Origin of the sequence: Streptomyces violaceorubidus, from assembly GCF_000717995.1 — a bacterium.
Lineage (GTDB): Bacteria > Actinomycetota > Actinomycetes > Streptomycetales > Streptomycetaceae > Streptomyces > Streptomyces violaceorubidus.
This window is the reverse complement of the sequence record NZ_JODM01000023.1, coordinates 56,501-102,917: the sequence shown is the minus strand read 5'-3', so window position 1 is coordinate 102,917 and position 46,417 is coordinate 56,501. Positions and strand designations below refer to the sequence as shown.

Sequence of the window (46,417 nt, the reverse complement as noted above, 5' to 3'; positions counted from 1 at the left end):
CAGCTGCGGGCAGTCGTGCCTCCCCCAGTGCCTGAACGGCCTGGGAGGTACCCCCAGGCGGCACGGGTGGGCGCAGCGGCACCCCGCTCCGCCGGGCTGTGTCCCCGACCCCCCGCGCCCACACCCACGCCGGGTGCCAAGGGAACGCGCCGGCCTCGCCATACCCCCTACCCTCACGAAAACCCGGCCCGGAGATCGTGTGAACCGGTCGGCCGGGGTCGTGCGATGAGGAGATGTGAGCGAAACGAGAAGCGACGGGGAGCTGCTGCGAGCTGTCGCGGCGGATGCCGACCGTCGCGCCTTCGAGGAGCTGTACCGCCGGTACGCGCCCTGGCTGACCGCCCGCATGCGCAGCCGCTGCGCCGACGCCGCCGTGGTCGACGACGTCGTGCAGGAGACCTTCCTCGCGGTGTGGCGCGGCAGTGCGCGCTACCGGGAGGAGGGGGACGTGGCGGGGTGGCTGTGGCGGATCGGGTCGCGGCGGCTGATAGACGCGCTGCGCGGCGAGGGTGCGCGCGGACGGCTGCGGCAGGCGCTGGCGCGGCTGCGGCACCGGGACGAGGTCTCGGCGGAGGAGCGCGTCCTCGCCGGGGTCGAGCACGGGGACCTCGCCGGCGCGCTCGTCAGGCTCTCGCCGGAGCTGCGCGCGGTGCTCCAGGCCACCGTCGTCGACGGGCTGACCACCCGTGAGGCGGCCGTCCTGCTCGGCATCCCGCCGGGCACGGTCAAGACGCGGGCGATGCGGGCCCGTCGGCAGCTGAGGGAGGCGCTGGCATGACGATCGAGGAAAGCCGTCCCCGGGACGCCTGGCACGTGGACGAGGACGACCTGCGGGCCTATGCCCGGGGCGAGCTCGCGGCGCCCGCGCTCTGGTCCGCCGACACCCATCTGACCGCCTGCGCCGCCTGCCGGGGCGTCCTCGCCGAGGTGAGTGACGGCGCCGCGCTGGACGCGGGGTGGGCCCGGCTCGACGCCGAGCTGGACGCGCCCCGGCCGGGGCCGATCGAGCGCCTGCTGGTGCGCTGCGGCGTGGGCGACAGCACCGCGAGACTGCTCGCGGCCACTCCCATACTGCGGCGGTCCTGGTTCGGTGCGCTCGCCGCCGTGCTGATCATGACCTTCCTCGTGGCCGTCACGGCCGGTGCCGCCGGCCGGCCCACCCTGTTCCTGGTCTGCGCCCCGCTGCTGCCGCTGGTCTCGGTGGCGCTCGCCTACGGGCCCACGCTGGACCCCACGCGCGAGATGGCCGTCGTCTCGCCGATGCACGGCTTCCGGCTGCTGATGATCCGTACGGTCGCCGTGCTCGTGGTGGCGCTCGGGGTGGGCGGTCTGGCCAGTCTCGCGCTGCCCGGGTACGGCGCGGCCGCCCTGGCCTGGCTGCTGCCCGGGCTCGCCCTCACCGCGACCGGGCTCGCGCTGACGCCCCGACTGGGCCCCGTGCTCGCACCGTCCGTGCTCGTGTGCGCCTGGGCGGCCGTGCTGCTGGCCGCGGACGCGGCCCGCGCGTCCACGGACGGTCCGCTGGCGCCGTTCACCGCGGCCGGACAGGGCGTCTCCGGGTGTGTGGCGGTGCTGGGCGCCGGGCTGCTGTTCCTGTTCCGCGACCGGTTCGACGTCTCCGCGCGCGGCGTGGCGTGAGTCCTTCGTTCTTCTTGATCCTTCTCATGTACGGAAGTGCCGTATGACCTCCCTGACCCCCACCGTCTCCGCGTCCGGGCTCAGCCTCCACTACGGGCGCACCCGCGCCCTCGACGACGTGTCGCTGCGGCTGACCCCGGGCGTCACCGGGCTGCTCGGGCCCAACGGCGCCGGGAAGACCACGCTGCTGCGGGTGCTCGCCACCGCCGTGCCCGCGGACCGGGGGGCCTTCACCGTCCTCGGGCACGACCCCGGCAGCGCGCGCGGCAGGCAGGAGGTGCGGCGGCGGCTCGGCTATCTGCCGCAGACGCCCGGTTTCCACCCGGACTTCACCGCCTTCGAGTTCGTCGACTACGTGGCGATCCTGAAGGAGCTGGCGGACCGCCGGGAGCGGCACCGCGAGGTGCGGCGGGTACTGGAGGAGGTCGACCTCGGGGACGTGCGCGGGCGCCGGATCAAGAAGCTGTCCGGGGGCATGCGGCAGCGGGTCGCGCTGGCCGCCGCCCTGGTGGGGGACCCGGGGTTCCTGGTGCTGGACGAGCCGACCGTCGGCCTCGACCCCGAGCAGCGGATGCGGTTCAGGGAGCTGATCGCCGGGGCGGGGGAGGGGCGGACCGTGCTGCTGTCCACCCACCAGACCGAGGACGTGGCGATGCTCTGCCACCGCGTGATCGTCATGGCGGCCGGGGCCGTGCGGTTCGACGGGACTCCGGCCGAGCTGACCGCGCGGGCCGCCGGGCGGGTGTGGAGCAGCACGGAGAAGGACCCCGGAGCGAAGGCCGGATGGCGCACCGGGACCGGTTCCTTCCGGAACGTGGGCGATCCGCCCCCTGGTGCGGAGCCCGCCGAACCGACCCTGGAGGACGGCTACCTGCTCGTCCTCGACGGCGCGGGCACGACCGGCACGGAGATGGCCGCGTGAGCGCCGTGGTGACGGAGGAGTCCGTGCCCGCGCGGACGCCGGTCCACGACGGTCCCGACCGCCGCGGAGTGCGGGCCGTGCTCGCCCTGGCCCGGTTCGAGGCCCGCAAGCTGCTGCTGGGCATCCCCGTCCTCATCGCCTTCGCGGCCTACGTCGCGTGGATCGTCTGGCGCACGAGAACCTCCTGGGACGGCAGCCCCGCCCTCCAGGACGTCGACCGCGCCACCCAGTCCACGCCGATGCTCGTCGGCCTCGCCGTCCTGCTGTGCGCCGCCCGCGCGGTCATCCGCTCCGAACGGCACGGCACCGAGCCCCACTTCTCGGTGCTGGTCCTGCAGCCCTGGCGCCGTACGGCAGCCCACGCGCTGTCCGTCGTACCGGCCGCCCTGCTCACCGCCCTCTGTGTGGCCGGGCAGTTCACCTGGGAGGCGCTCAAGCCGGGCGCGGTCGGGCACGGTTCGCCGGCCGAGCTGGCCGTGGGGCCGCTGACGGTGCTGGCGTTCGGGGCGCTCGGGGTGCTGCTCGGCCGGCTGGTGCGGTCGGCGCTCGCCGCGCCACTGCTGGTGGTCGTCCTGCTGTTCACCTCCGTCCTCGGCACCGGGCCGAGCGAGGAGAGCGGGCTGTCCTGGCTGGTGCCGGTCGTCTCCGTGACCGGCCCGGACACGCTGCCCTCGGATCTGCTGGGGCGGCCCGCCGCCTGGCACGCCCTGTACCTGGCGGGCGCGGCCCTGTGCGTGGCCTTCCTCGCCGTGGCCGTCGCCGGTGGGCGCGGGATCCTCGTCCGGGCGGGCCTCGCCCTGAGTCTGGCGGCGGCGGTGACGGGCGGGGTGCTCCAGGCCGGAGGCGTGACGCCCTCGCCGGAGCTGACCGCGGCCCGCGAGCGTGCCTCGGTGCGCCCCGAGCTGACCTGCTCCGAGCACGGCCGGTCGAGGTACTGCGCCTTCCCCGAGTGGGCGCCGCGCACCGGTACCTGGGCCGGTGTCGTGGACCGCGTCCAGGCCCTGGCCGGCGGATCCGCGCACGACCAGCCCCTCGTCGTACGGCAGCGGATCGACGCCCGGTCCGGGCTGGGGACCGACAGCGCGATCCCCCCGTCGACCGAGCCGCACCGGGTCACCGTGGGCACCGCCTGGGGCGGCAACCGGGTCCCCGAGTTCTCCACTGCCGTCGCCGCGGTCCTCGTCGCGGGCACGGAGGCGGCGAGGAGCGAGCTGTGCGACGGGCGGATGGTCACCGTCATGTGGCTCTCGCTGAGCTGGCAGGACGACCCGATGGACGCGCTGCGCCGGGTCCGCCTCGACGACAGTGTGACGGGCTCCGCGATCGTCCTGTCGCCCACCAATCCGCTGTCCATGACGGAGGGCCAGACGGACGTCGTACGCCGTCTGCTGAAGGACCCGCCCGCCGGGACCGGGGCCCGGGTCAAGGAGCACTGGGCCGAGCTGACCGCACCGGGCGTCACGACCGCCCGCGTCGCCGAACTGCTGGGCGTGGCCGGGCCGGGGAAGGCGGACTCGTGCGAGGACTGACACCGGCCCGAGGAGTGACGGTGGATCTGGTCGGCTCGCTGTGGCGGACGGTTCCCTGGCGTGTCCTGGCGGTGGCGGGGGCCCTCGGCCTGCTGATCGTCGGCACCCCGCTCGCCACCGGCGCCGAGCCGGCCTCCTGGCAGACCTTGCTGCTGCTGCGGGGCGCCGCCCTGACCGGTGGGCTCGGGCTCGCCTTCCTGCTGGACGACCCGGCCCGCCACCTCACCGCGCCCGTGCCGACGCCGAGGCTCGTCCGGCAGGCGCTGCGGGCGGCCCTGGTCGCGCCGTTCGCCGCGCTGTGGTGGGCGGCCGTCCTGCTCCTGACCCCCTCGGCGTCCCGGCCCCCGGTCGGCGGGATCACGTTGGAGGCGGTGGCGGTGGGTGCCTTCGCCCTCGCCGCCGCCGCCCTGGCCGTACGGCTGACGGACGAGGCCCGTCCGGGGCCGTTCGTCGCGGCGTCCCTGCTGCTCGCCGCAGTCCTCGGGCCCCTGCTCGCGCCGGAGGACTGGGCGCTGTTCGTCCAGGCCGGCGATCCGCGCTGGCCCCTCGCGCACGAGCGGTGGGCGGTGCTGGCGGCGGCGACGGCCGTGGCGGGGGCGGTGTGCGGGCCGGAGCCGTTGGGGCGAAGACGTGGCCGGTGAGCGGCTCCCATCGCGGCGGCCGGACTGACCCCCACGGGCCGGCGGCTCAGGTCTCCGTGCGGTACATCAGGTCCGTCTCGTGGGTGGTGAATCCGAGGCGCTCGTAGACGGCCACCGCCGCCTTGTTGTCGGCGTCGACGTACAGCATCGCCGTGGGCAGTCCCTGCCCCTCCAGGTGGCGCAGGCCGATCGTGGTCAGGGCCTTGCCCAGGCCGCCGCCCTGGGCGTCGGGGCGGATGCCGAGCACGTACACCTCGCCCAGCCGCTCCTCGGCGTGCACCTTGGTCCAGTGGAAGCCGATCAGTTCGCCGTCCCGCTCGGCGAGGAAGAACCCGGCCGGGTCGAACCACGGCTCGGCCTCGCGGTCGTCGAGGTCGCGCTGGGTGAGCGAGCCCTGCTCGGGATGGTGGGCGAAGGCAGCGGCGTTCACGGCGAGCCAGGCCGCGTCGTCCTGGCCGGGCACGAAGGTGCGTACGCTCACGCCCTCCGGCAGCACCGGCTCCGGCAGGTCGAGACCGGCCAGCGGACGGCGCAGCTGGCGCAGTTCGCGGAAGAGGGACAGCCCCAGCACCTGCGCGAGGTGCCGGGCCGCGGAGTGCCCGCCGTGCGCCCAGATCCGCAGCCGCTTGCCGGAGGCGGCGAGCAGCGCGGACCCCAGGGCCCGTCCGTGGCCCTGGCCCCGGTGCGAGGGATGGACGACCAGCTCGGCGGCCGGCGGCTCGACCGGGTCGGTGCCCTCCAGCTGGGCGTAACCGACGAGTTCACCCCCGTCAAGGGTGAGCAGGAGGTGCGCGACGCCCTCCCGGGCAGGGCCGCGCAGCTGCAACCGGCCCTGCTCGGACACGGCGTGCTGGCCGTCGTTCCGGGCCGCCTCGGTGAGCAGGGCGAGTACGGCGTCGGTCTGCTCCGGCGCGAGTTCGGCGAGGGTCTCGATCGAGCGGGGGCGGCCGGGCCGCACGGTGTCGTCGCTGGTCATGCATACGAGGTTAAGGGGCGGGCACGGCAAAGCGGCGGCAGCGGACGAGGGCGAAGTTAAACCAGGCTGTAACCCGGAAGCCCTGTCGCGCTACGCGCGTTGACTCTAGGCTGCTGCGCCGACGAGCCGTCTCCTCAGCGGCTCGCGCCACGCACACCCACAGGGGGGCGCATGCCAGCCACAGCACAGCCGCACCAGCCGCGTCGCAGACGTCGTACGAGCCGTCTTCTCGTCGCCGCGGCCACCCTCGCCACCGCCGGGGCGCTCGCCGCGGCGGCGCTGCCGGCCTCGGCGAGTGCGGGCGGAGACGACCGCGGAGCCGCCGGACACGGCCACGGCCAGGGCCGCTACCAGGACGTCCAGCTCCTCTCCTTCAACGACCTGCACGGCAACCTGGAGCCGCCCGCCGGTTCCTCCGGCCGGGTCACCGAGGTCCAGCCGGACGGCACGACGAAGACGATCGACGCGGGCGGCGTGGAGTACCTGGCCACCCACCTGCGCGAGGCCCGCAGGGGCCACCGCTACTCCATCACCGCCGCGGGCGGCGACATGGTCGGCGCCTCCCCCCTCCTCTCCGGCCTCTTCCACGACGAGCCCACCGTCGAGGCGCTGAACAAGCTCGACCTGGACGTGACGAGCGTCGGCAACCACGAGTTCGACGAGGGCGCCAAGGAGCTGGCCCGCCTTCAGAACGGCGGCTGCCACCCCACCGAGGGCTGCTACACGGACAAGAAGTTCGAGGGCGCCGACTTCCCCTACCTGGCGGCCAACGTCCTGGACGAGAAGACGGGGGAGCCCCTCCTCAAGCCCTACTGGGTGTGGAAGCAGCGGGGCGTCAAGGTCGGTTTCATCGGCGTGACCCTGGAGGGCACCCCGGGCATCGTCTCGGCGGAGGGCGTCAAGGGCCTGAAGTTCAAGGACGAGGTCGAGACGATCAACAAGTACGCCAAGGAGCTCCAGCGCCAGGGCGTGAAGTCGATCGTCGCGCTCATCCACGAGGGCGGCTTCCCCGCCTCGTCCTCCTACAACTACGACTGCGACGCCCCCGGCGCGGGCGACGGCGTCTCCGGTCCGATCGTCGACATCGCCCGGCACATCACACCGCAGGTCGACGCGCTGGTCACCGGCCACACCCACAACGCGTACGTCTGCACGATCCCCGACCCGGCGGGCAACCCCCGCATGGTCACCTCGGCCTCCTCCTTCGGGCGCCTGTACACGGACACCACGCTGACGTACGACCGCGCGACGGGTGACATCGCCCGTACGTCGGTGAAGTCGGCGAACCACGTGGTGACGCGGGACGTCCCGAAGGCGCCCGACATGACCCGGCTGATCGGCAAGTGGAACACGCTGGCCGCCCCGATCGGCAACCGTCCCATCGGCTACGTCTCCGCCGACATCAACCGTGACGGCACCGAGTCCCCGCTGGGCGACCTGATCGCCGACGCGCAGTTCGCGTACGGCAGGGCGCAGGACCCGGAGACCGACCTGGCCCTGATGAACCCGGGCGGCATCCGCGCCCCGCTGACCTACACGGCCTCCGGCGCCGAGGGCGACGGCGTGGTCACCTACGCCGAGGCCTTCACGGTCCAGCCCTTCGCCAACACGGTGAACCTCAAGGACTACACGGGCGCACAGCTGATCCAGGTCCTCAAGGGGCAGGTGAGCGGCCCGAACGCGGCGGCTCCGAAGATCCTCCAGATCTCCTCCGGCCTCACCTACACCCTGGACCTGACCAAGTCGGGCGCGGACCGCGTGGTCACGGACTCCATCCGGCTGAACGGCTCGCCCCTCGACGAGAACGCCACCTACCGCGTCGCGTCCAACAGCTTCCTCGCGGGCGGCGGCGACGGCTTCACCACGCTGGGCCAGGGCACGAACGAACGCGTCGGCGCGGACGACCTGGCGGCGTTCGAGCAGTACCTGACGGCCAACTCCTCGGCCGCCGACCCGATCGCCGTGCCCGCGGCGGACCGGATCACGGTCGTCCAGTAGCCGGCACCCGGTTCCGGCGGAGCAAGGCGCCCTACACGGACTCGGGCGGCGGCGTCGGCGCGCCCGGCAGCCGCACGGTCGCGGTCGTGCCGTCGCCCTCCGCCGGAGTCAGGCTCACCGTGCCGCCCGCCTGCTGCACCGTCCGCGCCACGATGGACAGGCCCAGCCCCGAGCCGGGCAGGGCGCGGGCGCTCGGGGAGCGCCAGAAGCGGTCGAAGACGTGCGGGAGTTCGTCGGCGGCGATGCCGGGGCCGTGGTCGCGGACGGTGAGGACGCCGTCGGCGAGGCGTACGTCGATGGTGCCGCCCTCCGGGCTGAACTTCACCGCGTTGTCCAGGATGTTGACCACCGCGCGTTCCAGCGCGGCGGGTTCCGCCCGTACGTACCAGGGGTGGACCTCCGCCTCGATCGCCAGCTCCGGGCCGCGCAGGCGGGCGCGGCGCAGGGCCGACTCGACGACGTCGTGCCAGGCGAGGATGCGGGTGCGGCCCGCGTGCTGGCCGGTCTCGGGGCGGGAGAGTTCCTGGAGGTCGCCGATGAGCGCCGCCAGTTCCGTCATCTGGGCCTTCACCGAGGCGAGCAGTGCCTTGCGGTCGGCCTCCGGGATCGGGCGGCCGGTCTCCTCGCTGCGGGTGAGCAGCTCGATGTTGGTGCGCAGCGAGGTGAGCGGCGTGCGCAGCTCGTGACCCGCGTCGGCGATGAGCTGCTGCTGGAGGTCGCGGGAGCTGGCCAGGGACGAGGTCATGCTGTTGAAGGACCGGGAGAGGCGGGCGACCTCGTCGTCGCTGTCGTCCTCGACGGGGATGCGGACGGTGAGGTCCTCGGTGCGGGCGACGTGTTCCACGGCCCGGGTCAGATCGTCGACGGGCCGCAGTCCCGTGCGCGCCACCCACAGCCCGGCGACGCCCGCGCCGAGAACTCCGATGCCGGAGACAAGGAGAAGGATCAGCGCCAGGTCGTTGAGCGTGGCCTGGGTGCCCTTCAGCGGTACGGCGGCCATGAGCGCGGCGCCGGCTCTTTCCTGCGTGACCGGGTTGGTGATGGTCACCGGCAGCGTCAGCACGCGCAGTTCGGTGCCGTCCTCATCCGTGCCGTTGCGGAAGCTGCCCGAGCCGGGTGAACCCTTGTCGATGACCTCGTGGTCGGCGTCCGTCACCTTGATCTCACCCACCGAGGTGGTGAACAGGCAGACCGTCCCGCTCGCCGTGACCACCTGGGAGTAGGTCGTCCGCAGACCGTTGACGCCTTCCCGCGGAGTCTGCGAGCAGTTGTTGAGCGCTTCTCTGGCCTGGTCACGCTGTTGCGGGTCGTTCAGCATCGTGGCCTGCTTGAGGTCGCTGTCGACCTGGTCGTACAGCCTCCCTTGCACGATGAACCAGCACGTCACCGAAACCGCCGCCACCGCGAACGCCACCGCCGCCGCCACCAGCAGTGACAGCCGCGCCCGGATGGGCAGGGACCGGACCCGGCGGGCGACGCCTCTCACTCCGCGCCGCCCTGCCGCAGGACGTAGCCGACGCCGCGGACGGTGTGGACCAGGCGCGGCTCGCCGCCGGCCTCGGTCTTGCGGCGCAGGTACATGACGTACACGTCGAGGGAGTTCGACGACGGCTCGAAGTCGAAGCCCCAGACGGCCTTCAGGATCTGCTCCCGGGTGAGGACCTGGCGCGGGTGCGCCATGAACATCTCCAGCAGGGTGAACTCCGTGCGGGTCAGCTCGACCGGGCGTCCGGCGCGCGTCACCTCCCGGGTCGACAGGTCCATGGTCAGGTCGGCGAAGCTCAGGGTGTCGTCGTCCTCGGCGGTCGCCTCCACCGCCGCCGCGTAGGAGCTGCGGCGCAGCAGCGCGCGGATGCGGGCGAACAGCTCGTCCAGCTCGAACGGCTTGACCAGGTAGTCGTCGGCCCCCGCGTCCAGGCCGGTCACCCGGTCGCCGACCGTGTCGCGGGCCGTCAGCATCAGGATGGGCGTCAGGTCCCCCGCGCCGCGGATGCGGCGGGCGGCGGTCAGGCCGTCCATGCGGGGCATCTGGATGTCCAGGACGACGAGGTCGGGCCGGTACGCCGCCGCCTTCTCCAGCGCGTCGGCGCCGTCGACGGCGACCTGGGTGTCGTACCCCTCGAAGGCGAGGCTGCGCTGGAGGGCCTCGCGGACCGCGGGCTCGTCGTCGACGATCAGGATGCGCTGGATCTCGCGGTCGCGGTCGGCGTCTGCGGGGCTCATGGGATCGGGTCCTCGGGTGCGGTCGGGTACGGGTACCGGTACGGGGGTACGGGGTGTCAACGCCTTCAGCGTCGCACGTCTTCGCGCCCGCTCAGTCGCTCGCGCCCGCCCGGAGCCCGGCCAGGTCGGCCTTGACCGTGTTGATCGGGATGGCGAAGCCGAGGCCCACGCTGCCCGCGCTCGCGGAGGACTCGGTCGCCGAGTACATCGCGGAGTTGATGCCGATGATGTTGCCGTTCATGTCGATCAGCGCGCCGCCGGAGTTGCCCGGGTTGAGGGACGCGTCGGTCTGGATCGCCTTGTACGTCGTCGTGGACGAGCCGGTGTCGCCGTTGAACTGCTGCCCGCCGAACTCGAACGGCCACTGGCCGCCCTGCCGCTGCTGCTGTTGCTGCTGGCCCTCGTCCGTCGAGACGGTCACGTCCCGGTCGAGGGCGGAGACGATGCCGCTGGTCACGGTGCCGGTCAGGCCCTCGGGGGAGCCGATGGCGACGACCTGGTCGCCGACCCCGACGCCGGCCGATTCGCCGAGGGTGGCGGCCTTCAGGCCGGAGGCGTTCTCCAGCTTGATCAGCGCGAGGTCCTTCTTGCTGTCGGTGCCGACGACCTCGGCGGTGTACTGCTTGCCGTCGTGCGTCGTCACCTTGACGGAGGACGCGCCGGACACGACGTGGTTGTTGGTGATGATCTCGCCGTCGTCGGTGATGATCACACCGGAACCGGTGGAGGAGCCGGCGTTCGAGGTGGCGTTGATCTCGACGATGCTCGGGCTGACCGCCTTCGCGACGCCGGAGACCGTGCCCTTCTGGCTGGAGGGCACCACGGTGGTGCTGGTCGAGCTGGAGGCGACGGTGTCGCTGCCGGTCAGTTCCTGGATGCCGTACGCGGTGCCGCCGCCGACGGCCGCCGCGACGATCGCCACCGCCACCAGCAGGGCGGCGGGGCCGCGCCGCCGGGCCGGGCGCCTGCCGTGCGGCTCCTCGGGCTGAAGGGGCTGCGGGGGGATCCCGGGCGGCTGCGCCGGCGGGGGAGGCCACTCCGGGTTGACGGGAGAGGAGGCGTGCTGGAGGGGTCCCTGGGACGGGTTCGCGTGCTCGTACTCGCCGTTCTGGCGGAGGCTCTCGGTCATGTTCATGAGCTTCCCGCCCCCGGATGAGAGCGGCCTGAGCGCCGCCTGAGAAGCCCGGCAGAACCTCGTATGCCCGATATAAAGGCGCCCGGGCGAGGGCGAGGGCGAGGGCGAGGGACGAGGACGAGGGGCGAGGGCGAGGGCGTCGGGTGGGGTGTCCTACGCGCAGCCGCAGGACTGCCGCACCACTAGCTGCGACGGGAACACCTTCAGCCGCTCGCGGCGGGAGCCCGCCACCCGCAGGCCGTCGTCCAGGACCAGGTCCACGGCGGCGCGCGCCATCGCCGAGCGGTCGGAGGCGACCGTCGTCAGCGGCGGGTCGGCGAGGTCCGCCTCCTTGATGTCGTCGAAACCGGCCACCGCCAGCTCGCCGGGGACGTCGATACGCAGCTCGCGGGCCGCGCGCAGCAGGCCGATCGCCTGGTCGTCGGTGGAGCAGAAGATCGCCGGCGGACGCTGCGGCCCGGCGAGCAGCTCCAGCCCCACGCGATACGCGTCGTAGCGGTTGTACGGCGCCTCGAAGAGCCGGCCCTCGGTGGAGAGCCCGGCCTCCTGCATCGCGCGCCGCCAGCCCTCGACGTGGTCGGAGACCGGGTCGCCGACCGACGGCGTCTCGGCGGTACCGCCCATGCAGGCGACGTACGGATAGCCGTGCTCCAGCAGGTGGCGTACGGCGAGCTGGGCGCCGCCGAGGTCGTCGGTGACGACGGCGACGTCGTCGATGGCCTCGGGGCGCTCGTGCAGCAGGACCACCCGGGCGTCCCAGGCGTCGATCTCGGCGGCGGCGTTGTCGTTCAGCGCGTGGCTGACCAGGATCAGGCCGGAGACCCGCATGCCGAGGAAGGCGCGCAGGTAGTGGACCTCGCGCTCGCCGACGTAGTCGCTGTTGCCGACGAGCACCATCTTGCCGCGCTCGGAGGCGGCCCACTCGACCGCGTGCGCCATCTCCGCGAAGAACGGCTGGCGCGCGTCCGGCACGATCAGGCCTATGAGGTCCGTGCGCCGCGACGCCATGGCCTGGGCGACCCGGTCCGGGCGGTACCCCAGTTCCTTGATCGCGGCGAGGACACGCTCGCGCGTGGCCGGGGCGACCGGCCGGGGTCCGTTGTTGATGACGTAGCTGACGACGGCGGTGGAAGTCCCCGCCAGTCGCGCCACATCATCCCGAGTCACCTTGGCCACGCGCGGAGTCTACGCGGATGGACCCGCCCCGGGCAGGGCGTATCACACCTTGGTTGACCTGGCGCCGGCCGCCTCGCTCGGGTCGGGAGCCGTCTCCCCGGGCTCTTCGGCCCTCTGGGGCTCCGAGGTCTTCCCGGCCTTCTCGCCCTGCTCGGGCTTCTCCGGCGTCACGAAGCGGTAGCCCACGTTGCGGACGGTGCCGATCAGCGACTCGTGCTCGGGGCCGAGCTTGGCGCGCAGCCGCCGCACGTGCACGTCGACCGTGCGGGTGCCGCCGAAGTAGTCGTACCCCCACACCTCCTGGAGCAGCTGCGCGCGGGTGAACACGCGGCCGGGGTGCTGGGCGAGGTACTTCAGCAGCTCGAACTCCTTGAAGGTCAGGTCCAGGACCCGGCCCTTGAGCTTCGCGGAGTACGTCGCCTCGTCCACCGACAGGTCGCCGTTGCGGATCTCCATGGGGGAGTCGTCGCCGCCGAGCTGCTGGCGGCCCGTGGCCAGCCGCAGCCGCGCCTCGACCTCCGCCGGACCGGCGGTGTCGAGGAGCACGTCGTCGATGCCCCAGTCGGCGGTGACGGCGGCGAGGCCGCCCTCGGTGACGACGAGGACCAGCGGACAGCTGAGGCCCGTGGAGCGCAGCAGCTGGCACAGGCTGCGGATCTGCGGAAGGTCGCGGCGGCCGTCGACGAGGATGATGTCGGCGCCCGGGGTGTCGACGAGAGCGGGGCCCTCGGCGGGGGCGACGCGCACGTTGTGCAGCAGCAGGCCGAGGGCGGGGAGCACCTCCGTCGACGGCTGGAGGGCGTTGGTCAGGAGCAGCAGAGAACTCATCGTGCCCCACCTGCCTGGGACGGTTTGTGGTCGTGCCCGGTTCGCTCGCCCATAACGTCTGGTTCCTCCTGGGTCCCTGCGAGGACGCTTGCGGCACTGCTTCGTACTGGTCGCGTCCGGAAGGTGAATGCCCGACGACCGCCCGACGACCGCCCGGCATCGCTCCCGGAAGCACAAAAGGACCCGGGGGCTACGTTGCCCGAGTCCTCTGCCCAGCAGAATAGCCGACATGAGCAACCGACCGCCGGGTCATGTGGCGAGTTCCACCCGTGGTCCAGCCGATCGTCCGCATCCCGAGACGGCCCGGGAGGCGCCGCGCCGCACGCCGGCCCGCACCTTCCTCCGTACGGCCGACGGTGTCCCCATCGACGCCGTGTACGAGCCGGGGCCGACCGGGCGCGACCCTTCTGACCTGGTGTTCGTTCTCGCGCACGGCTTCACGGGCGACGCCGACCGGCCGCACGTACGGCGGATCGCGGGGGCGTTCGCGCGGCACGGTGCCGTGGTCACGTTCTCCTTCCGGGGGCACGGCGCGTCCGGTGGGCGGTCCACCGTCGGGGACCGCGAAGTCCTCGACCTGGCGGCGGCGGTCGCCTGGGCGCGCGGCTTCGGGCACGGCCGGGTGGTGACCGTGGGCTTCTCCATGGGCGGCTCGGTGGTCCTGCGGCACGCCGCGCTCTACGCCGACGACGACGCGGCGGGCACGGACGCCGTCGTGTCGGTCAGCTCCCCGGCCCGCTGGTACTACCGGGGCACGGCACCCATGCGCCGGCTGCACTGGCTGGTGATGCGCCCCGCCGGGCGCCTGGTGGGGCGCTACGGCCTGCGCACCCGCATCCACCACCGGGACTGGGACCCGGTGCCGCTGTCGCCGGTGGAGGCGGTGCGGCGGATCGCGCCGACGCCGCTGCTCGTCGTGCACGGCGACCGGGACGGCTACTTTCCCCTCGACCACCCCCGGATGCTGGCCGAGGCGGCAGGTGACCACGGCGAACTCTGGCTGGAGCCCGGCATGGGCCACGCCGAGAACGCCTCAAACGAGGCGCTCCTCGACCGCATCGGCGACTGGGCGGTGGCGGCGGCGGGCTAGCCTGACGTTGTTCATCGCCGACGACGAAGGAACGAGATGGCAAAGGTCACGGTGCGCTACTGGGCGGCCGCGAAGGCCGCGGCGGGGGTGGCCGAGGAGCCGTACGACGCGGTGACGCTCGCCGACGCGCTCGGCGCGGTCCGCGAGCGCCACCCCGGCGAACTCACGCGCGTGCTGCTGCGCTGCTCGTTCCTCGTCGACGGCGACCCCGTGGGCACCCGCGGGCATGAGACGGTACGGCTGGCCGAGGGCGGCACGGTCGAGGTGCTCCCGCCGTTCGCAGGAGGGTGAGCGATGACCGACCAGCCGCAGCAGCCGTACGGGCAGCAGCCGTACGAGGGATACGACGCGCAGGCGTGGCCCGGGCAGCAGCCGTACCAGCCGTACCAGGGCTACGGGGAGCAGCCGGACCCGAACGCCGACCAGTACACCCAGCAGTGGCAGGGGCAGACCTGGGAGACGCAGGTGCAGCCGCCGGTCTCCGCGGAGGAGACGGCGTACCTGCCGTCGCACGCCCAGCCACTGCCCCAGCCCCAGCCGCAGCCTGAGCCGTACCCGGCCCCGTACCCGTCGCAGGGCTACGGGCAGCCGCAGCAGTACCAGCCGCAGGCGTACGCACCCCAGCCGCAGGCGTACGCACCCCAGCCGCAGCCGCAGCCGCAGCCGCAGCCGCAGCCGCAGCCGCAGCCGCAGCCGCAGCCGCAGCCGCAGCCGCAGGCGCAGCCCCAGCCGTACGAGCCCCCGGCCCCCGTGCCCGCGCCCTCCTCGCCCTCCGTCTCCGTCTCCGCCTCCGACGACCCGGGCTACGGTCCGGCGACCGTCGCCGGGAACACGCGGATCACGGACGCGCAGCGGGCCCGGGCCGAGGGGCGTTCGCCGATCATCGACCCGGGCATGCAGCCGGCCGGGCTCACCGCTCTGCTCGGGCTGCTGCTGTCCGGCGCGGCGGCGCTCGGCACCTACGCCCTCCTGGTCCCGCTGGTCGTCCTCCAGGCGGTCACCGCGGCGGGCTGGTTCCGGCTGAACGGCATGTGGCCCGCCCGGCAGGGCATCGCCCTGGGCTTCCTGGGCGCGCTCGCCGCCGACGCGGCGCTGCTGGTGTCCGACCGCTCCCCGGCGGCGATCCTCGGCACGCTCGGGGTGTGGGTGCTGCTCTCGCTGGTCCTGCAACTGCGCTCGCACGCCGACCCCGACGAGCGGATGTACGGCCTGATGGCGACCATCGCCGCGGCGGCCCTGGCCGTCGTCGCGGGCGGGTACCTCGCCGCCGACGCGGACGCGGTGACGGTCGGCGGCATCGCGGTGGCCGTGGCCGCAGTGGCCCGTGCGCTGCCGCTGCCGACCCCGGCGTCCGTGGTCGTCGCGCTGCTCGCGGCGGCCGGGGCGGGGATCGCGGCTGGCTCGATGACGGACTTCGGGGCGTCGGGCGCGCTGCTCGGCGCCGGGGCGGGCGTCTGCGCGCTGATCGGCCTCAGGGTGGCGGCCTACGACTACCCCTCCCGCTTCGTCCACTTCACCGCGGGCGTGGCCCTGCCCCTCGCGGCGGCGGCCCCGGCCGTGTACCTCCTGGGCCGGGCCCTGGCCTGAGCCGCCGCCGGTACGGCACCCCCTGTCACAGCTGTTCGACAAAACCCTGGGGGTGCCCGGGTCCCGCGTTACGCTCGCGCTGGACGGCCGCCGGTCGTCGGGTCCGCCGCCGTCGAGGTCCAGGGTTGGGGAACGCCGTATGCGCGCACTGCGAATACTGTTGATCGTCGTCGTGATCCTGGGCGGCCTCTTCGTGATCGCCGACCGTGTCGCCGTCCACTTCGCCGAGGGCGAGGCGGCGGACAAGCTGCGCAGCACCGAGAACCTGGCCTCTACCCCGGACGTGTCCATCAACGGCTTCCCCTTCCTCACCCAGGTCGCCGGTGGCGAACTGGACGACGTGGAGGTCGGCATCGACGACTACGACGCGTCCACCGGCAACGCGGGCGAGAAGATCCGCATCGCCCACCTGCGCGCGCACATGAAGGGCGTCGAGTTCTCCGGCGACTACAGCTCCGCCACCGCGGCCACCGCCACCGGCACGGCGACCGTCGGCTACGACGAGCTGATGAAGGCCGCCACGTCCGAGCCCACCCAGATCGCGCCGGGCGTCGACGCCAAGGTCGTCGGCCTCTCCGACGGCGGCAACGGGAAGATCAAGGTGTCGTTGCAGGCGACGGTCCTGGGCGCGCAGGTGCCGGAGCCGATCGAGGTGCTCAGCTCGGTCAAGGTCAAGGACGACGACGTCGAGGTGGTCGCCGACGGGCTGCCGACGATAGGCGGCAGGCAGCTCGCCGAGTCCCGGATCCGGGCCATCACCGACTTCCAGCAGACCATCGACGAGCTGCCCGGCGGCATCGAGCTGGACAAGGTCGAGGCGGCGAAGGACGGCGTCGAGATCACGGTGAAGGGTTCGAACGTCAAACTGGCCGGGTAGGACGAAGGCCGGTGTCGCGCGGACCGGTGACGCCCACGTCCGACAGGCGAGACGGCGCCGTCCGTTCCGCAGATGCGGCGCCACCGACGTCGGTCCCGGCGGCCTTCCGGGGCAAGGTGACCGGCCCCCTAATCCCATATCTCGGACGATCGCGTCTCATCATGCGACACATCGGTGACATGGCCCGCCCTCAATCCCTACGATCGGGTCCCATGCAGTATCTGACGAGCGTCCCCCGGTCGCGGGGACAGGCGGACCTCACGAAGCGGCGGGCAGTGGACCTGTGCCGCGTGGCCGCCATGCTCTGTCGCTCTTTCTGAGGCGGACGGCGACGTCGCCGTCGGTGTCCCCCTCATCCCCGCCCCGCACCGTCGTGGGCACCCGCGCGCGCCGCGGCACGGCCCGAGCGCGCACCCCCTCTCATCGCACGCCCCGCCGCAACTGCCCCGGAGGAGAAAACATGAGCCGCAGCGACGTCCTGGTCGACGCCGACTGGCTGCAGGACCACCTGGACGACCCGAGCATCGCGATCGTCGAGGTGGACGAGGACACGTCCGCCTACGAGAAGAACCACATCAAGAACGCGATCCGGATCGACTGGACCCAGGACCTCCAGGACCCGGTCCGCCGCGACTTCGTCGACCAGGAGGGCTTCGAGAAGCTCCTGTCGGCCAAGGGCATCGCCAACGACACGCTGGTGGTCCTCTACGGCGGCAACAACAACTGGTTCGCGTCGTACGCCTACTGGTACTTCAAGCTCTACGGCCACGAGAACGTCAAGCTCCTCGACGGCGGCCGCAAGAAGTGGGAGCTGGACGCCCGCGAGCTGGTCCCCGGCGACGAGGTGCCCCAGCGCGCCGCCACCGACTACAAGGCCAAGCCGCAGAACACCGCGATCCGCGCCTTCCGCGACGACGTCGTCAAGGCGATCGGCGCGCAGAACCTGGTCGACGTCCGCTCGCCCGACGAGTTCTCCGGCAAGCTGCTCGCCCCGGCCCACCTCCCGCAGGAGCAGTCGCAGCGTCCGGGCCACGTCCCGTCCGCCCGCAACATCCCGTGGTCGAAGAACGCCAACGACGACGGCACCTTCAAGTCGGACGACGAGCTGAAGCAGCTCTACACCGACGAGCAGGTCGACCTGGCGAAGGACACCATCGCCTACTGCCGCATCGGTGAGCGCTCCGCCCTGACCTGGTTCGTCCTGCACGAGCTGCTGGGCGTGGAGAACGTCAAGAACTACGACGGCTCCTGGACCGAGTACGGCTCCCTCGTCGGCGTGCCGATCGAGCTCGGCGCCAACAAGTAAGCCCGCCCCCTCTCAACCCCTCAGGAGTACGACATGTGCGGAGCGAAGGCCGGCGGCCCCGACGCCTCGACGATCAAGCCCGGTGAGACCACCATCCAGGGTCAGGTGACCCGTGACGGCGAGCCGGTGACGGGCTACGTCCGTCTGCTGGACGCCACCGGCGAGTTCACGGCGGAGGTCCCGACCTCCGCGACGGGCCAGTTCCGCTTCTACGCGGCCGAGGGCACCTGGACCGTTCGCGCGCTCGTCCCGGGCGGCACCGCCGACCGCACGGTCGTGGCCCAGCAGGGCGGCCTGGCGGAGGTCGCGATCGCCGTCTGAGGACGGCAACGCCGTCTGACGACGGCAACGGCGCAAGGGGCCGCACCCACCGGGTTGGACGCCTGGGGTGCGGCCCCTTCGGCATGTCCGGACGGGGGGATCGGACCTACGCTGGAGGTATGTACGCGCGGCGGCGGCACGTCTACTTCGCCATGATGGGGACCTGCATCGTGCTCTTCGTCCTGGCCTGGGGCGTCGTGCGCCTCTGGTCCGTCCCGGCGGCCGTCGGCCTGTGCGTGTTCGCGATGCTCATCCCCCCGGTGGCCGCGATGGTCGCCAACCGGCGCGGCCCCGACGACCGCTGGTGGGACGACCCGTCGGGCGACGCCCAGTCCGACGAGTGGTGGGACGAGCTGGACGGCAGGAAGCGCCACTAAGGGGTGTCGTCCCCGGCGCCGAGGAGGCTGCGCAGACGACGCCGACATGGCCCTGTTCGCGAAGCTCCCCGGCGCTCGGCCAGGGCTTCGCCGGTCCCGAGACGGTGGCGTCGGTCGTCGCGATGCTGGCCTCGGAGGACGGCCGGTTCATCACCGGCACCGAGGTCCGCGTCGACGGCGGCACCCACTTCTGAGGGCGCCCGCCCGGGGCCGGACTCGCGGCGCCGCGGCCGAATCGTGATCAAGATCGCCGCAACCCCCTGCCAAGACCGTGTGTCTCCTGAGTGCGCGCATACGGAACGCGCGCTTCACGTTCTGTGGGGGACGTCATGCAAGAGGAACCGGCGAGACCCGCGGCACCGACCGCGCCGACGACACCGGAGATACCCGAAGCGGAAGCGGAGAGCCGCGAGACGGCGGACGGGCCCGTGGTCCCGGACGCCCCCGCGCCACTGGCCGCCGATGCGGCCTTACCCGCCGAGGAGGCCGGACGACGCCGACGGCGCGGCCGTACGGCCCTGATCATCGCGGCCGCCGCGGCGCTGGGCCTGGTCGCCGGCGCCTGCACCGGGGTTCTCGTACAGGCGGACCGGGAACCGACGAAGCTGCCGCCACTGTCCCAGGCCGCGCTCGCCCACGGCACGGGAAAGGCACCGAAACCGCTGTCCGCCGACCAGGACCGCCGGGTGCGGACCGAGGGCGACCTGCGCGAGCTGCTGCTGAAGAAGCCGCGCGGGGCAAGGGAAGCTGAGTGGTTGGAGAGCGTCGACGGCTGGATGGACCTCGCGACCTATGCCGCAACCTTCGGGAGGCCGGACGAGCAGTTCTCGCAGTACGTCCATGACGACTTCCGCCGAGCGGCTGTCACCGGCTGGGAGACCGGCGACACCCGCAACGTTGAGATCCGGCTGATCCAGTTCCGCCAGGAAGAAGTCTTGTCCGCGCTGGAGGGCAGCGACAACGGCCGGCATTGGGCCGGATGGGGACGGGAGGACGACACCGACAGGTGGCCCATTCCCGGCACCGGTGACGGTGAGGTGTTCGTTCACAAGCGCCCAGAGGCCGAGGGCGGTTCTCTGCCGGTGTACTCCGCCGAGGCGCACGCCTGGCGGGGCGACATCGAGATGGAGATCTGGATGACCGGCACGGAGCGGATCGGCAAGGACCAGATCATGGACCTGGCCCGGCGGCAGATGGAGCGGTTGTGAGCGGGCAGGGGACGCGGCGCGGGCGGAGGGCTGCCGCCGCCGCGGGCGGGTTGTTGATGGCCGTCGTCGTGGGAGCGGTCGGCTACACCGTCGACACGGTCAAGGACGCCGATCGGGCCTCGGGCGCACCGGTCTGGTCACCACCCGGTGCCTCGGCGGAGGGTGAGAAGGAGAAACCGGCGACCGGACTGTCCGGAGCACTGGTGCCGTACCGGACCGACGGGTGGACGCGGGGCCCCGACCTCGGAGAGTTCGGGGCGGACGTCGCGCTGAGCGGTGCTCATGCGGCTGCTCTGACCAAGGAGTCGCTGAGCGACCTGCCCCGCTCGCAGCGCAAGGATATGGAGAAGGAGATCGACCGCCTGCACATCACGGGCGTGGCGATGCGCAGCTACGCCACGACGGGCGGCTTCCACAACGGTGAGCAGACCGGTGCCGCCACGCTCAGCATTGTGCTGACCCGGATGAACCAGGGCGCGGCCCGTTCCGGCGCGAGCGGCCGGAACGAGGCATTCGAAGCCCTGGACGTCTTCGAGGCGGGACCGAAAATCAAGGGCCACGAAAACGCTCGCTGCTACCGCCTTCCGGGTGAATCGGACGAGGAATTCGACATCATGTTCTGTACCGCTTCCCAGGGGGACGTCCTCGTCTCCGCCACTGCCGAAGGTGTGCGCCCGTTCGGTGCCAAGGGCGTCGCCGCGCTGCTGACCGAGCAGCTCGACCGCCTCGACGGGACCGGGGCGGCGGTGTGACCGAGCAGACCGTACAGGCCGAGCAGCCTGTTCCGCCGCTTGCGGAGCCCGCCGCCGTACCTCCCGTGGTGAGGAAGGACCGGCGAGTCCTTCGTGGCGTGCTGCGCTGGGCCGCGGCCGTCGCCGTCTTCGCCGCGGTCGGGTCGGCCGCGGCGTACGGCGTGGCGCGCATGGACCGGACGGACGTACCGGGCTTGGCGACCAGGACGGACGGGCGCTGGACGTACCCCGAACTGACGATGCCGGCCCTCCCGTCGGGCAGACCCGGACCGTTCGCGAGAACCAATCCGGCCGGCACCCACTACGCGGACCTGCGCGAGCTCGTGCTGCCCGCACCCGAGGGTGCCGAGGCGGACAAGAGCCTGCGAGGCAAGGACGGCTGGCTGACGACGGACGCGTTCCTCAAGGAGTACGGGGGCACATCCGAACGAGAGGAGCTCCGCCAGCTGTTCGTCGACTACGGACTGCGCCACATCGCCGCTCGCGGCTGGACCACGTCCGACGGCACTCACACGCGGGTCTACCTGCTGCACTTCGACACCGCGGCCGTGGTGGACGAACTGCGCAACAGCCACCTCGCGTCGTACAGCGAGCCCGCCTACGCCGTGCGCGGTACGGATGTGAGCTTTCCCGACGAGGAGTTCCCGACGAAGGCCCTGAGTGACGACCTGGACTACTCGGTCTACATCGAGCCCGAGCCGTACGGCGCCGAGCAGGTGAGGCAGGCGTACCTCGGCGCCGGGGACGTGCTGGCCGTCGTCCTGCAGACCCGCAAGGGCGGGGCGGCTGCCGTGCCCTTCCAGCAGACGGTCGCCTTGCAGGGCAGGCTCCTCGGCTGATCGGCTGGCGCTGACCGCTCAGTAGACGAGGGCCTGCGTGTCGTCGACCAGTGCCTCCTGCACGAAGACCTGCGCCCCCGCGATGCGCACGCCCTCGATGACGTCCTTCTCGGTGAGGTCGCGCCGGGCCGCGCACTGGGTGCACAGCGTCACCCGGCCGCCCGCCAGGAGCGAGTCCAGCAGGTCCGGCAGCGGCGCGGCGTGCGGCAGCTCGAACTCGGCCGCACGCCCCGGCACCGCGAACCACGCGGACTCACCGGTCAGCCACAGCGACACGTCGACGCCACTGGCCACGGCCACCGCCGCCACGGTGAACGCCTGCGAGCAGCGCTCCGGGGCGTCGGCCCCCGCCGTCACCTTGATCACGAGCTTCTTCGCCATGCCGGAAGCGTAGCCCTCGCGGGCGGCGTCAGACCGCGAAGGTGATCGTCACCAGCAGCGTCGCGACGCACAGCACGGTGAGCAGGCCGCTGACCGTGGCGCCGTCCAGCCGGGCGCGCCGCCGGGGCCGGGCGGCCTTGTGCCTCGGCGCGGGCCTCGGCGGGTGGCCCGGGTGGAAGGGCGGCATCGCGAAGCCGGGCGAGAGGGGCGCCCGGTCCCCTCGTGGCGCGAGCCGCTGCGCCCGCCGGCACTCCTCGTAGGGCAGTCCGCCGTCGTACGTCATCCCTCGTGCTCCTTGCGCTGGTGCTGGCGCAGCAGGACGTTCGCGTCCGTCACCGCGCTGTGGTCGAACGCCGCGCGCGCGGTCTCCCGCCGGGCGGCCAGCCACGCGCAGGCCTCGCATCCCGGCACCGGCAGGAGCGGTCGCTCCAACCCGCCGGTCGCCGGGGGCGTGGCGAGGCTCCGGTCGTTCGCGGCGCGCAGGCTCGCCGCGAGGCGCTCGCGGTCGGTCGCCGGGCGCAGCGCGGGCGGCTCCGCCTCCCATTCCCGGCCGCCGCCGAGCGGGCGGAGCAGCACGCGCGCCCCGCTGGGGCCCCGGTACTCACCGACCTCGGCGGCGGCGGTGTCGTAGAGCACGGCGCCGGGCTCGTAGGTGGCCGGTTCTGTTCTCACGGGTCCGCTCCCTTACGTCAACGTCTGCACGGTATGCGACAGTTGCCCTACTCTGCGTAGTGGTGGGCAGTACGAGCATGACCCACGGCGGGGGTCGCCGAGCCCGGAACGGCCGCTAGTGCCACAAGGGGCGCTCCAAATTCCACAAATTCCACAGCCGGGAGGGGTGCGGTGCCGCAGCGGAGGGCGATCACGGGTCGCAGTCAGGAACCGAGGGCGCGGTTCGCGGAGGAGCTGCGGCTGCTGCGCAACGCGCGGGGTGTGTCCCTGCGGGGCGTCGCGGAGGTGGTGGGCTGGGACGCCTCCCAGTTCGGGAAGATGGAGAACGGCCACACACTGGGCGGCCCCGAGATCGTGGAGGCGCTGGACCAGTACTACGGCACGGGCGGAATGCTGCTCACGCTGTGGGAGCTGGCGGTGGCCGATCCCACGCAGTTCCGCGAGCAGTATCGGCGGTACATGATCCTTGAGGCTGAGGCGATCAGCTTGTGGTACTACGCGGTGAGCGCTCCACCAGGGCTCCTCCAGACCGCCGGGTACGCGCGCGAGGCTCTTGCCGCAGGCTGGCTGACTGTCCCCGAGCTTGAGCAGCAGGTGGAGGCACGTCTCGGTCGCCGACAGTTGTTGGAGGGCGACACCCCACCGCCTTTTCGCGTCATTCTGTCCGAGGCGGTGCTGCGTACGTTGCTGCGTGACATGGGTGCATGGTGTGAGCAGTTGACCCACTTGGTGGAGATGTCCGAGCGGGCGAACATCACCCTCCACGTGCTGCCGTTCAGTGCCGGGCGGCACGGGCTGACCAACACCGACGTGATGTTTCTGAGGCTGCCGAACGGCCGCGTAGTGGCATACATCGAGAACGATTTGCGCGGCGAACTGGTCGAAGAAAACGCCTCGGTTGAGCTGCTTCAGCGCAGGTACGATTCGACGCGTGACTTGGCGCTGTCACCGGCCGAGTCGCGCGAGTTCATCCTGCGGACGTTGGAGGAAGCGCCATGCGAGCCATCGACCTGAGCACCGTGTCTTGGCGCAGGAGCAACTACAGCAACTCAAGCGGCGGCAACTGCGTCGAGGTCGCCCCCGGTCTCCCCCTCGTCCCCGTCCGCGACAGCAAGGACCCCGCTCGCGGAGCCCTCCTGTTCGCCGCGCCCGTGTGGGCCGCCTTCCTGGACGGAGTCCGGCGAGAAGCGGCGGGGCGGGCCGCGTAAGCTGAGGCCGGCCCTGTTTATGCCCCCCGCTCAAGGAGCACCCCGTGGAGATCTTCTTCGAAGCCCTGCTGGTCCTGGTCTGCGTCGGCGTTCTCGCCTTCGCCGGTCTGACCGTGAAGAAGCTGTACCAGGGCCAGCGCTGATCACCGACGCCAGGAAGTACCGCTCATGATCGAGATCCCGTCCGACCTGCACAAGGACCTCGTCCCCCTCGTCTTCCTGCTGGGTGACTGGGCCGGCGCGGGTGTGCACGACTTCCCCGGTGCCGAGAAGTGCAACTTCGGCCAGGAGGTCTCCTTCACCCACGACGGTCGGGACTTCCTGGAGTACCAGTCCCACACCTGGGTGCTGGACGACGACGGCAACAAGGTCCGCCCGCTGGAGTCCGAGCACGGCTTCTGGCGCATCGACGCCCATCGCAAGGTTGAGGTGACGATGACCCGCGACGACGGCGTCATCGAGATCTGGTACGGCGAGCTGGCGGACCAGAAGCCCCAGATCGATCTGGTCACGGACGCGGTGGCCCGTACGGCGGCCTCCCGGCCCTACACCGGCGGCAAGCGGCTGTACGGCTACGTCAAGAGCGACCTGATGTGGGTCGGCGAGAAGCAGACGCCCGAGGTCGAGCTGCGCCCGTACATGTCGGCGCACCTGAAGAAGGTCGTCACCCCGGAGGACGTCGAGCGCTGGGCCAAGGCCCTGCCGGACGACATGCCGGACGACGGGATCGCCTTCTTCAAGTAGGGCCGGCCCGACCACGACCTCAGTGGGCCCCGCGGCATGTCCGCGGGGCCCTGTTTCATGCTCCGAGTAGGGTTAACAGATTCATAGCGCAGTGCACTGCGGTTGCAGTCGGTGGTACTCGTGGCTACTGTGGGCGCAGGGAAACAGAAACCCCCGGCGCCCTGACGGGCGGCGGGGGTTTCCAAGCCGTGCTCCGGGTGGCGTGCTACGCAGAGGCGGGCCGGAGCGTTCGTTTACGACTTTATCACGGTCACTGTGGGGGGACTGGTATGTCCGAGAAGCTGCCCGAGTGGATGGTCCGCGCCTTTTCCAGGCTCCGCCTTGCTCGCTACCTGCGCGCGGCGCGGGGCAACGCCTTGGTGGCGGAGCGGCTGTACTGGTGGAACGTGGAGGCCTCGGCCGCGCTGTACGGCCCGCTGCACTGCCTGGAACTCGCTCTGCGCAACGCGCTGCACCGGCAGCTCTCCCGGGCTTACGGCCGCGGAGACTGGTGGGCCGTGGCTCCGCTGAATCCGAACGGGCAGCGGCTCGTGGCCAAGGCACGCGCCAAGTGCGAACGCCGTCGACCCGTCCCGGCGCCGCCGGACGACATCGTGGCCGAGTTGTCGTTCGGTTTCTGGGCGTCGTTGGTGAGCGGGGGATCCGGATACGACCGGCTGTTCTGGGTGCCCACGGCGCACAAGGCGTTTCCGTGTTACTCGGGGCGGCGCGACACCCTGTACGACGGTCTGTGGTCGCTGGTGCTGCTGCGTAACCGGATCAGGCACCACGAACCGGTCCACCACCGGGACCTGGCCGCCGACCATGCCAAGATCTACCGCATGCTCGAATACATCGATCCCGAGTTGGCGAAGGAGGCCCGGTCCATGGACCGCTTCCCGAGCGTTCTCGCAAGCAGGCTGGACGCACTGCGCGGCGCCCGCACGCCCCGGTTCTGACGTGTGGGGGGGAACGGTGAGCGACTTCGAGGGTGTCCTCGTCACCCGGGCCGACATCGCGCGGTCCGCCGGGGTGAAGCGGCCTGCGGTGACGAACTGGGAACGCCGCCACACGGACTTTCCCGTTCCCGTGGAACGGCCGGCCGGTCTGCCGGGAGACGTCGAGGTCTTCTCGGCGGCGGACGTACTGGCCTGGCTGGACCTCCGCACCGTTCCGGCGAACGCCAGACAGCCCGAGGAGCCCGAGGGCACCACCTACGGCGACCGGTTCCGCGCCTCGCTCGGCGGGACGCGGTCACGGCTCCTGGTCAAGACGGTGGACCGGCTGCTGGACAGGGAAGCGGAACGATTCCGCGGTGAGCTGTCCCCCACCGACTACATCACCCTGCTGCTGTCCCTGCTCTACGTCCGGGCCGGCCTCCCTGACGCGTGGCAGCAGATCAGGGTGGAGGTCCGGAAGTGCTTCCCGCACACCGGCGCGCTCATCGTGCGGCTGGTGGCGGAAGCGGTGGGGGGCAGCCTGGGCGCCGCCCACCGGGCCCGGCTCGACGCCCTGTCCCGCAATGTGCGGGACGTCCCGCTGGCCGACACCGTACGGGAGCTGGACGACACGGGTCCCGTGGACCTGAAGGAGCACGCCGAAGCCTGCGAAAGGCTGCTGACCCGTTACGGCGACCTGGTGGGCAAGAGGGCGGGCGACTTCTTCACCCCCCGGGCGGTTGTCGACGTCGTCGCGGATCTGGTGGCCGAGAACGGTCGTGGCGTACGGCACGTGCACGACCCGTTCGTCCGCGCGGGCGAGCTGCTGTCGGCATCATGGAACGCCGTAGCGGCGACCGAGGGGCGGGAACGGGTCGGGGCCAGCGGTGCGGGTGTGGGTGAGCACCCGCTGATGCTGGCGGGGATGAACCTCGCTCTGCACGGGGTGCCCGGCGCCGCTCTGCACACCGGAAGCGCCGCGCCGTCGGACGCGACCGGTCCCGGTCCGGAAGAGGATCGCGGGTACGACCGTGTCGTGACGAATCCCCCGTTCAACATGAAGTTCACGGGATCCGTCGACGACCGGCGATGGCGCTACGGTCCACCGCCCCGGCACAACGCCAACTTCGCGTGGCTCCAGTACGCGGTGACCAGCCTGAAGCCCGGCGGGCGGGCCGCCGTCGTCATGCCGGACATCGCGGCGTTCTCCGCCAACCCGAGGGAACAGCGGATCCGGACCGCGATGGTGGAGGACGGAGCGGTGGAGGCGTTGGTCGCGCTGCCCGCGCAGCTCTTCACCTCCACCGGGATCTCGGTCACGGTCTGGCTGCTGCGGTATCCGGAGGGCCGGTGCGACGAAGTGCTCCTCATCAATGCCCGCGGGCTCGGCACGCCGGTCTCGCGAGTGCGCCAAGAACTGAGCCCCCCGAACGCGCAGCGTCTCCTCGCGGAGTACCGGCGCTGGCTGGCGGACCGGGCCGGGGGACGCCCCTTCTCGGGCACCGAGGGGCTGAGTGAAGCCGTGTCCCTCGAACGGATCAGGGAACAGGGCCACCTGCTGAGCCCCGCCCTGTACGTACCGGGTGTTCGACCGGATGTCCCGGCGGGGGGTGCGTCGGTCCTGGCCGCTCGGGCAGGACGCCTTGCCGAGGCACAGAGGCGGGCCCGGGAAGCGGACGTCGCGGTCGAGCGCATGCTGGAGGAGTACGGACTGTGAGTGGTGAAACCGCTGAAGCCGTCGAGGAGCGGGGCCCGGCGCCGGACCGCCCCAGGGACTGGGGCCGGGTGCGCCTCGGGGATATCTGCGACGTTCAGGGAGGCGGCCCTGCCGTTCGCGCCGCCGAGCAGGTGCCGGAGGGCGTCCCGCTGGTCCGCCCGGCCGATCTCCGGCACCAGAGGATCTCCGCCGGGTCGGTGATGACCTTTGTCGACCCCGAGCGGGCACGCGGGTGGGGCAAGTACCGGTTGCTCGCCGACGACATCCTCGTGACGCGCACCGGCACGGTGGGCCGCGTCGCTCTGGTGACCGGGCGGGAGAGCGGGTGGCTGTACAACACCCACCTGTTCCGCGTACGTGTGACGGACCCGCTGCAAGCGCCCTATCTGCTCGCCCGCCTCTCGCACCACAGCTCCCGGGACTGGCTGGAGCGCCGTGCCGCGGGCACCACCGGCATGCGCTCGATCACCCTGCGCACCTTGCAGGATCTGCCGGTGCCTGTGCCGACCGCCGACCGGCAGAAGGAGATCGGGGCGGCGTTGCGTGCGGTGGACGAAAAGATCAGGGCCCACGAGGAGGTCGTCCGCGCGACCGCGGATCTGCGCGACACCCTGGCGGATCTGCTCCTGTCCGATCGCCTCCCCCTCAGTCCTCCGTGCCCATGACGGTGGTCCGCACTCCTACACTGGCCCTGTGGTGAGCACCGACTGGAAGAGCGACCTCAGGCAGCGTGGCTACCGGCTGACCCCCCAGCGGCAGCTGGTGCTCGAAGCCGTCGACACGCTGGAGCATGCGACCCCGGACGACATCCTCGGCGAGGTGCGCAAGACGGCGTCGGGGATCAACATCTCCACCGTGTACCGCACGCTGGAGCTGCTGGAGGAGCTGGGGCTGGTCAGCCACGCCCATCTCGGGCACGGTGCGCCCACCTACCACCTGGCCGACCGGCACCACCACATCCACCTGGTCTGCCGGGACTGCACCAACGTGATCGAGGCCGACCTGTCGGTGGCCGCCGACTTCACCGCCAAGCTGCGCGAGCAGTTCGGGTTCGACACCGACATGAAGCACTTCGCGATCTTCGGCCGGTGCGAGAGCTGTTCCCTGAAGGGTTCAACTACCGACTCGTAAGCGAGTCGTAGGCTGGGCGTATGAAGAGCCCCCTGCTGTCCCTGCCCGGCGCCGTTCCCGCCGAGGGCGTGGACGAAGGCGTCGCCGCCCACTACGGCGATCTGTTCCGCGAGCAGCGTGCCCTCGCCGAGGGCACCGGCTTCGTCGACCTCTCCCACCGCGGTGTCGTCACCGTCACGGGCGACGACCGGCTGAGCTGGCTGCACCTGCTGCTCACCCAGCACGTCAGCGACCTGCCGACCGGCCAGGCCACCGAGGCGCTGATCCTCTCCGCGAACGGCCACATCGAACACGCCCTGTACCTCGTCGACGACGGCACGAGCGTCTGGGCCCACGTCGAGCCCGGCAGCCAGGAAGCGCTCATCGCCTACCTGGAGTCGATGAAGTTCTTCTACCGCGTCGAGGTCGCCGACCGCACCGCCGACACCGCGGTCGTGCACCTGCCGGCCGGGTCGATCGCCCAGGCCCCCGCCTCCGCCGTGGTCCGCGAGACGCCGTACGGGCGTGATCTCTTCCTGCCGCGGGAGGAGCTGGAGGCGTTCGCCGCCCAGGCCGGGCCCGCCGCCGGGATCCTCGCCCACGAGGCGCTGCGGGTCGAGCAGCACCGCCCGCGCCTCGGCTTCGAGACCGACCACCGGACCATCCCGCACGAGCTGGGCTGGATCGGTACGGCCGTACACCTCCAGAAGGGCTGCTACCGCGGGCAGGAGACCGTCGCCCGGGTGCAGAACCTCGGCAAGCCGCCGCGCCGGCTGGTCTTCCTGCACCTGGACGGCAGCGACGTCCACCTGCCGCCGAACGGGGCGGAGATCCGCCTCGCGGACGACGGGCCCGACGGCCGGAAGATCGGGTTCATCACCACGTCCGTGCGCCACCACGAGCTGGGCCCGGTCGCCCTGGCCCTGGTCAAGCGGAACGTACCGGTGGACGCCCGGCTCATGGCCGAGGACACCGCGGCCGCGCAGGAGACGGTCGTCGAGCCGTAGGGCTCGTCCAGCGCCCGTCCAGCGCCCGTCCAGCGCCCGTCCAGCGCCCGTCCAGGGCCCGTCTCAGACCTCGACGAGGACCGTGAAGGGGCCGTCGTTCGTCAGGGACACCCGCATCTGCGCGCCGAAACGTCCCGTCGCCACCGTCGCGCCCAGCGCCCGCAACTGGGCGACGACCTCGTCGACCAGCGGTTCGGCGACGTCGCCGGGGGCGGCGGCGTTCCACGTGGGGCGGCGGCCCTTGCGGGCGTCGCCGTAGAGGGTGAACTGGCTGATCACCAGCAACGGGGCGTCGAGATCGCTGCACGACTTCTCGTCGTGCAGGATCCGCACCGACCAGAGTTTGCGGGCGAGCTGTGCCGCCTTCTCCTCGGTGTCGTCGTGGGTGACGCCGACCAGGACGCACAGGCCCTCGCCGTCGATCGCCCCCACGGTCTCGCCGTCCACGACGACGCTCGCGCCGTCCACCCTCTGCACCACTGCACGCATCCCGCCATGATGCCGTGCGCCCCCAGGGTGTGGACGGACGGGCCCGTAGAGGGTTTCTTATCGCGGCGAACCCCCCATCTGGGGCCGATCGGGGCCGATCGGGGGCACTCGGTCACATAGCGGCCACGTGGGGTGGCACGATGCTCCCAGACGCCGGGCGAGGGGACGGTTGAGGCGCATGAGCACACCGAGTACGGGGCGGTCGTTCGGGACTGCCGCGTTGACACTGACATCTCCGAGTGGCCGGGGCGGTCCGAGTGGTCCGGGTGGTCTGGAGGCGCCCCGGGCGCCGGTACAGCGCACGGAAAGTCCGGAGCTGCCGACGGGCCCCGCGGAGCGGGATCTGACCGAGCTGAGCCTGCCGGAGCTGCGCACGCTGCGCCGGGACGCCCAGCGCGAGGAGGCCGACCTCAGCTACGTACGGCGGCTGCTCCAGGGCCGTATCGACATCCTGCGCGCCGAGCTGGCGGGGCGCGGGGCCGCCTCGGCGTCGTCGTCCGTGGTCACCACCGCGGCGACCGGGTCGGTGGTGGAGCGGCTGTCGGAGATCCTGGCCGACGCGCCGGCCCGGCAGCGCTCCTCCGCCCGGCACGTGACGCTGGCCACCCCGCGCAGCGAGGAGTGCCGGCGGCTGGCCGCGGAGATGCTGGGCGAGGTGGAGCTGTCCGACCTGACGGCCCGCACCGACGGCGAGCTGACCGCCGGCATGGGGCGGCTCACGCGCTACGAGCAGCAGGTGTCCCGGCGGCGGCAAGGACTCCAGCGCACGGCGGACGGCTGCGGCGCGGAGATCGCCCGCCGGTACCGTGAGGGGGAAGCACAAGTCGACGACCTGCTCGTGTGACACGGGGGCGGCCCTCCGCGCCGTCCCCGGGGGCCCGGTGATCCCGGGCCGTCGCCGCGGGGGGTCGCCCGTTCCGGAAGGCCACCGCCGATGCCCGCGCCCCAGCCGTCGCACCCGTCGCACCCGAACCAGCCCGCGCCCCCGTCCGCCCTGTCGCCCGTCGTGCCGCCCGTCCTCGCCGAGGTCGTCCGGTCCGGCTTCGTCGAGGGGCGGCACCGGGGCAGCCTGGTGGTGCTGGGCGCCGACGGGGCGGTGGAGCTGGCGCTGGGCGAGGTGACGGCACCGGTCTTCCCCCGCTCCTCCAACAAGCCGATGCAGGCGGCGGGCGTGCTGCGCGCGGGTCTCGACCTGGCGGGGGAGCGGCTGGCGCTGGCCGCCGCCAGCCACTCCGGAGAACCGTTTCACCGCGACCTGGTCCGCAAGATGCTGGACGAGTACGGCCTGGACCCGGCGCTGCTCCAGTGCCCGCCCGACCTGCCGCTGGACGCCGAGGAGCGGGAGACGTACCTGGCGTCGGGCGCCGTGCCCGACCGCGTCACCATGAACTGCTCCGGCAAGCACACCGCGATGCTGGCGGTCTGCGCGCAGCAGGGCTGGCCGCTGGAGACCTACCTCGACCCGGAGCACCCGCTCCAGCGGATCATCCACCGGGTGGTGGAGGACGCGGCGGGCGAGCCGGTCGCCGCCGTCGGCACCGACGGGTGCGGGGCGCCCCTGATGGCGATCAGCCTGGTCGGGCTGGCCCGCGCCTTCCGCACCTTCGCCGGCGCCGAGCCCGGTTCGGCCGAGCGCCGGGTCGCCGACGCGATGCGCGCGCACCCCGAGTACGTCGCCGGCAGCCGCCGCGCGGACACCTGGCTGATGCGCGAGGTGCCGGGCACGCTCTCCAAGATGGGCGCGGAGGCCGTCCAGGCGGTGGCCCTGCCCGACGGCCGCGCCCTCGCCTTCAAGATCGAGGACGGCGCGACCCGGGCCCTGGGTCCGGTGCTGGCCCGCGCCCTGACGCTGCTGGGCGTCCAGGGCCCGGTCGTCGACCGCATCGGCCGCGCGCCCCTGCTGGGCGGCGGCCGGGAGGTGGGGGAGATCCGGACGTCCTTCTGACGTCCCCGGCCCCGCCCGGCCCCCCGGCTCCGCCCGGCCCCCCGGCTCCGCCCGGCCCTGCCCGGCCCCCCGGCCCTGCCCGGCCCCCCGGCCCCGCCCGGCCCCCCGGCCCCGCCCGGCCCCGCCCGGCCCAGGTCCGCCCATGCCCGGCCGGGGCCCGGCCGACGCCCGGCCGGCGGATCAGGCTCGACCCCGGTCCGCCGTGCCCTGCTGCGGCCCGATCCGCCGGGCAGGTCTAAATCCCCGCGACTCAAGGGGCGGCGTCGGCCTACCGTGAGCGTATGAGCCGCCGTACCGAGATAGACGTACGTCCCATCACCGAGGCCGAGTTCCCCGACTGGAACCGGGCCCTGAACACCGGTTTCCTCCAGCCGCCCGTGGTGGCCGAGGAGCAGTTGGAGGCCCGGCGCCGGCAGTTCGTGCCCGGTCGGCTGCTCGGCGCGTTCGACGACGACCGGTGCGTGGCGACCTTCCGGTCCTTCGACCAGGAGGTCACCGCCGTCGGCGGCGCCCCCGTCCGGGCCGACGCGATCTCCAACGTCACGGTCACCGCGACCCACCGCCGCCGCGGCCTGCTCACCCGGATGATGGCGCAGGACCTGGCCGCGGCGAAGGAACGCGGGGACGTGGTCGCGACGCTGATCGCGGCGGAGTACCCGATCTACGGCCGGTACGGCTTCGGCCCCGCCACCACCCTGACCGAGTGGACGGTCGACGTGCCGCGCGCCGGTCTCGACCCGCGCTGGGCGGCGCCGGAGGACGGCGCCCGGATCGACCTCGTGGACGGCGCGGACGTCCGCAAGCTCGGCCCGGGGCTGCACGAGCGGCTGCGCCGGTCCCAGCCGGGCGCGGTCAGCCGGACCGAGCTGTGGTGGCAGTCCCGGACCGGCGTCGTGGACCTCAGCGGCACGCCCTGGACCGAGCCGTACTACGTCCTGTACCGCTCGGCGGACGGCGAGGTCGAGGGCCTGGCCGCGTACCGCGCCGACGACCGCTGGGGCGACGCCAAGCAGCCGCTGAACACGGCGACCGTGGACTGGCTGCTCGCCGTGACCCCGGCCGCCGAGCGCGCGCTGTGGCACTACCTGTGCTCGATCGACTGGGTCCAGACCGTGAAGAGCGGCTGGCGCTCCCCGGACGACCTGCTCCCGCACCTCCTGCCGGACCCGCGCGCGGCCCGCATCACCACGCAGGCCGACTGGCTGTGGGTGCGGATCCTGGACGTGGCTCAGGCGCTCACGGCGCGGACGTACGAGGGCCGGGGGTCGGTGGTGCTCGACGTGGTGGACCGGGGCGGACTCACCGGCGGGCGGTGGCGGCTGGAGGCGGGGCCGGACGGCGCGTCCTGCGTGCCGACCACCGAGAGCGCCCATCTCGTGCTCGACGTGGCGGAGCTGGCGGCGCTGTGGCTGGGCGACGCCTCGGCCGTACGGCTGGCGGCGCTCGATCGGGTGCGGGAAGAACGAGCGGGCGCCGCCCGTGTGGTCGACGCCCTGCTGCGTACGTCCAGGCGGCCTTGGTGCCCGGACATGTTCTGAGGTGACTCCTTCCGCCGGCGACGGTGGACCCGCGCATCCGTAGCGCGTGCTTTCGACGTGCTCTTCAGTTGTGGTTGTGGTTGTTGTGCGTGCTGCGCGGTGCTTGGTGCCTACTGGCCGGCCGGGCTCCAGGCTCCCCTCCGGAACGGGGCCCGTCCGTCAGTACGTCGGTTCAGCCGGACTGGGCGAGCAGCATCACGAGGATCACCGCGCCCACACCGCCGATCATGGTGTTCTTCGCCTTGATGCCGATGGACAGCGCGACGAACGCGATGATGCCCATCGGCCCGTACTTCCATTGCACGAGCTGCTCGAACCCGATGGCCAGAGCCGCGACGACGATGGCGATGAGCGGCATGGTGTTCCCCCTGTCACCGTGGTGGCCAACCCTCGTGAGGCTCGACCACGTTGCTCAAGTTGGCTGCCAACTTCACTGTACTTATCTCCGCTTGGAAGCGGCTCATAACCACCTTTCCTTGAACTGCCCAAAGATGGCGAGAAGTTGTAGGGTTTGGTCGTGGAGCCGGAACGCGCCCCCGTCAACGGGCGGAAGAGACCGCAGCGGCCACAGACAACGCATCGAGAGGTGGCCGACGAGCTGCGCGCCCGGATCAGGTCCGGTCGGCTGCGGCCGGGCCAGCGCATGCCCACACAGGCCCAGTTGGCCGACGAGTTCGGCGTGGAGCGGGGCGCGGTCCGTCAGGCCCTGCGGATCCTGCAGTCGGAACGTCTGCTCACCAATGTGTCCAAGGGGAGCCCCGCGACCGTCGCGCCCGACCCGCACGGCCCCCGGGCGGGCCCGGAGGCGCAGCCGATGCCCACCACCGTGGCGCTCGCCTCCCGGCTCGCGGCGGCCTTCACCGCCGAGCACGTCGAGATCGACGCGCTGTGCCTGACCTCCGTCTCCCTCACCCTCGCCCTCGGCGAAGCGCTGAGCCAGATCCACGCGGGGCGACTGAAACCGGCCAAGGTCGACGTCCGGGTCCTGCTGCCGAGCGACGACATCGACCTCGCCTTCCCGGTGGCCGTCACGGGCGGTACGGCGGGCGGCCCGGTGCACCGGCGGTGGCTGGCGATGCGCAACGCCCAGGGGCAGGTGCTCCGGCACAATCTGCTGAGCCTGCGCGCCACGCACGGCATCGACGTGCGCGTCTCCTTCCGCGCGCTGCCCTTCACCCCGCCGATGAAGCTGTACGTGCTCAACGGCAGCGAGGCCCTCTTCGCGTACTACACCCTCGGCCGGCGCGAGCTGGAGATCGACCACGAGCCGCTGGAGATGTACGACGCGGAGGGCATCCGCTCGACGCTGTTCGCCTTCGAGCAGGGCTCCGGCCTGCGCGACGGCGTGTTCGTGAAGCAGTCCCGGCTGTGGTTCGAGGCGCTGTGGGGGACGATCAGTTCGGAGCTGCGGCTCACGACCTGACCGCCCCGCTCACAGCGCCGGACCCGCGACCAGGAGGGCCAGCAGCACCGCTCCGGCGGAGCTGACGGAGGGGCTCTTGGCCTTGATGCCGATGGTGAGCAGGAACAGGCCGACGATGCCGGTGGCGCCGTACTTCCACTGGACGATCTGCTCGAAGGCGATGACGAAGACCGCGGAGACCAGGGCGAGGACGGGCATGGCCTTCCCCCCTTCGGGAAGTTCGAGTAGCTCGGGGAGTGCCGCGTTCGAGCAGGTGAACTTCCACCAACCTGTCGAAGTTGGCAACCAACTCTCTTAAGGTTGTCCCCACTTGGCTACTACCTATAAACAAGTTTCAAACAACTCCCTCTAGGTAGGTCGGAGTTGTAACGTTTGGTCGTGACTCAGGAGAACGTGTCGGTGAACGGTGGCAGAAGGCTCTCGTCCCAGGAGATCGCGGAGGCCCTGCGGGAGCGGATCCGCAGGGGAGAGCTCAAGGCGGGCGACCGCCTGCCCACCCAGGCCGAGCTGGCCGAGGAGTTCGGCGTGGAGCGCGGCACCGTCCGCCAGGCCCTGCGCGCGCTCCAGGAGGACGGCCTGCTCACCAACGTCAGCAAGGGCAGCCCGCCCCGCATCGCCGAGCCCACCACGCCGCGGGCCGAACCGCAGCCGACGATGGTCGCGCTGGGGCCGCGCCTGGCGCAGGCGTTCGCGGTGCCGCACGTCCGGATCGACGTGGTGTGCCACACCTCGGAGACGCTGATGCTGGCCCTCAGCGAGCCGCTCCGCCTGATCCACGAGGGCCGCATCCGCCCGGAGTCCATCGACTTCCGCGTCCTGATGCCCTCCCGCGACATCGCACTCGCCTTCCCCGTCCTGGTCGAGGACGAGGAGGACGACCCGGTCCACCAGCGCTGGTTGCAGATGCGCAACGCCCAGGCCCGGGTCCTGAGGCACAACCTGCACGCCGTGCGCTCCACCCACCGCGTCGACGTGCGCATCGCCTTCCGCGCCCTGCCGTTCACCCCGACGAGCAAGCTCTACCTGCTCAACGGCGAGGAAGCCCTCTTCGGCTACTACATGGTGACCCGGCGCGAGGAGGAGTACGAGAGCCGGACGCTGGAGATGTACGACGCGCTCGGCTCCCAGTCGCTGCTGTTCTCGTTCCTGAAGCGCAGCGGCCACCGGGAGTCGATGTTCGTGGAGGAATCACAGAAGTGGTTCGACGCCCTCTGGGAAACCATCACCACGGAGATGACACTCTCCTAGTGACTTCCGATACGGATCAGACGGAACCGGCGGGCGAGCGGGCCGAGCGGGCCGAGCAGTCCGGGCAGTCCGGGCAGTCCGGGCAGTCCAGGCAGTCCGAGGGACTGCGGGACCTGGTCGTGGGTGCCCGCGTCGTCCTGTGGGACTTCGACGGCCCCATCTGCCGACTGTTCGCGGGCTACTCGGCCGACCGGGTGGCGGGCGAACTGGTGGACTGGCTGGAGCGGCTGGGCCTGAAGGACCTGCTCACCCGGGAGGAGCAGGTCCACCCGGACCCGCACGTGCTGCTCGCCGCCGTCAACCGCAGACACCGGCAGAGCGACCTGGTCGCCGAGTTCGAGGAACGGCTGACCCGGGAGGAGCTGCGGGCCGTGCCCACCGCGTGGCCGACCGCGTACGCGGACGCCCTGATCCGCACCTGGTCGGCCCTGCGCGTCGGCCTCGCGGTCACGACCAACAACGCGCCGCGCGTGGTGGGCGAGTACCTGGCGACCCGGGGCCTGCTGGGCTGCTTCGCCCCCCACATCTACGGCCGCACCCAGGACCCGCAGCTCCTCAAACCAGACCCCTACTGCCTCAACCGCGCCCTCAGCGCGATGGGCGTCGCCCCCGCCCAGGCCCTGATGGTCGGCGACTCCGCCTCCGACCTGATGGCCGCCCGCCGGGCCGGCGTCCCCTTCCTCGGCTACGGCCACAACGAGCGCAAGGCGAAGGTCCTCCGGGAGGCGGGCGCGGAATCGGTCGTGCACTCCCTGGAGCCGGTGCTCAGGCTGCTGTGGGAGCACGGCACGCCCGCGCCCGCCTGAGCCGGGGAACACCTTCGTCACGCGGCCCTGGGCGACGGACCCAAGGCGCTACTCTCCGGCCATGCACCGTCTGCCACACCGGGCGCGCAAGGCGCTCGTGCACCACCTCGTGGAGTCCCGGAGACTCCGCGGGAGGGGTGAGGTGCTCACCGGGCACCACAACGTCAACTACGTCCGGCGCTCGGGTCTGGTACTGGCGCTGCTGCTGGGAGCCGTGCCCTTCACCCGCTTCAAGTACCGGGTTCCGCTGCCGGCGGTGGAGGTGGTGCCGCGCATCTGGCCGAGGGAGGCGGAGGTGCTCGGGGTCGTCTGCCGCCATCTGCGCGAGGTGCCGCCCTGCCTGGCCGACCTCGGGGGCGGCTCCGTGCACGGCTACCGGACCGGCCGGGTGCTCAGCGACAGCGGTCCGAGCGGACGGGTGGGCGAGGAGCTCATGCGGTCGTTCGCGTCCTTCTTCGTCCGGACCGCGAGCGTGCCCGTGGCGGAACTGCCGGCCCGCCCCGAAGGGTGGCCGCAGGACGGGGACACCCAGGGGTTCCTGGAGTGGCTGGTGGACTTCACGGAGCGGCGGGTGCACCGGCCGAACCGGGACCGCTTCGGCGCGCTCTTCGACGCGGCCGGGGTCCCCGAGGACGCGATGGCCCGGTTCGCCGCCCGGCACCGCTGCCGCACGGCACGCCCCTTCCGCCTCCTGCACACGGACGTCCACCGGGCCAACGTGGTCGTGCGCCGCAAGCGCCTCGCGGTGATCGACTGGGAGCTGGCCATACTCGGCGACCCGCTGCACGACCTCGCCACCCACCTCGTGCGCATGGCGTACGGGAAGGAGGAGCAGGGACGCATGGTGGATCTGTGGGCCGAGGCCATGGCGGACGCCGGGCTCACGGCCCTCGCCGCCGGGCTGCACGAGGACCTTCCCGTCTACCTCGCGTACGAGTACGCGCAGTCGGTGTTCCCCGACATCATGCGCGCGGCGACCGCCCTGCCCGAGGACGCGGGCCCGGAGCACTTCCAGGCCGCCGCCAACCGGGTGGAGCGAGCCGTACGGCGGGCCCGCGAGCCGCTGCGGCTGGTCGACGTACCGGACCGGGAGCAGGTCGTCGAGGCGCTGCGCACCTGGCACGCCACGGCACGCTGAGCGGTTCCGGGCCCGCGGCGGGATGCCGTCGTGCTCAGGCCGCCAGGCGGGTGCCGCGGCGCCAGACGGCGCGCGTGTTGAGGGTGTCGCCGATGTCGACGGTCGGATCGCCGTCGACCAGCAGCAGATCCGCGCGCAACCCCTCGGCGACGCGGCCCCGGTCGCCGAGGCGGAAGCGCCGGGCCGTGGTCGCCGTGGCCGCGCGCAGGGCCCGCGAGGGCGTGAGGCCGGCCGCCACGAGGTACTGCAACTCGTGGTGCAGGCTCGCTCCGTGGGCCAGGCCCCCGAAGAAGGTCTCGGGCATCGACACGTCGGTCCCGGCCAGCACGTCGACCCCGGCGGCGTCCAGGGCGCGGACGGTGGCGTAGACGTCGTCGAGGCGGCCCTGCGGGTAGCGGTCGTAGCTGGAGCGCAGGGTCCGGTCCCACCGGTCGTCGAGGCGGGCGGCGACCCGGGGGTCGTCGGCGAGTTCGGCGCCGGTGATGCCCATCATCGAGGCGTTGAGGGTGATGCAGGGGATGACGAACATGCCCGCGTCCCGGATGACGTCGATGATCTCCGCGGTGTGCGGCTGGTCCATGAAGACGTGGGTGACGCCGTCGACGCCCGCCTCCGCGGCCATCCGGGTGGCCTCCAGGGTCAGGGCGTGCGCCACGGTGAGGGCGCCGTACTTCCTGGCCTCGGCCACACCGGCGTTCAGGGTGGCCCGGTCGAGCGAGGGCAGCCCGGGATGCCCCTCCACGGTGCCGTCGTCGATCATGAACTTGATGAAGTCCGAACCCCGGGCGAGGAGTTGCGGCACATGGGCGGCGGCTTCCTCCGGAGTCGTGGAGAACGGCATCAGCGGCATCACCGGCGGCAGGTCCCACTTCGGCCGGAACCCCTCGGGCATCAGCTCGCTCGGGTGGCCGCCGGGCGGGGTGATGGCGAACCCGGAGGAGCGCACGTCGGCCAGGGTGTCGTCGTCGGTGATGGACCCGCGGTTCTCCCGGGTGTTCATCCCCTGCATCTCCAGCTCGGTCGTCACCCCGAACCGCAGGGCCAGCGCCAGGGAACCCGGGGCGGAGTGGACGTGGGCGTCGATGAGTCCCGGGAGCAGGGTGGCGCCGCCGCCGTCGACGACCTCGCAGTCCCGGGGGACCTCGCCGCCGACGCGGGCGATCCTCGTGCCGTCGATGACCACGGTCCGCACGCCTACGGTCTTCTCCCCGTCGAATACCTGCGCGTCGGTGATCGCGGTGAGTGCCATGGCAGTCCGCCTCGTTTCCTGGCTCGTCCACATTTACATACCTGATGCTATGCAGTTGCCGAGAGGTATGCAAACACGGGGGAGCGGCCTAGACTCGGGGCATGAGCAGCGCGTCTTCCCCCGGCCGGACCGCCGACGACCCGGCGCTGGACCAGATCGGCCCGGCGTTGTCGCGCCTGCGGCGGCGCACTCCGGCTTCGAGCAGGGACCTCTCCCGCAACCTGGTCCTCAACGTGATCGCCGACGCGCCGGGCGAGACGACCGTCGGCGGCCTCGCGGCCGAGATGGGCGTCGCCCAGCCGGTGGCCAGCCGGACCGTCGCCGCCTGCATCGAGGAGGGGCTGCTGCGCCGGGCGGCGTCCCAGTCCGACGGGCGCCGCACCGTGCTCGAACTCACCGAGTACGGCGAGGCCGAACGCCACCGGTTCGCCGCCGAACAGCGCGAGGCGTTCGAGGAGATCACCGCCGCCTGGTCGCCCCAGGAGCGCGTCCAGTTCGCCCGCCTCCTCGTCCGGTACGGCGCCGACGCCGCCGCGTGGTCCCGGAGGCGGGCCGCGGGCCGCGGCTGAGCGGGCGGGACCGGCGGGCGCTCGAGGGCAGGCGCGCGAGGGCGGGCGGGCGAGGGTGGGCGCACTCTTGCAAGCGCGGTGCTTGCAATAGTTAGCAAGGTGCTGCATGGTGGAGTCATGGCATCGCTCAACGTCGGCAACCTCGGTGAGTACCTGCGCGAGCAGCGGCGCAACGCGCAGCTGTCGTTGCGGCAGCTCGCCGATGCCGCGGGCGTGTCCAACCCGTACCTGAGCCAGATCGAGCGCGGGCTGCGCAAGCCGAGCGCGGAGGTGCTCCAGCAGGTCGCCAAGGCGCTGCGGATCTCCGCCGAGACGCTGTACGTCCGCGCCGGGATCCTCGACGCGGAGCGGGACCGGGACGACGTGGAGACGCGTGCGGTCATCCTTGCCGACCCCTCGCTGAACGAGCGGCAGAAGCAGGTGCTGCTCCAGGTCTACGAGTCCTTCCGCAAGGAGAACGGGTTCGGGGCCGACGCGGAAGCCGACACCGACACCGACGCCGATGCCGTTGTCGACGGAGCGGAAACAGTAAAAAACCCTCATTCATAAGCAATTCCGGAGGACCATCACCATGGCCATCACCGACGACCTGCGCAAGACCTTCAGCGACCCCACCCCGCTCTACTTCGCCGCGGGCACCGCCGACCTCGCCTTCCAGCAGGCCAAGAAGGTGCCGGTGCTGGTGGAGCAGCTGCGCGCGGAGGCCCCGGCGCGGATCGACGCCGTACGCAACACCGACCCGAAGGCCGTCCAGGAGAAGGCGACGGCCCGCGTCAAGGAGACCCAGGGCAGCCTCCAGGCCAAGGCCAACGAGCTCTTCGGCAACCTCGACGCCGACTTCAAGAAGCTCGGCGAGACCGCCCAGGACCTCGCGCTGCGCTCCGTCGGCGTCGCCGCCGAGTACGCCGTCAAGGCGCGGGAGGCCTACGAGAAGGTCGCCGAGCGTGGCGAGCAGGCGGTCCGCACCTGGCGCGGCCAGGCCGCCGACGGCATCGAGGACCTGGCCGAGGACGTGGAGGACCTCGCCGTGGCCGTCGAGCCGGCCAAGCCCGCCCCGGCCAAGCCCGCCGCCCCGGCCAAGCCCGCGACGGCCAAGTCCGAGCCGGTCCGGGTCACCGAGGACAAGTCGGCCGCGGCGAAGAAGACGCCCGCCCCGCGCAAGGCCCCGGCCAAGAAGAGCACCACCGCCAAGAAGACGACGCCGCCCGCCAAGTAGGGCAGGGCGCGACGAGCGGGGAGCGGGCCGGGCACCCTTGGGGTGCCCGGCCCGTTCTGCGGGTACGGTGACCGCTAAATGACGATCCGAATCTGGTGGTGGACGTTGTGCTGATGCAGGGGTTCGCAGGCTTCATGTGGCTGCTGAGCATCGCCCTGATCCTTTTCAGCGGCTTCGCTTTGATCGACGCCGCCACGCGCCGCGAGGACGCCTACCGCGCGGCCGACAAGAAGACCAAGCCCTTCTGGCTGATCATCCTCGGGCTCGCCTTCGTGGTGAACCTGATCTTCAACATCCTGTCGTTCCTGCCGATCATCGGGCTCGTCGCGACGATCGTGTACATGGTCGACGTACGGCCCGCACTGCGCGGCCTGTCGGGCGGTGGCCGCAACAGCCGCCGCGGCTCCAGCAGCGACGGCCCCTACGGCCCGTACAACGGCGGACGCTGAGGGGACTGCCCGCGCGGGCGGTCTTCGGGACCGGGCGGCTCAGGCCGTCCGGTCCAGCAGGACCACGGCCAGGTCGTCCGCCAGCTCGCCGCCGTTGAGTTCGCGGACCTCGTTGACGGTCGTCCGCAGCAGGTCCTCGCCCGTCAGGCCCTCGGCGATCTGACGGCGCACCATCTCCACCATGCCGTCCTGGCCGAGCCGCTCCCGGCCCCCGCCGACGTGGCCCTCGATCAGACCGTCGGTGTAGAGCATCAGGCTCCACTCGGCGCCGAGCTCCACCTGCATCCGCGGCCAGCGGGCGCCCGGCAGCAGCCCCAGCGCCGGGCCGTTGTTGTCGTAGGGCAGCAGCCGTGCGGGCATGCCCGGGCGGCTGAGCAGCGGGGACGGGTGCCCGGCCAGGCACAGGCCCGCGCGGCGGCCGTCCGGGGAGATGTCCACGGCGCACAGCGTCGCGAAGATCTCGTCGTCCGAGCGCTCGTGCTCCAGCACCTGCTGGAGCGTGCCCAGCAGCTGGTCGCCGCAGAGCCCCGCCAGGGTCAGCGCCCGCCAGGCGATCCGCAGCTCCACACCGAGCGCCGCCTCGTCCGGGCCGTGCCCGCAGACGTCGCCGATCATGGCGTGCACGGTGCCGTCCGGAGTGCGGACGACGTCGTAGAAGTCGCCGCCCAGCAGCGCGCGCGAGCGGCCCGGACGGTAGCGGGCGGCGAAGCGCAGCGGGGACCCGGCGAGCAGCGGGGTCGGCAGCAGGCCGCGCTCCAGGCGGCGGTTCTCCTGCGCACGCAGCCTGCCCTCGGCCAGCCGCCGCTCCGCCGAGTCGGACCGCTTGCGCTCGACGGCGTAGCGGATCGCCCGGCTCAGCAGGCGGCCGTCCAGCTCGTCGCGGAACAGGTAGTCCTGCGCGCCGACCGCCACCGCCTCGGCGCCGCGCTCGGCGTCGCTGGAGGAGGTGAGGGCGAGCACGGCGTGCCGGGGTGCCAGCTCCAGGACGTGCCGGAGCACCGCCAGCTCGTCGTCGTCCGCCGCGCCGCCGTTGCCGTGGCCACCGCCGTCGGTGCCGGTGCCGGTGCGGGCCGGGGCGGGGGCCGACAGGGCGAGGTCCAGCAGGATGCAGTGGACGTCGTCGGTCAGCAGCCGCCCGGCCTCGGTGAGGTTGCGCGCGGTGCGGATGCGGATCGGCTTGCCGGACTGGTCGAGCAGGTCGGGCACGATCGGCGAACCGGCCGGATCGTCCTCGATCAGCAGCACGGTCAGGTTCGTGGGAGCCGCGCTCTCCGTCCGGCCGCCGTGCGTCCGGTCGGTGCCGGTGCCGGTGCCGGGGTCTGTGGCGAGGCCGACGCCGGTGCGGGTTTCGGGGCTGGTGTCCGTGGGCTTCTCGCGCTTCTCCGTGGGGTCCTCTCGCCGGCCGGTGGGGTGCTCGGCCGGGTGCGTCCCGGGCGGGGCCTGTTCCTTGGAAGGGCCGCTGTCCGGGGACGCGGCGGGCGCCTGACCACACTCCACGGCCGGGATCGCCCTCTGCCGCGGTACGGGTACGGGCATCGTCTTGGTTTCCTTCCCTCCCCCCGAGGGCATGGCGGGGCGAGGGACCTCGACCCACCGACGGGGACCATAGCGGGTGTCGGCGCCGCTGCGGAATGGTCCAGAACACGTCGGGCGACCATCGGCCCCTGTCATATGCCGCCTAATCCCCCGCAGTTGGACACCTCGGCCGGAGACCCGGGATGACGAACGTCACGCGGGGCGGGGTGCCGGGCGTGGACTGGGTCACGTGGCCCGCCTCACGCGCCCGGCGCGTCACGCGTGGCGCGCGTCACCCCTTGGGCGCGGGCGCCTGCGCCGGGGCCGTGTCCGGCCGGACCACGCCGAGGATCGGCATCGAGCCCGCTCCGGCGAGGGTGATCGAGCGCCCCGGGCGCGGGGCGTGCACCATCGAGCCGTCACCGACGTACATGCCGACGTGGCTGGCGTCGTCGAAGTAGATGATCAGGTCGCCGGGGCGCATGTCCTCGATGCCGATGTGCCTGAGCTGCTTCCACTGCTGCTGCGAGGTGCGGGGGATCGCCCGCCCGGCCGACACCCAGGCCTGCGAGGTCAGCCCGGAGCAGTCGTAGGACTTCGGGCCCTCGGCGCCCCACTGGTAGGGCTTGCCGATCTGGGCGGTGGCGTACTCGACCGCCTTGCGGCCCCGCTCGGTCGCCCCGGCGTCGAGGTCATCGAGGATGCCGGAGTCGAGCCAGGCGGTCTGGGCCTTGGCCTGCGCCTCCTTCTCCAGCCGGGCGAGGCGCTCCTTCTCCTCCTTCTCCAGCTCGGACTCCAGCTTCTCGGCCGCCGCGATCCGCTGCTCTATCTTCTTCTGGGCGGTGGCCTTGGCCTTGCGGTTCGCCTCCAGCTCCTCGAAGCGGGCGGAGGCGTCCGCCGCGTAGGTCTTCAGGTCCTCCTGTGCGCGGGTCAGCTCGCCGAGCAGGCCCTTGGTGGCCCGGTGGCCCTGGATCACCCGGCCGGTGCCGTCGAGGAAGTCCTCGGGGTCCTCGCTCAGGACCAGCTTGGCCCCGTCGGGCAGGCCGCCGGTGCGGTACTGGGCGCGGGCGGCGGCTCCCGCGCGGTCCTTCAGCCCGTCCAGCTTCTCCTGGCCCTTGACGATCTTCTTGGCCAGCTCGACGATCCGGGCGTTCTGCTTCTCGGCCTGTTCCTCGGCGGCGTTGTACTCCTCCGTCGCCGAGGCCGCCGCGCGGTAGAGCTTGTCGAGCTTCTCGCGCACGGCCTCCAGATCCTTGCCCTTGCCCTTGCCGGGCGTGGCGGCCGGGGCGGTCGGGGTGGCGGAGGCGCCGGGGCCGCCCAGTGCGGGTGACGCCGACGAGGACGCCGAGGGGCCCGGGTCCGCGAGCGCCGTGCCCGGTGCCGCCAGCACGGTGATCGCGCAGACCACGGTCACGGCAGCGGTCGTCAAGCCACGCTTCCCCGTACGCATACCTCGCCCCCCAACTGATTAACCGTCAGTAACATAGGTCGCTCGGGGGATCGTGCCACGGCGACGCGAAAAGCGACAGAGGCCGTGCTTTCCTCCTGCTTTCCTGCTGCTTCTCTTCCGCATCCCCGATGTGTGACGAACGCCGCTCGGAGATCGTTCCCGGCTCGCGGTCGGCCGTGTCGTGTCGGCCCCGGTCGTCCGTGTCGGCCTGTGGCCGCCGTCGTCCGTGCCGGCGCCGCCGGTTCACGCGCGGGGTGCCAACGCCTCCCAGCGCACCGTCACTTCGCCCTGCCGCCACCGCGTCGGCCCGTCCGCCACCGGCCAGTCGGCCGTCAGGTCCCGCACGGCCCGCATCCAGCGCTGCCGGGCGCCGTAGGAGGCGTAGGGCGCGGCGGCCGCCCAGGCGCGGTCGAAGTCGCGCAGGAAGGCGTGCACGGCCTCGCCGGGGACATTGCGGTGGATGAGCGCCTTCGGCAGCCGTTCGGCCAGGTCGGAGGGGGCGTCCAGCGAGCCGAGCCGGGTCGCGAAGGTGACCGTGCGCGGACCCTCGGGCCCGAGCGCCACCCATACGTGCCGGCGCCCGATCTCGTCGCACGTCCCCTCGACCAGCAGTCCCCCGCGCGAGTGCTCCGACGCGGGCGCGAGCCGCGCGCACAGCCGCCCCCAGACCGCGGCGACCTCGCCCTCGTCGTACTGGCGCAGCACGTTCGCCGCGCGGATCAGCAGCGGGGGCGCGGAGACGGGGACCTCGAAGCCGCCGTGCCGGAAATCGAGCCCCTCGCGCGCGTACGGCCGGGCCGCCGCCACCCGCGCCGGGTCGATCTCGACGCCCACCACGCGCGCGTGCGGCGCGACGGTGCGCAGCCGGTGCAGCAGTTCGACGGCGGTCCAGGGGGCCGCGCCGTAGCCGAGGTCGACGGCGACGGGCTCGGCGGCGCGGCGCAGTTCGGCGCCGTGCGCGGCCGCGATCCAGCGGTCCATGCGGCGCAGCCGGTTCGGATTCGTCGTCCCGCGCGTGACCGTGCCCACGGGGCGGGTGGCGGTGGCGCGGGGTGGCATGACTACGAGGGTATGCGGCGGACCGTCCGGCATTCGTCGACGGGATGGTGGTACCCGCAGAGTGGTACCCGCCTCCCGTGGCGGGGCTCCCGCCGCCATCGGCCGGGCCGGGCCCCGGACGGCCCTCGAACGGTTGAGCGATCGGCGGTAATGATTCGGCAAAGGTCGGAAAACCGGAATGGAGCACCGCCCGTCCGGTGTTCCCACCCCTTGGAGGGCAGCCCACGTCCTCCGACCGGCATGCCCGCAGCGAGGAGGAACGGCTCGTGAGCCAGTACGTCAGCAGGCTCGGGCGCCGCTCACCGGCGGCCTCCCCGCGGCTGAGGCTGAACCGCAGGCCTCGCCGCGTCGCCATGCTCTCCGTGCACACCTCACCGCTCCACCAGCCCGGCACCGGCGACGCCGGGGGCATGAACGTCTACATCGTGGAGCTGGCCCAGCGTCTCGCCGCGATCAACATCGAGGTCGAGATCTTCACGCGGGCCACCGCCGCCGCCCTCCCGCCCGCCGTCGAGCTGGCCCCCGGCGTCCTCGTCCGGCACGTCGACGCGGGCCCGTACGAGGGACTGGCGAAGGAGGACCTGCCCGCCCAGCTCTGCGCCTTCACCCACGGCGTGATGCAGGCCTGGGCCGGCCACCGCCCCGGTCACTACGACCTCGTGCACTCCCACTACTGGCTCTCCGGCCACGTCGGCTGGCTCGCCGCCCAGCGCTGGGGCGCGCCCCTGGTGCACGCCATGCACACCATGGCCAAGGTCAAGAACGCCAACCTGGCCGCCGGCGACACCCCCGAACCGGCCGCCCGCGTCATCGGCGAGACCCAGATCGTCGCCGCCTCCGACCGGCTGATCGCCAACACCGCCGAGGAGGCCGACGAACTCGTCCGCCACTACGCCGCCGACCCCGGCAAGGTCGCCGTCGTCCACCCCGGCGTGAACCTCGACCGGTTCCGCCCCTTCCCCAAGGGCACCGTCCCCGGACCCGGCCGGCACGGCAACGCCCGCGCCGCCGCCCGTGCCCGCCTCGGCCTGCCCCAGGACGCGCTCATCCCGCTCTTCGCGGGCCGCATACAGCCCCTGAAGGCCCCGGACGTGCTGCTGCGCGCCGTCGCCGTACTCCTCGACGAACGCCCCGAGCTGCGCTC

Annotated in this window: 52 protein-coding genes and 1 pseudogene (1 of these 53 only partly in view); 37 read left to right on the top strand and 16 right to left on the bottom strand. The window is 72.5% G+C overall.

Going from position 1 to position 46,417, the window contains the following annotated elements; all coding sequences use genetic code 11:
* The first annotated feature begins 235 nt into the window (after nucleotides 1-235).
* The 5 genes from IE94_RS0124195 to IE94_RS0124175 are packed head-to-tail and all read left to right on the top strand — an operon-like array spanning nucleotide 236 to nucleotide 4,730.
* Nucleotides 236-778 carry an RNA polymerase sigma factor gene (locus IE94_RS0124195; RefSeq protein ID WP_011029464.1) on the top strand — a complete coding sequence of 181 codons (543 nt, stop codon included), beginning with the start codon at nucleotides 236-238 and terminating at the stop codon, nucleotides 776-778.
* Nucleotides 775-1,638, top strand: coding sequence for a cupin domain-containing protein (locus IE94_RS0124190; RefSeq protein ID WP_030188023.1), 864 nt, complete (start codon nucleotides 775-777; stop codon nucleotides 1,636-1,638). The genes IE94_RS0124195 and IE94_RS0124190 overlap by 4 nt, the downstream gene beginning before the upstream one ends.
* Nucleotides 1,639-1,690: 52 nt before the next feature.
* On the top strand, nucleotides 1,691-2,560 hold the full coding sequence (locus IE94_RS0124185) for an ABC transporter ATP-binding protein (protein ID WP_030188020.1): 870 nt from the start codon (nucleotides 1,691-1,693) through the stop codon (nucleotides 2,558-2,560).
* Entirely contained in the window at nucleotides 2,557-4,089 is a 1,533-nt protein-coding gene (locus IE94_RS0124180; RefSeq protein ID WP_030188016.1) for an ABC transporter permease, read from the top strand. The genes IE94_RS0124185 and IE94_RS0124180 overlap by 4 nt, the downstream gene beginning before the upstream one ends.
* Nucleotides 4,090-4,109: 20 nt before the next feature.
* The gene (locus IE94_RS0124175; protein ID WP_106977991.1) at nucleotides 4,110-4,730 is read left to right on the top strand and encodes an ABC transporter; all 621 of its coding nucleotides are present in this window, start codon (nucleotides 4,110-4,112) and stop codon (nucleotides 4,728-4,730) included.
* A gap of 46 nt (nucleotides 4,731-4,776) precedes the next feature.
* Here IE94_RS0124175 and mshD read toward each other — a convergent pair whose 3' ends face one another.
* Complete coding sequence (gene mshD / locus IE94_RS0124170; protein ID WP_030188004.1) at nucleotides 4,777-5,706, bottom strand: mycothiol synthase; 930 nt, start codon at nucleotides 5,704-5,706, stop codon at nucleotides 4,777-4,779.
* A 171-nt stretch (nucleotides 5,707-5,877) separates the two neighbouring features.
* Here mshD and IE94_RS0124165 point away from each other — a divergent pair, with 171 nt between their 5' ends.
* Entirely contained in the window at nucleotides 5,878-7,704 is a 1,827-nt protein-coding gene (locus IE94_RS0124165; protein ID WP_030188002.1) for a bifunctional metallophosphatase/5'-nucleotidase, read from the top strand.
* A gap of 31 nt (nucleotides 7,705-7,735) precedes the next feature.
* Here the strand turns inward: IE94_RS0124165 and IE94_RS0124160 are convergent, their stop codons facing one another.
* From IE94_RS0124160 to IE94_RS0124140, 5 genes are all read right to left on the bottom strand, one after another.
* Nucleotides 7,736-9,190: a sensor histidine kinase gene (locus tag IE94_RS0124160; RefSeq protein ID WP_030188000.1), complete on the bottom strand. Its 1,455-nt coding sequence runs from the start codon at nucleotides 9,188-9,190 to the stop codon at nucleotides 7,736-7,738.
* On the bottom strand, nucleotides 9,187-9,927 hold the full coding sequence (locus tag IE94_RS0124155; protein ID WP_030187997.1) for a response regulator transcription factor: 741 nt from the start codon (nucleotides 9,925-9,927) through the stop codon (nucleotides 9,187-9,189). The genes IE94_RS0124160 and IE94_RS0124155 overlap by 4 nt, the downstream gene beginning before the upstream one ends.
* A gap of 91 nt (nucleotides 9,928-10,018) precedes the next feature.
* Nucleotides 10,019-11,056: a S1C family serine protease gene (locus tag IE94_RS0124150; RefSeq protein WP_030187994.1), complete on the bottom strand. Its 1,038-nt coding sequence runs from the start codon at nucleotides 11,054-11,056 to the stop codon at nucleotides 10,019-10,021.
* Nucleotides 11,057-11,215: 159 nt separating this feature from the next.
* Nucleotides 11,216-12,238, bottom strand: coding sequence for a LacI family DNA-binding transcriptional regulator (locus IE94_RS0124145; RefSeq protein ID WP_106977990.1), 1,023 nt, complete (start codon nucleotides 12,236-12,238; stop codon nucleotides 11,216-11,218).
* 42 nt (nucleotides 12,239-12,280) lie between these two features.
* On the bottom strand, nucleotides 12,281-13,066 hold the full coding sequence (locus tag IE94_RS0124140) for a response regulator transcription factor (RefSeq protein WP_030187989.1): 786 nt from the start codon (nucleotides 13,064-13,066) through the stop codon (nucleotides 12,281-12,283).
* 229 nt (nucleotides 13,067-13,295) lie between these two features.
* On the opposite strand from IE94_RS0124140, the gene IE94_RS0124135 reads away from it, so the two are divergent.
* The 11 genes and pseudogenes from IE94_RS0124135 (at nucleotide 13,296) to IE94_RS0124085 (ending at nucleotide 21,423) form a co-directional block, all read left to right on the top strand.
* Nucleotides 13,296-14,156, top strand: a complete 861-nt coding sequence (locus IE94_RS0124135; protein ID WP_030187986.1) for an alpha/beta hydrolase — start codon at nucleotides 13,296-13,298, stop codon at nucleotides 14,154-14,156.
* Nucleotides 14,157-14,192: 36 nt separating this feature from the next.
* A complete protein-coding gene (locus IE94_RS0124130; RefSeq protein ID WP_030187984.1) occupies nucleotides 14,193-14,447 on the top strand; it encodes a MoaD/ThiS family protein in 255 nt (84 codons plus the stop codon).
* A 3-nt stretch (nucleotides 14,448-14,450) separates the two neighbouring features.
* The gene (locus IE94_RS0124125) at nucleotides 14,451-15,743 is read left to right on the top strand and encodes a hypothetical protein (RefSeq protein WP_030187981.1); all 1,293 of its coding nucleotides are present in this window, start codon (nucleotides 14,451-14,453) and stop codon (nucleotides 15,741-15,743) included.
* 139 nt (nucleotides 15,744-15,882) lie between these two features.
* Nucleotides 15,883-16,620 carry an LmeA family phospholipid-binding protein gene (locus tag IE94_RS0124120; protein WP_030187980.1) on the top strand — a complete coding sequence of 246 codons (738 nt, stop codon included), beginning with the start codon at nucleotides 15,883-15,885 and terminating at the stop codon, nucleotides 16,618-16,620.
* 460 nt (nucleotides 16,621-17,080) lie between these two features.
* Nucleotides 17,081-17,926, top strand: coding sequence for a sulfurtransferase (locus tag IE94_RS0124115; protein ID WP_030187977.1), 846 nt, complete (start codon nucleotides 17,081-17,083; stop codon nucleotides 17,924-17,926).
* A gap of 33 nt (nucleotides 17,927-17,959) precedes the next feature.
* Complete coding sequence (locus IE94_RS0124110; protein ID WP_030187974.1) at nucleotides 17,960-18,247, top strand: DUF1416 domain-containing protein; 288 nt, start codon at nucleotides 17,960-17,962, stop codon at nucleotides 18,245-18,247.
* A gap of 119 nt (nucleotides 18,248-18,366) precedes the next feature.
* On the top strand, nucleotides 18,367-18,624 hold the full coding sequence (locus IE94_RS0124105; protein ID WP_030187971.1) for a DUF3099 domain-containing protein: 258 nt from the start codon (nucleotides 18,367-18,369) through the stop codon (nucleotides 18,622-18,624).
* Between the two features lie 31 nt (nucleotides 18,625-18,655).
* Nucleotides 18,656-18,818: pseudogene (locus IE94_RS38345) on the top strand (SDR family oxidoreductase); the annotation flags it as partial.
* A gap of 135 nt (nucleotides 18,819-18,953) precedes the next feature.
* Nucleotides 18,954-19,832, top strand: coding sequence for a hypothetical protein (locus tag IE94_RS0124095; RefSeq protein ID WP_030187970.1), 879 nt, complete (start codon nucleotides 18,954-18,956; stop codon nucleotides 19,830-19,832).
* Complete coding sequence (locus IE94_RS0124090) at nucleotides 19,829-20,584, top strand: hypothetical protein (RefSeq protein WP_030187967.1); 756 nt, start codon at nucleotides 19,829-19,831, stop codon at nucleotides 20,582-20,584. Before IE94_RS0124095 ends, IE94_RS0124090 begins: the two co-directional genes overlap by 4 nt.
* Nucleotides 20,581-21,423 (top strand): hypothetical protein, encoded by an 843-nt coding sequence (locus tag IE94_RS0124085; protein ID WP_030187965.1) that lies wholly within the window; start codon nucleotides 20,581-20,583, stop codon nucleotides 21,421-21,423. Before IE94_RS0124090 ends, IE94_RS0124085 begins: the two co-directional genes overlap by 4 nt.
* Before the next feature lie 18 nt (nucleotides 21,424-21,441).
* Here IE94_RS0124085 and IE94_RS0124080 read toward each other — a convergent pair whose 3' ends face one another.
* Genes IE94_RS0124080 through IE94_RS0124070 form a run of 3 tightly spaced genes read right to left on the bottom strand, consistent with a single transcriptional unit; the run spans nucleotide 21,442 to nucleotide 22,476 of the window.
* A complete protein-coding gene (locus tag IE94_RS0124080) occupies nucleotides 21,442-21,804 on the bottom strand; it encodes a DsrE family protein (protein WP_030187962.1) in 363 nt (120 codons plus the stop codon).
* Between the two features lie 28 nt (nucleotides 21,805-21,832).
* Nucleotides 21,833-22,087: a hypothetical protein gene (locus IE94_RS0124075; protein WP_030187960.1), complete on the bottom strand. Its 255-nt coding sequence runs from the start codon at nucleotides 22,085-22,087 to the stop codon at nucleotides 21,833-21,835.
* Nucleotides 22,084-22,476 (bottom strand): hypothetical protein, encoded by a 393-nt coding sequence (locus IE94_RS0124070; protein ID WP_030187958.1) that lies wholly within the window; start codon nucleotides 22,474-22,476, stop codon nucleotides 22,084-22,086. The genes IE94_RS0124075 and IE94_RS0124070 overlap by 4 nt, the downstream gene beginning before the upstream one ends.
* Nucleotides 22,477-22,647: 171 nt before the next feature.
* On the opposite strand from IE94_RS0124070, the gene IE94_RS0124065 reads away from it, so the two are divergent.
* The 8 genes from IE94_RS0124065 to ygfZ all read left to right on the top strand — a co-directional run bounded on the left by IE94_RS0124065 (nucleotide 22,648) and on the right by ygfZ (nucleotide 29,179).
* Nucleotides 22,648-23,490 carry a helix-turn-helix domain-containing protein gene (locus IE94_RS0124065; protein WP_030187955.1) on the top strand — a complete coding sequence of 281 codons (843 nt, stop codon included), beginning with the start codon at nucleotides 22,648-22,650 and terminating at the stop codon, nucleotides 23,488-23,490.
* Nucleotides 23,472-23,684: a DUF397 domain-containing protein gene (locus IE94_RS0124060; protein WP_030187953.1), complete on the top strand. Its 213-nt coding sequence runs from the start codon at nucleotides 23,472-23,474 to the stop codon at nucleotides 23,682-23,684. The genes IE94_RS0124065 and IE94_RS0124060 overlap by 19 nt, the downstream gene beginning before the upstream one ends.
* 168 nt (nucleotides 23,685-23,852) lie before the next feature.
* Nucleotides 23,853-24,428, top strand: coding sequence for a heme-binding beta-barrel domain-containing protein (locus IE94_RS0124050; protein WP_030187951.1), 576 nt, complete (start codon nucleotides 23,853-23,855; stop codon nucleotides 24,426-24,428).
* Nucleotides 24,429-24,697: 269 nt separating this feature from the next.
* On the top strand, nucleotides 24,698-25,366 hold the full coding sequence (locus tag IE94_RS0124045; protein WP_030187949.1) for a hypothetical protein: 669 nt from the start codon (nucleotides 24,698-24,700) through the stop codon (nucleotides 25,364-25,366).
* 16 nt (nucleotides 25,367-25,382) lie between these two features.
* Entirely contained in the window at nucleotides 25,383-27,062 is a 1,680-nt protein-coding gene (locus IE94_RS0124040; RefSeq protein ID WP_030187945.1) for an N-6 DNA methylase, read from the top strand.
* Nucleotides 27,059-27,727, top strand: a complete 669-nt coding sequence (locus IE94_RS0124035) for a restriction endonuclease subunit S (protein WP_078606574.1) — start codon at nucleotides 27,059-27,061, stop codon at nucleotides 27,725-27,727. The genes IE94_RS0124040 and IE94_RS0124035 overlap by 4 nt, the downstream gene beginning before the upstream one ends.
* Before the next feature lie 28 nt (nucleotides 27,728-27,755).
* Nucleotides 27,756-28,193, top strand: coding sequence for a Fur family transcriptional regulator (locus tag IE94_RS0124030; RefSeq protein ID WP_003974790.1), 438 nt, complete (start codon nucleotides 27,756-27,758; stop codon nucleotides 28,191-28,193).
* A 20-nt stretch (nucleotides 28,194-28,213) separates the two neighbouring features.
* Nucleotides 28,214-29,179, top strand: a complete 966-nt coding sequence (gene ygfZ / locus IE94_RS0124025; RefSeq protein ID WP_030187942.1) for a CAF17-like 4Fe-4S cluster assembly/insertion protein YgfZ — start codon at nucleotides 28,214-28,216, stop codon at nucleotides 29,177-29,179.
* A 63-nt stretch (nucleotides 29,180-29,242) separates the two neighbouring features.
* Here ygfZ and dtd read toward each other — a convergent pair whose 3' ends face one another.
* Nucleotides 29,243-29,668 carry a D-aminoacyl-tRNA deacylase gene (gene dtd, locus IE94_RS0124020; RefSeq protein ID WP_030187941.1) on the bottom strand — a complete coding sequence of 142 codons (426 nt, stop codon included), beginning with the start codon at nucleotides 29,666-29,668 and terminating at the stop codon, nucleotides 29,243-29,245.
* Between the two features lie 178 nt (nucleotides 29,669-29,846).
* Between dtd and IE94_RS0124015 the strand changes: the two genes are divergently transcribed.
* The 3 genes from IE94_RS0124015 (at nucleotide 29,847) to IE94_RS0124005 (ending at nucleotide 33,151) form a co-directional block, all read left to right on the top strand.
* Nucleotides 29,847-30,512 (top strand): RsiG family protein, encoded by a 666-nt coding sequence (locus tag IE94_RS0124015; RefSeq protein ID WP_030187940.1) that lies wholly within the window; start codon nucleotides 29,847-29,849, stop codon nucleotides 30,510-30,512.
* 90 nt (nucleotides 30,513-30,602) lie between these two features.
* The gene (locus tag IE94_RS0124010; RefSeq protein WP_030187939.1) at nucleotides 30,603-31,613 is read left to right on the top strand and encodes an asparaginase; all 1,011 of its coding nucleotides are present in this window, start codon (nucleotides 30,603-30,605) and stop codon (nucleotides 31,611-31,613) included.
* 281 nt (nucleotides 31,614-31,894) lie between these two features.
* A complete protein-coding gene (locus tag IE94_RS0124005) occupies nucleotides 31,895-33,151 on the top strand; it encodes a GNAT family N-acetyltransferase (protein ID WP_030187938.1) in 1,257 nt (418 codons plus the stop codon).
* A 172-nt stretch (nucleotides 33,152-33,323) separates the two neighbouring features.
* Here IE94_RS0124005 and IE94_RS0124000 read toward each other — a convergent pair whose 3' ends face one another.
* Nucleotides 33,324-33,509, bottom strand: coding sequence for a hypothetical protein (locus IE94_RS0124000; RefSeq protein WP_003974784.1), 186 nt, complete (start codon nucleotides 33,507-33,509; stop codon nucleotides 33,324-33,326).
* A 153-nt stretch (nucleotides 33,510-33,662) separates the two neighbouring features.
* Here IE94_RS0124000 and IE94_RS0123995 point away from each other — a divergent pair, with 153 nt between their 5' ends.
* The gene (locus IE94_RS0123995) at nucleotides 33,663-34,574 is read left to right on the top strand and encodes a winged helix-turn-helix domain-containing protein (protein ID WP_037923397.1); all 912 of its coding nucleotides are present in this window, start codon (nucleotides 33,663-33,665) and stop codon (nucleotides 34,572-34,574) included.
* A 9-nt stretch (nucleotides 34,575-34,583) separates the two neighbouring features.
* Here the strand turns inward: IE94_RS0123995 and IE94_RS0123990 are convergent, their stop codons facing one another.
* Complete coding sequence (locus IE94_RS0123990; RefSeq protein ID WP_030187935.1) at nucleotides 34,584-34,772, bottom strand: hypothetical protein; 189 nt, start codon at nucleotides 34,770-34,772, stop codon at nucleotides 34,584-34,586.
* 174 nt (nucleotides 34,773-34,946) lie between these two features.
* Between IE94_RS0123990 and IE94_RS0123985 the strand changes: the two genes are divergently transcribed.
* From IE94_RS0123985 to IE94_RS0123975, 3 genes are all read left to right on the top strand, one after another.
* A complete protein-coding gene (locus IE94_RS0123985; protein ID WP_030187934.1) occupies nucleotides 34,947-35,822 on the top strand; it encodes a winged helix-turn-helix domain-containing protein in 876 nt (291 codons plus the stop codon).
* Complete coding sequence (locus tag IE94_RS0123980; RefSeq protein ID WP_425337981.1) at nucleotides 35,822-36,628, top strand: HAD family hydrolase; 807 nt, start codon at nucleotides 35,822-35,824, stop codon at nucleotides 36,626-36,628. Before IE94_RS0123985 ends, IE94_RS0123980 begins: the two co-directional genes overlap by 1 nt.
* 61 nt (nucleotides 36,629-36,689) lie before the next feature.
* Nucleotides 36,690-37,766, top strand: coding sequence for a phosphotransferase family protein (locus IE94_RS0123975; RefSeq protein ID WP_030187930.1), 1,077 nt, complete (start codon nucleotides 36,690-36,692; stop codon nucleotides 37,764-37,766).
* A 34-nt stretch (nucleotides 37,767-37,800) separates the two neighbouring features.
* Here IE94_RS0123975 and IE94_RS0123970 read toward each other — a convergent pair whose 3' ends face one another.
* A complete protein-coding gene (locus IE94_RS0123970) occupies nucleotides 37,801-39,015 on the bottom strand; it encodes an amidohydrolase family protein (RefSeq protein ID WP_030187928.1) in 1,215 nt (404 codons plus the stop codon).
* 101 nt (nucleotides 39,016-39,116) lie between these two features.
* Here IE94_RS0123970 and IE94_RS0123965 point away from each other — a divergent pair, with 101 nt between their 5' ends.
* The 4 genes from IE94_RS0123965 (at nucleotide 39,117) to IE94_RS0123950 (ending at nucleotide 41,249) form a co-directional block, all read left to right on the top strand.
* Nucleotides 39,117-39,584: a MarR family winged helix-turn-helix transcriptional regulator gene (locus IE94_RS0123965; protein WP_030187925.1), complete on the top strand. Its 468-nt coding sequence runs from the start codon at nucleotides 39,117-39,119 to the stop codon at nucleotides 39,582-39,584.
* Between the two features lie 117 nt (nucleotides 39,585-39,701).
* Nucleotides 39,702-40,133, top strand: a complete 432-nt coding sequence (locus IE94_RS0123960; RefSeq protein ID WP_037923394.1) for a helix-turn-helix domain-containing protein — start codon at nucleotides 39,702-39,704, stop codon at nucleotides 40,131-40,133.
* A gap of 22 nt (nucleotides 40,134-40,155) precedes the next feature.
* The gene (locus tag IE94_RS0123955; RefSeq protein ID WP_030187921.1) at nucleotides 40,156-40,800 is read left to right on the top strand and encodes a hypothetical protein; all 645 of its coding nucleotides are present in this window, start codon (nucleotides 40,156-40,158) and stop codon (nucleotides 40,798-40,800) included.
* Nucleotides 40,801-40,913: 113 nt separating this feature from the next.
* The gene (locus IE94_RS0123950; RefSeq protein ID WP_030187915.1) at nucleotides 40,914-41,249 is read left to right on the top strand and encodes a DUF2516 family protein; all 336 of its coding nucleotides are present in this window, start codon (nucleotides 40,914-40,916) and stop codon (nucleotides 41,247-41,249) included.
* A 39-nt stretch (nucleotides 41,250-41,288) separates the two neighbouring features.
* On the opposite strand, the gene IE94_RS0123945 is transcribed toward IE94_RS0123950, so the two are convergent.
* The 3 genes from IE94_RS0123945 to IE94_RS0123935 form a co-directional block, all read right to left on the bottom strand.
* A complete protein-coding gene (locus tag IE94_RS0123945; protein WP_030187908.1) occupies nucleotides 41,289-42,785 on the bottom strand; it encodes a PP2C family protein-serine/threonine phosphatase in 1,497 nt (498 codons plus the stop codon).
* Nucleotides 42,786-43,056: 271 nt separating this feature from the next.
* Nucleotides 43,057-44,214, bottom strand: coding sequence for a C40 family peptidase (locus tag IE94_RS0123940; RefSeq protein ID WP_030187906.1), 1,158 nt, complete (start codon nucleotides 44,212-44,214; stop codon nucleotides 43,057-43,059).
* Between the two features lie 243 nt (nucleotides 44,215-44,457).
* Nucleotides 44,458-45,273: a class I SAM-dependent methyltransferase gene (locus IE94_RS0123935; RefSeq protein WP_030187904.1), complete on the bottom strand. Its 816-nt coding sequence runs from the start codon at nucleotides 45,271-45,273 to the stop codon at nucleotides 44,458-44,460.
* Between the two features lie 266 nt (nucleotides 45,274-45,539).
* Between IE94_RS0123935 and mshA the strand changes: the two genes are divergently transcribed.
* On the top strand, nucleotides 45,540-46,417 hold the 5' portion of the coding sequence (gene mshA / locus IE94_RS0123930) for a D-inositol-3-phosphate glycosyltransferase (protein ID WP_030187902.1). 496 nt of this gene lie beyond the right edge of the window; 878 of the gene's 1,374 nt are visible here — the first part of the coding sequence; the start codon lies at nucleotides 45,540-45,542; its stop codon lies beyond the right edge, outside the window.

Excerpts from the sequence above, each read along its gene's own strand:
- IE94_RS0124190 (WP_030188023.1), top strand. The coding sequence starts at position 775 with ATGACGATCGAGGAAAGCCGTCCCCGGGACGCCTGGCACGTGGACGAG.
- mshD (WP_030188004.1), bottom strand. The coding sequence starts at position 5,706 with ATGACCAGCGACGACACCGTGCGGCCCGGCCGCCCCCGCTCGATCGAG.
- IE94_RS0124165 (WP_030188002.1), top strand. The coding sequence starts at position 5,878 with ATGCCAGCCACAGCACAGCCGCACCAGCCGCGTCGCAGACGTCGTACG.
- IE94_RS0124155 (WP_030187997.1), bottom strand. The coding sequence starts at position 9,927 with ATGAGCCCCGCAGACGCCGACCGCGACCGCGAGATCCAGCGCATCCTG.
- IE94_RS0124150 (WP_030187994.1), bottom strand. The coding sequence starts at position 11,056 with ATGACCGAGAGCCTCCGCCAGAACGGCGAGTACGAGCACGCGAACCCG.
- IE94_RS0124140 (WP_030187989.1), bottom strand. The coding sequence starts at position 13,066 with ATGAGTTCTCTGCTGCTCCTGACCAACGCCCTCCAGCCGTCGACGGAG.
- IE94_RS0124135 (WP_030187986.1), top strand. The coding sequence starts at position 13,296 with ATGAGCAACCGACCGCCGGGTCATGTGGCGAGTTCCACCCGTGGTCCA.
- IE94_RS0124130 (WP_030187984.1), top strand. The coding sequence starts at position 14,193 with ATGGCAAAGGTCACGGTGCGCTACTGGGCGGCCGCGAAGGCCGCGGCG.
- IE94_RS0124125 (WP_030187981.1), top strand. The coding sequence starts at position 14,451 with ATGACCGACCAGCCGCAGCAGCCGTACGGGCAGCAGCCGTACGAGGGA.
- IE94_RS0124120 (WP_030187980.1), top strand. The coding sequence starts at position 15,883 with ATGCGCGCACTGCGAATACTGTTGATCGTCGTCGTGATCCTGGGCGGC.
- IE94_RS0124115 (WP_030187977.1), top strand. The coding sequence starts at position 17,081 with ATGAGCCGCAGCGACGTCCTGGTCGACGCCGACTGGCTGCAGGACCAC.
- IE94_RS0124110 (WP_030187974.1), top strand. The coding sequence starts at position 17,960 with ATGTGCGGAGCGAAGGCCGGCGGCCCCGACGCCTCGACGATCAAGCCC.
- IE94_RS0124105 (WP_030187971.1), top strand. The coding sequence starts at position 18,367 with ATGTACGCGCGGCGGCGGCACGTCTACTTCGCCATGATGGGGACCTGC.
- IE94_RS0124095 (WP_030187970.1), top strand. The coding sequence starts at position 18,954 with ATGCAAGAGGAACCGGCGAGACCCGCGGCACCGACCGCGCCGACGACA.
- IE94_RS0124080 (WP_030187962.1), bottom strand. The coding sequence starts at position 21,804 with ATGGCGAAGAAGCTCGTGATCAAGGTGACGGCGGGGGCCGACGCCCCG.
- IE94_RS0124075 (WP_030187960.1), bottom strand. The coding sequence starts at position 22,087 with ATGACGTACGACGGCGGACTGCCCTACGAGGAGTGCCGGCGGGCGCAG.
- IE94_RS0124060 (WP_030187953.1), top strand. The coding sequence starts at position 23,472 with ATGCGAGCCATCGACCTGAGCACCGTGTCTTGGCGCAGGAGCAACTAC.
- IE94_RS0124050 (WP_030187951.1), top strand. The coding sequence starts at position 23,853 with ATGATCGAGATCCCGTCCGACCTGCACAAGGACCTCGTCCCCCTCGTC.
- IE94_RS0124045 (WP_030187949.1), top strand. The coding sequence starts at position 24,698 with ATGTCCGAGAAGCTGCCCGAGTGGATGGTCCGCGCCTTTTCCAGGCTC.
- ygfZ (WP_030187942.1), top strand. The coding sequence starts at position 28,214 with ATGAAGAGCCCCCTGCTGTCCCTGCCCGGCGCCGTTCCCGCCGAGGGC.
- dtd (WP_030187941.1), bottom strand. The coding sequence starts at position 29,668 with ATGCGTGCAGTGGTGCAGAGGGTGGACGGCGCGAGCGTCGTCGTGGAC.
- IE94_RS0124015 (WP_030187940.1), top strand. The coding sequence starts at position 29,847 with ATGAGCACACCGAGTACGGGGCGGTCGTTCGGGACTGCCGCGTTGACA.
- IE94_RS0124010 (WP_030187939.1), top strand. The coding sequence starts at position 30,603 with ATGCCCGCGCCCCAGCCGTCGCACCCGTCGCACCCGAACCAGCCCGCG.
- IE94_RS0124005 (WP_030187938.1), top strand. The coding sequence starts at position 31,895 with ATGAGCCGCCGTACCGAGATAGACGTACGTCCCATCACCGAGGCCGAG.
- IE94_RS0124000 (WP_003974784.1), bottom strand. The coding sequence starts at position 33,509 with ATGCCGCTCATCGCCATCGTCGTCGCGGCTCTGGCCATCGGGTTCGAG.
- IE94_RS0123990 (WP_030187935.1), bottom strand. The coding sequence starts at position 34,772 with ATGCCCGTCCTCGCCCTGGTCTCCGCGGTCTTCGTCATCGCCTTCGAG.
- IE94_RS0123975 (WP_030187930.1), top strand. The coding sequence starts at position 36,690 with ATGCACCGTCTGCCACACCGGGCGCGCAAGGCGCTCGTGCACCACCTC.
- IE94_RS0123970 (WP_030187928.1), bottom strand. The coding sequence starts at position 39,015 with ATGGCACTCACCGCGATCACCGACGCGCAGGTATTCGACGGGGAGAAG.
- IE94_RS0123965 (WP_030187925.1), top strand. The coding sequence starts at position 39,117 with ATGAGCAGCGCGTCTTCCCCCGGCCGGACCGCCGACGACCCGGCGCTG.
- IE94_RS0123960 (WP_037923394.1), top strand. The coding sequence starts at position 39,702 with ATGGCATCGCTCAACGTCGGCAACCTCGGTGAGTACCTGCGCGAGCAG.
- IE94_RS0123955 (WP_030187921.1), top strand. The coding sequence starts at position 40,156 with ATGGCCATCACCGACGACCTGCGCAAGACCTTCAGCGACCCCACCCCG.
- IE94_RS0123950 (WP_030187915.1), top strand. The coding sequence starts at position 40,914 with ATGCAGGGGTTCGCAGGCTTCATGTGGCTGCTGAGCATCGCCCTGATC.
- IE94_RS0123945 (WP_030187908.1), bottom strand. The coding sequence starts at position 42,785 with ATGCCCGTACCCGTACCGCGGCAGAGGGCGATCCCGGCCGTGGAGTGT.
- IE94_RS0123940 (WP_030187906.1), bottom strand. The coding sequence starts at position 44,214 with ATGCGTACGGGGAAGCGTGGCTTGACGACCGCTGCCGTGACCGTGGTC.
- IE94_RS0123935 (WP_030187904.1), bottom strand. The coding sequence starts at position 45,273 with ATGCCACCCCGCGCCACCGCCACCCGCCCCGTGGGCACGGTCACGCGC.